Source organism: Hoeflea prorocentri (assembly GCF_027944115.1).
Taxonomy (GTDB): domain Bacteria; phylum Pseudomonadota; class Alphaproteobacteria; order Rhizobiales; family Rhizobiaceae; genus Hoeflea_A; species Hoeflea_A prorocentri.
In genome coordinates, this window is record NZ_JAPJZI010000001.1 from 2059002 (window position 1) to 2115219 (window position 56218).

Sequence of the window (56218 nt, forward strand, 5' to 3'; positions counted from 1 at the left end):
CGGATCTGTCCGGCGTGGCAACCACAGAAGATGCACGCGCCGTCATGCACCGTTGGGCCAATGACATAGAAACCAATTCCGCGCTTTGGGATGGTTCGGAATGGGATACCGCCTTGCTACGGCCGATCATTGAAAGCTGGCGCGAAGAGTTTGGCACAAGAACATTGATGTTGCTGGGACCGGTCGGCGGTTAGCACAACGCTTGCTAAAAAGATTGATGATCAAAGGTCTTCAGACTCGAAATCGTCTGCTTCGTTCTCTTCCGTTTCCTCCACGGCGCAATCGATCGCATATTCCCGCCCGTCCCACAGGACAAAACATTCAGCCGACTCGGCCACATCCCTATCGGCTTCACCGCCGCAGGCTTTTGGTATGACAAACAATACGATGAAAGCCAGCACCGAGGCCGTAAAAGCGTTCTGCCAACCCTGATTGAGCATGAATGCGCCTCGTGCGAACCAGCCCTTGCGGGCATAACAAAGTCGATCCCAGTCTCATTCACCGGGTGGCAATTTGCAACAGTGTCGACAAACAGAGATAGCGAGGTCAGGCAACGTCTGTCGGCTCTGCTCTTTTAACACCCTTCGACATATTTTGGCGGCATTGGCTGGTGATGAATCTGACAGGGAGCGCCTGACAGGATCAGGGAGCGAGATGTGTACTCATCTGGAAAGACTGCGGTGGCCGCTGCAAGCCAGCGTCTGAATGTTATCGGCCAACTCCTTGTCAGCGTTCTGGCTATGCTGCTCACGGCAACCGGTCCGGCAAAGGCCGACAGCCAGTCCGAAGCGGACGGTTCGCCGCGCCCATACGACAAGACCGTGCGATTTGCAGCCGATGGGCTCACACTTGTTGGGACCCTTGCCCATCCGGGTGCGATCAAGCAGCCTCCCGTGGTGATCATCCTTCACGGCATGCGCGGAGAGCGCGACGGACCAAAAATCGCCGGCAGCGATCAGGGACTGTTCGAACGCATCGCGGAACAATGGTCACATTGCGGCATAGCCAGTCTGCGTTTCAGCACCCGCGGTAAGGGCGGCTCGGATGGAAACCACCAGGACATGTCCCTTGAAGGACGTATCAGGGAAACCCGATCAGCCATCCGCTGGGTGTCACGCCAACCCGACCTCGACTCTAGCGCTACCGTCATTTTGGGTTACAGCCAGGGGGCTGCAATTGCCGCAACCGTGGCGGGCCGGTTGGCCGCCACCAACGACATTGGCGCACTACTGCTGTGGTCGCCCAATCTCAATCCCCTCGCGCGCTATGAAAAAACCATCGGGATGGAAAAACTCACAACGGGGTTGAATGCACCCGAAGGCAAGGTCGTCATGATCGCACCCGGACTTGGCTTCAAACAGGCTTTTTTTCGTGATGTCTGGTCGTTGAATCCGGCCGGGGAAATCTCCCCGTTCCGCGGTCCAATCCATCTTGTCTACGGCGTGGGTGATCAAAGGACAGGCCCGGACGATGCCGAACCATTCCTCCATTTCCATGACGGCCTGCAAGACATGACCACCATTGACGGCAACCACCATTTGACTGCTTCTGCCGGCATTGACGCCACCGACGAACTGGCTTGGCAGCAGGCAGACTGGCTTTTCAACACCCTGGAAATTGAAGGGCCTGACTGTCCGCCAGCAGATGCCGGTGATGACTGAGTTGCCTGCGCCGTAGACGGCGTCCGTTGACGTTCAACCAATGCGCAGTGTCATGAATACGCTGTACGGGTCCTCGACATAGTCGGCGAATGGCGGACAATACTCGAACCCGAAACCAAGGTAGAGATTGCGGGCCGCCTCGAACTCGGCCAAGGACCCGGTCTCAAGGCTCAATCGCTCATAGCTGCGACGGAGTGCTTCTGCCAGAACCGTTTCCACGACCGCCTTTGCCACACCCCTGCCCCGCGCTGCCTGTGCGGTGTGCATGGATTTGATTTCGCCGTGCAGCGGATCAATCTCCTTCAAAGCGCCGCAGCCAAGGAGCAGCCCGCCTTCACGCACTGCCCAGAACGTCACATCCGGCGCTCGCAGGCTCTCCAGATCCAGCGCATGCGTGCTTTCGGGGGGCGAAAGAGAGGCCATGTGATCGACATGAGTTTGTAAAAGCCCGGCCACATCGGAACCGGTCAGATCGTCAATCAGGACCTGCATGTCTGGCGGCATGGCGATGCTCCTCTCATCCGCGGCGCAGCGTATCTGCCGATTGATTGAACAGCACATTGTTGTTCTGCGCGTTGTGCTGGCCTTTGTTCTGCCGCTCCTTATGAAGATTGACAGCCCTTCGCACAGCCGGACGTTCCTTGATTCGGCCACGCCATGCCGTCACATTCGGGAATTGTTCGAGAGAAGCGCCCAGCGGTTTGGCGATCAGTATCCAGGGAAAGCTGATCATGTCCGCAATCGAATACTCACCCAGTATATAGTCTCGGCCCTCGAGACGGTTCTCAAGGACTGCAAGATTGCGGTCATATTCCCCCAGATATCGCTTGAAACCGTACTCCTGGCCTTCAGGCGCATAGTTCTTGAAGTGGCTGAGCTGTCCGGCCATGGGCCCCTGGTTGCCAACCTGCCAGAACAGCCATTCCAGCGTTTCCTTTTCACCCTCCGGACCACCCGGCAAGAAACGGCCGGTCTTGCGGGCCAGATAGAAGAGTATGGCGCCGCTTTCGAACACGGAAACGGGATCGCCATCGACATTCCTGTCGACAATGGCCGGCATCTTCGCATTGGGGCTGATGTCCAGGAATGCAGGGGCAAGCTGGTCGCCTTGTGCAAGGTTGAGCAAATGCGTGGTGAATTCGAGGCCGCTCTCCTCGAGCATGATGGCCACTTTCCAGCCATTGGGCGTCGGTGCGTAATAAAAGTCGATCATGGGTGTGGTTTTGATCCCCGGTTGTGCTGCTGCGAGGGACTATGAGGTGGGGAGTTGCCAATGGCAAGCCGCCAGAAAACTGATCCGTTTCTGAGGCGAACCCGTATGATTCATCGGGAGAACCAAGTCGCGGGAGGTCTGCCTTGACTGTTTATGTTTCCGTAACCGGACTGAAACTGCACGGATGGCTGCAGCAAATCCCCTTTCACTGGCACGCTATGTGTTCATTTTGCCAAGCAATCAACGCGCCTGGAAATCTGCGAACCGAGGCGCGCACGATTGACGGCGTCCATCATACGTTGACGGTCTGGACGTCGCGCTCGGACATGCGTGCATTCCTCACAGCGGGCGCGCATGCCGCGGCCATGCGAAGCTACAAGTTGATTGGATCTGGAAAAGTCTACGGATATGAGTGCAACGGCATGCCTAGCTGGAAGGAGGCGCTTGCCGAGTGGCATCGTCATGGACGGCCGGTTTCCGGGACAAGAACCGCTGCAGATCGAGCCACAAAAGCACGCGCATGATATGGGCAACCGGTAGGCCACAGCGCACATTTCGCGCGGTCCGACGCAGACCATCAAGATCAATTGCGTCAAGGGCTTCGAACAATGCCGAACCGTGATCGACGATATCAGGATGATTTTCCAGCACCGATGACACGGCCGTCAATGTCTCGCCGTAAAGCTCAGCCTCATTGCCTTCCGTTTCGATGATCAGGCGCAGAACGAGCTCCAGGTGGCTCTCTCCAAGCGAACGCCCGATGCGGCGCAGTGTTCCCGGACAAAAACACTCTTTCGGTCCGCGTGCCTTTTTGTACATACGCGCGCCGTCATAGAGCTTGACGCCACAGCGCCTGGCGACCTTGTGGATGTCACAACGCTTTTTCATGGTTTGTGCGGTTCTCACATGTGCGGGCTTCACTCAAAACCCTTCAAATGTTCAGACACACCCAGTTTGCGGGCAGCCTGCTGACGGCTGAGCCCGGCGATTAGAAGCCGGACATACTGCGGCTCAAGTTCATTTGGCAAATCGAAGCCGCGTTGCGCGCGCTTGAACGCTGCGCGATGATCCGCACGCCGTGGCACACCGGACTTTTCAACCGGTGCAGACACAACATCTGCCCGCCCCTTTCGTACGCGATAACGACTCGCCAACTTACGGATATAGATTTCATCGACATCGAAACGATCGGCAATTTCGTCCGTCGGACACCCGGCCGCGTAGTCGGCCAGCAATTTCTCCTTGTCTAACAGGGTTAGCCTGCCTAGACGGCCTCGCGGTTTGGCGGTGGTGTCGATAAAGCGGGTGACGGGAGGGTGTTGTTCGGGCGCTGTCTTCATATTCAATCTGCTGTCCTGACGGCTGAGACTGGAGGGGCGGACTAAGGTGTTTGAGGTTTTACGGCCGGTGGATCAACCTGCGCGGACGGAAGGTCATCGAGTATGGACACACGGGCGACAGATACGGTTTTACGGCCCCACCCTTCCTCACCGGTCCCCGATGTCGGCTCGCCAAAGTCGACGACTTCCCTGGAAACCGATTGAATGCCCATATCTCGCGCAGCGGCTGTTCTTGTTTTGTTCTCTTTGGGAGTTGCCTTTTGAATGCGTGCTGAATGTTCCTGGGTGGGGAAGGGTTGCAGACGGTCAAGCTCTTCCGTTTGCGAAACTGCAGACAAATTGGCAGCACGCTGCGTCATGGATTTCACCTCTGAATTTGCGGATATCGGGTAACTTGCGTTTTATGTCATTATGGTATATTTGTCAATGATTATACCGATACGGTTTTTGTCCTCGAAACCAGTCTGGCATATACCCCATCCGGCGGAACGGATGAAACCGTGAGAAGGCACATGATTACAATCAGATCACTGCGGGAAGCCAAAGGGCTGACACAGGCCCGGCTCGCCGAGCTTGCTCAGACATCGCAGCCGCAAATAAGACGGCTTGAGGCCGGAGAGCGCCAGTTGACAAAAGACTGGGCCATGCGGCTTGCCCCTCACCTCGACATCAGCCCTTCAGAACTCATGTTTGGCGGGCAGGCATACGACCCGCCCTTGCCGTCCGGTCCTCCGGCAGGCGGTAGGTCTCACGACATCACGTCTGCGGCGGCTTTGGACCGCACGCCCCCCTACAAAGAACACAAAGAGAACAAATATACTCAAAATCCCGAATTCGGGGTTGCAGACGACGGCATCTTGCAATCAAATAATGAACAGAATGATTTGCAGAGCAGGCACCAGCCGTCAAACGCACGGCTTGGCAGTGAGTTGCCGGAGCTTCGGGTAAGCATTCCCGTATATGGCCAGGCAGTTGGCGGAGTTGACGGTGAGTTTGTAATGAATGGTGACCGTTTGGAGGACGTATTTGCACCGCCAAGCCTCTCATCCGTCGTCGGGGCCTATGCGGTTTATGTGGCGGGTGAATCGATGGAGCCGCGTTATTTCGACGGCGAGATCGTGTTCGTCAACCCGGTGAAACGCGTTCGGCGCGGCGATTTTGTCGTCGCTCAGGTAAAAACACAGGAGCACGGCCCGACCCTCGCCTATGTGAAACGGTTTTTGCGTTGGAACGCCGAGGAACTGGTGCTGTCCCAGTATAACCCGGAGAAGGAATTGCGCTTTGCCGCCAGTCAGGTTGTTTCGGTTCATCTCGTGGTTATGGGCGGAGCGGTATGACAATCCGGAATATCGGATGATCCGACAAACGTCGGATCCTACTCCGTTTGCCGATCATGTTTGAGCCCTATGTAACCCGTTGGCGCCTGCAGCCCGATGGCGTGGACATTCAAACGCATTCCAGCCATTTGCTGCCGGTAAGACGCGACAACGGAGAAGCGGCCTTTTTGAAGATCGCGTTGATGCCGGAAGAAAAGACCGGCGCTGCCTTTATGGTCTGGTGGGGTGGACACGGTGCAGCCGAGGTTCTGGCGCATGAAGGAGACGCATTGCTGCTTAAGAGGGCGCAGCCGACCCCTTCCCTCGCGCACATGGCCCGGAATGGAGAGGACGACGAAGCAACTCGCATCCTGTGTGAGACCGCAGCGGTCCTGCACCGTAAGGAGGGTGAGCCACCGGAATGCGCCATCGCACTTGACCAGCGATTCGACAGCCTTTTTGCCGTAGCTGAAGATGATGACGGCGTCCTGAACAAAGCCGCCAGGGCCGCAAAACACCTCCTTTGTTCCCAGAAAGACATCGTCCCTCTGCATGGTGACATTCACCACGAAAATGTCCTCTATTTCGGCCGTTCTGGATGGCTCGCGATCGATCCGAAGGGCCTGATTGGCGAGCGGGCTTTTGATTACTGCAACATATTGTGCAACCCGGATACCCGAAGGGCATTGAGCCCGGGGCGCTTCGCCAGGCAGATGGATATCATTTGCTGCACTGCGGCGCTTGATCGTGAGAGAATGCTGATGTGGGTGCTGGCATGGGCCGGCCTGTCTGCCAGCTGGCATTTAGAAGAACAATCCGACAAGGCGCAGACCCCCTTGGCGGTTGCCTGTATGGCCGCAGCTGAAATTGATTTATCGTGAAATTAGGGTCCGGCTGTTGCGCAGTGTTGTAAACACGGGCCCGGATTGAGAGGCGAATCTAGGTTGGGGAAAATGCATTGCACCCCAGCCCGATCACTATCAAAGGTTGCTTTTTGTATTATTCCCGTTTTACGTTTATGAACGGGCGCCTTATAAAAACACTTTTTGCAGACGTCCCATTATTTTTTGTTCTGGAGACTGTGTCCCCACATGCCGTTCCTTGCCGTTGCCGCTGCCTTGGGGGCATCCTTTTGCTGGGCCGCAGGAGCCCTGCTCGCTCATAAACCGGCAACCCTGCTCGGCCCCTTGGCTCTCACGCGAATTCAACTTGTCTGGGCTGCCGCAGCGCTGGTCGTTCTGGTAACACTTCAGGGTGGCTGGAACAGTGTTGTCTGGAGCCATTGGCCGGCCTTTGTCATCGCCAGCATCGTTGGCGTGGTGGTGGGCAATTTTGCAATCTTGTCCTGTCTGCAGCGTGGCGGCCCGAGGCGCGCGCAATTGCTCCTTTCCATGAATGGCCCATTTGCCGCCGTGCTCGGCTTTGTTTTTCTTGGCGAGGTTCTTACCGCTCAAAAACTTCTGGGCGGTGCACTGGTGCTTGCCGGGTTGGCACTTGCGATCCGCTACGGCAGCAATTCCCGGGATCGTCTTGAGGATATCAAGGGATCAGCCGCGGTCATGATTGCGTTGGGACTGCTGGCAGCGGCCTCGAACGCGGTGGGTCTCGTGTTTCTCAAACCGGCAATGCTTGCCGGAACAGACCCGTTGGCAGCCAATGCATTGCGTACCGCAGGCGGAACACTGATCGTCGCCCTGCTTGTCCTATGGCGTCCTATAATGTTTGCACCAATCAACAAGCCCGATATTCGGCTGTCCATCCTGGCGATAACACCCGGCATTTTGGGATACGTTGTCGCAGTCAGTCTACAACTCTATGCGGTTCGCTGGCTCGATGCCGGGGTGGCGGTGATCCTGGGGTCTGCAGCGCCGATCCTCATATTGCCGATGATCTGGGCATTCACCGGCCAAAAGCCACGCCTGCTCGCCTGGGTTGGCGCGATGTTGGCAGTGACGGGCACAGCGCTGATCCTGACCTAGAGCAAACCAAGCATCTCCAGCTGCCGGTATTTGTCCCAATCGACCCAACTCTCGACGATGCGGCCGTCCCGAATGCGATCGATCTCCATACCGATCCATACGGCCGTTTTTCCGGTGGGTTCATGGCCGGCATATTCACCGGTGTGCAGCACGGAAAACTCCCAGCGCGTCGCGACAAGATCCTCTTCAGCGATCTGCATGAGGATCCGCACTCGCGATTGTGAGAATGCCGCGTGATGGCCAGCCACCAGTGCCTGCCAATCGACAAGGTTGAGGTCTTTGACATCGCCCTCAATACTAGGCTCCTGATGATTGACGTAAGTGGCGGCAAACACCTCATTGACATCATCACCATTGCCGCTCGCCCAAAATTCAAGTGACCGGCGGGCCAACTGCTTGTTCAGTTCACTCACTTTCTTCTCCACAGCCATCGTCTCCGGCCGGCGCTAAAAATCCGTCGGCACCCCGCCCTCGGCCTTGCGCTTTTCAACAAAAGCGCGAAGTTCTTCGGCGATGGCTGAATCCAGTGCAGGCGGCTCATATTCCGCAAGGCGCTGTTTCCAAACCGTATTTGCTTTCTGCATCGCAGTTGGCTCTCCGGCTTCGCGCCAGGTTTCAAAGTTACGCCAATCGCTGAGGATCGGAGCATAAAACGCATCCTTGAAGCGTGCCTGCGTGTGCGCCGTGCCGAAAAAATGCCCGCCGGGTCCAACATCGGCTATGGCGTCGACACCCAACTCGTCCTCATCGAATGTCATTGGCGACATGAACTCGGCCACCATCTGCAGCAGATCGATATCGAGGATCATTTTTTCATAGGAGCAGCAAAGCCCGCCTTCCATCCACCCGGCGCCGTGTTTGAGCATGTGGCCACCGCTGTTCACAGCGCCCCAGAGGGAAAAAACGGATTCGTATGCGGCCTGTGCGTCAACCGTGTTGGCGGCGCAGACATTGGACGTGCGATACGGAACCTTGTAGCGGCGCGCCAGTTGACCCCCAATGTGCTGGGCTTTCATATATTCCGGCGTCCCAAATGCCGGGGCTCCGGACTTCATGTCGACATTCGAGGTAAAGCCGCCATAAACGGCAGGCGCTCCGGGACAGACCATCTGGCTGAATGCCAGGGCTGCAAGGGCTTCAGCATTCTGCAGCACTAGCGCGCCCGGAATAGTCACCGGCGCCATGGCACCTGACAGCGTAAACGGCGTGATGACGACAGGCTGCCCCATGGATGCCATGTCGATAATGCCCTGCATCATCGGCGCATCCAGTTGGAGCGGCGAATTCGTGTTGATGACGGTAAACACCGACGGCCGCCTGCGAAGCTCGTCCTGCGAAAGGCCGTGGGCGATACGGGTCATCTCTATGGCATCGGCAATGCGTTCCTTGCCCAAGGAATAAACGCAATAGGCTTTGTCGGTCAGTGTGATGAGGTCGGAAATGCAGTCCAGATGCCGAATGGACGGATGGAGGTCGACCGGTTCAACCGGGTATCCGCCAGTCGCATGTATGATCGGGTGCAATTGGGCAAGGCGCAGGAAGTTGCGGAAATCATCCTGGTTGCCGCTGCGTCTGCCGCGATCCAGACAGGATGCGTTGGGAGCACTCGCCATTTGGCAGAAGACCATCTGTGGGCCGCCGACGATCAGATTGTGATGCGGATTGCGTGCATGAAGGGTAAAACGGGCCGGCATGGTCGCCATGGCCTGTGAAATCAGCTCCGGTTCAAAACGCACGCGCGTCTCTCCGTCACTGACCTCGGCTCCGGCACGTTTCATGATCATGCGCGCTTCATCGTGAAGCACATTCAATCCGGTCTCGCTCAGAACCCTGAGTGAAGCATTGTGAATCTGCTCCACCGCTTCGGACGATGCCAAATCAACAGGCGGATAGTGCCTTGTAGGCTGTACGAACGGACGGGCGATGGCATTCGCCCCGGAACGCTTTGCTTCACGTCCACCACGGCGACGGCGCGGGCCGTCTCCCCCCGAGATCACACTTGCCATTAACCCTCCTATTTCCCGGGCTTGGCATGCAGGTCCAAAATGACCTTGCTGGCGTCACCCTTGTTGAGCACTTCAAAACCTTCTTCAAAATCTTCAAAAGCAAATCGGTGCGTGAGGATCGGCGAGATGTCAAGACCGCTCTCCAGCATGGCCAGCGCCTTGTGCCATGTGTCGAACATCTCCCGGCCGTAAATGCCCTTGAACTGCAGCCCCTTGAAGATTGCCTTGTTGAGATCGATGGTAACCGCCCCGTGAAATATGCCGAGCAGTCCGACCTGCCCGCCATTGTTAAGGTTGTCGATCATCTCCTGAAGAGCGGCTGCCGAGCCGGACATTTCGAGGCCGACGTCGAATCCTTCCTTCATGCCCAACTCATGCATCACGTCGTCCAGTTCCTCCTGACCGGCGACAACCGCGCGCGACGCGCCCATCAACTCGGCCAGTTCCAGCCGTTTGGGATTGATGTCGGTAATCACGACATGTCGCGCGCCAACATGACGGCAAACCGCCGAGGCCATGAGACCGATCGGGCCGGCTCCGGTGATCAGCACATCCTCTCCGACAAGATCAAAGCTCAAAGCCGTATGAACCGCATTGCCCAACGGGTCGAGAACCGAGGCGTACTCGTCGGCAATGTCGTCGGGGATCGGATAGACATTGTGTTCGGGTATAACGAGGTAGTCGGCAAATGCGCCGGTACGGTTGACCCCTATCCCTTTGGTGTCGCGGCACAAATGTTCACGCCCTGCCCGGCAGTTGCGGCATTGACCGCAGACAATATGCCCCTCACCGGAAACGCGCTGTCCGACCTCGAAACCGTTGGCGCCGTCACCCAGTTTGTCGATATGCCCGACAAACTCGTGGCCGATGGTCATCGGCACAGGAACCGTCGATGCCGCCCAGTCGTCCCAGTTGTAGATGTGCAGATCAGTGCCGCAGATCGACGCGCTGTCGATCCTGATGCGAACCTCGCTCGGTCCGGGCTCCGGGATTTCTATCTCAGTGAGCGCCAGCCCGGAAGCCGGCCTTTGCTTGATGAGTGCGCGCATCGTTCCTGTTCCTAACCGATGATCCCGTGCTCCATGCCGGCCTGCGTGAAGGCGGCAACGGCGCGGCCAACCTGTTCGGGCGTATGTGCGGCCGACATCTGGGTGCGGATGCGTGCTTTGCCCTCCGGTACGACCGGGTAGGAAAACGCAATGACGTAGACGCCGTGCCGCAGCATGGTGTCCGCCAGTTGCGCGGCTTTTGCCGCGTCGCCCACCATGACCGGAACAATCGGGTGCTGGCCTTCTATCAGAGTGAATCCCGCGGCAGACATTCCGGCGCGGAAACGCCCGGCATTGTCATGCAAACGCCTTCGCGCATCTGTTGCTTGCTCGGCGATCGATATGGCCTCGATCGCTGCGGCGCAGATGGCCGGCGCCACTGCATTGGAAAAAAGATACGGCCTGGCCTTTTGTCTGAGCAGATCGACGATGGGGGAAGCAGCGGCGACATAACCTCCCGATGCCCCGCCCAGCGCCTTCCCGTAAGTTCCGGTGAGAATGTGAACACGCCCCTCAACGCCGAGCATCTCGGCTGTTCCCGCACCGCGTTCACCCATGAAACCGGTCGCATGACAATCGTCGACCATGACCAGCGCATCGTGTTTTTCCGCCAGATCGCAAATCGCGGGAAGGTCAGCGATGATGCCGTCCATGGAAAACACGCCGTCTGTCACGATCAGCCGGTGCCTGCAATCCTTCGCCTCGATCAATTGCTGCTCGAGATCGGCCATGTCGTTATTGGCGTAGCGAAAGCGCTGGGCCTTGGACAGGCGAATGCCGTCAATGATCGATGCGTGGTTGAGACTGTCGGAGATAACCGCATCTTCCTTACCGAGCAGAGCCTCGAACACGCCGCCATTGGCATCGAAACAGGATGGAAAGACAATTGCATCTTCCGTGCGAAGGAAGGCCGCCGTGCGCTCTTCAAGCCGGCGGTGGAGGTCTTGCGTACCGCAGATGAAGCGGACGGACGCCATGCCGAATCCATGGCTGTCGAGGGCCGCTTTCGCGGTTTCGATCAGCCGTGGATTATCGGCCAGACCAAGGTAATTGTTAGCGCAGAGATTGAGCACCTCCTGCTCGTGGCCCCCGGTGTCACGGGTTCGGATGATGGCGGATTGTGGAGAATAAATCAGCCTCTCACGCTTGAATGTACCTGAAGCTTCGATATCGGACAGCGTCTTGCGGGCGGAATCGATAAGGGACCGGGACATGACCTTCCTTTGCAACGAATGGCTTGCTGTATGCTCGCGTTAATCGGGTCTGCTCAAAATCAGGATACCGTCAGTGGTAAACACTCCGCCACACAATAGCAGACTTGTCTGCAATTCGCCTTCACTGCGCCTGTGACGCGCTCCCTTCAAGGCAGTCGGATTGCGATCGCAGTGCGCGTGCTATGTATTCCATAAAGGCTTTGACCCTGGCGGCGTTGCGGATGTCCGCATGCGTCAGCACCCACAATGAGGTATCCATCGCCGGCAGCGGGTCAGTCACACGCATGACATAGCGGGAGCGGTCGCCAATGCAGCACGGAAGAGCGGCCAATCCCGCACCCGCTGCAACACAGTCGTGCATCGCGACGAATGTGTCCGCAGTCATGGCAATGCGCTCTGCCGGAACGTTTTCCTTCATCCAGTTTCCGACCATGGATCCGGTCAGCGCCTGACCGATTCCGACCCATCGGGCATCGTCCATCTGCCCGCTGCGTTTGGCTGGCGCGATTGCTGCTAGCTTCTCTCTTGATCCGTAAACGGCAAAGGCCAGCCCTGATACGCGCTGTCCCACCAGGGTTTCAGGTGGCTGTTTTGAAGGCCTGATTGCAACGTCCGCATCCTGCCGGGTCAAATTGAGGCGCGTTGTCGTAACCGAAATATCAAGACAGATACGGGGATGACGGAGACTGAATTCCCGGATCATGGGTGCGAGAACCGAAAACAGAAGCGAATCCGTGGTCGTCACGGTCAGTCCGCCTTCCAGGCGAAAATCGCTACCGAGCAGATCGCGGCTTATGCCCGCGACGCTTTGCTCGATATCACGCGCCGCTTCGACGACTGCGGCGCAAGCAGCCGTGGGACGATATCCCGACTGATGCCGCTCAAACAGCCGAATACCGTTTTCATCCTCGAACCTGGATATTCTTCGCAGCACGGTGCTGGCGTTGACTCCAAGCCGTTCCGCAGCCGCAACAGCGGACCCGGCTTCTGCCACCGCGATCACATAGCGAAAGATGTCCCAGTTCGTATTCTGCATAAATGCAGATTGAATATGCAAAACTTCACGTTGTCGAGCGATATCGCATTTTTTAATGTTTGTAAGGTGAATGTACGAATTTGGCCTAGATAGCGGCTGAAAACGGAAAGACGCCGGACTATATGCGGTCGGTGGCACGCGGTTCAACCACCGCGCAATACGCAGAAACAACTATGATGATAATGGGAGAACATAATGTATCGCGCATTTTCAATGGCAGTGCTTCTGACGGTCGGCCTTGCAGGCGGCTCGCTCGCGGCGGACGCTTCGCTGGATAGACAGACAGTGATGAAAAACGTCGGCGCAGCGACCGGTGTGGGTGCCAAGCTGGCAAAGGGAGAGATGGAATTCGATCCCGCTACAGCGCAGCTGGTGTTCAATACGCTCAATGCCGCCGCGAATGGCTACGGATATATGTTCGGTGAAGGAACCGAGAGCGGCAATGATACGGAAGCCTCACCCAAAATCTGGGAAGACAGGGCCGGGTTTGACGCTGCGGTCGCTCAGTTCGCAGCCGATACAAACGTGAAAATCACAGACCTTGCCAGCTTTCAGGCAGCATTTGGAGCCGCTACGAAGAACTGCGGCACGTGTCACGAAACATACCGCATCAAAAAGCAGTAGCCGAACTCGAACGGTTCCAACCGTATTCGCTTAAGCAGCTTGTCATTGTCCCGGTTCACCTTTTGGAGAACCGGGATTTTTCGCTTTAGGAGCCGCACTTTGAAAACGGCCGGCAATCGCCCGGTCCGGACCGGCAGGTTTCGCTGAAACGAGCAAGACGGCTTATTTCTGATCCTCGGCGATCGGCAATCCCATTTCCTTGTAGAATTTGATCGCCCCGGGATGAAGCTGATGCGTTATGTTGACCAAGAGCTCGTCGTCGACGCCATTCCACCATGCGGATTGCTTAATCAGACCCGGCCTCACTTTCCAGAATGCCTTCGTTAGAAGGTAGGCCGTTTCGGTGTCCATTGCCGCCGTGGTGTAAACCACCATCGGTACGGACGCCGCGATGACATCATCAAGTTGTCCGGCATAGGTTCCGGCGGGAATAACCATGCGCGTACGCCGTGTTTTCGTTAACTCGCCGGCATCCATGTTCAAGAGGTTGACGCTGTATTCATTGGCAATCTTTTCAACCATCGGCATCGGCCAGAAACCGGCAACGACAAAACCGGCGACCTTATCATCCTTCATATTTGCCAGGGCATCCTTTGGATTGCCGTCAACGATGGAAACACTGCCTTCCAGTCCAAACAGTTTGATATACTTGGCGGCTTCTCGCGCGGCAAATGTGCCGTTTTCCGTTTGCAGCGACTTTCCGCTGAGTTCGGGAAAGGACAACACGGCCTCTTCGCGAGCCATCACGAAATGCATGGTCAGCGAGGGTGCCGGAAACAGGGCGCGTATATTGTCGAATGCCTTGCTCTGTTTGTTGGCGAACATTGCCTTGCCCTGTTGTGCAAGGTCCACAAGTACGGGCTGCGACATGAACATGTAGTCGTCTTTTGCCATCTCCACATCGAGCACATTCTGGCTCGAACCGGTGCTTGGCTCATCGACAATGGTGATTGTGCCGCCGGAACCATCCTGCAAAGCCTTCGAAAGCTCTGCCCCTATCTCGTGATAGGAAGATGATTGCGGGGCGGATTTGAATGTGATGTTCACATCAGCCTTCACCGGCGTGGCCGCCAGGACAATGAGCGGAAAAGCAAGGCTGAGCAGCTTAAGCGTCGATAACAATGCCGGGTCCTTCCGGTGAAAAATCAGTTTGCCCGCCGGCGAGTGGTGAGCGGCCCGTTGTACAAAGGCCTGCCTGCCTTCTGCCTCGCGAAGCGCTTGCCGATCCAATACCGACTCGCTTGCCCGCCCACGCCTGTAACGAAAACAGCCAAATCGTGACAAAAAGTTGATCGCGTGCCCCTTTTGTGACCATCGCCTCATCATGCCGCTTTTTTTGGCTGCGAAACCACGCCGGGAAAAACAGAACACTCATTAGAAGCGGCACGGTGTGAATGTTCCAACTCAATAGCCCTTTGCACGGTCCACACCCCTCGGCACAAGCCCTGTTTCGAAATATGCCGAAATGTTTGCAGCCACGATCGCACTTGCGGTCACACGGTTCGTCGGCGCCGAAATGTGCGGCAGAACTGTTACCGAAGGGTGCGTCCAGAAGGGGCTTTCCTCTGGCAATGGTTCTTCATCGAAAACATCAAGAACCGCGTGATCTATATGCCCCCCGTCAAGCCTGTCGAGGAGTACGGTGCTGTCCAAGATTGGCCCGCGGGCAAAATTGATAAGGCTTGCGCCTGCCTTCATCTCCAAGAGCGCGGCACTGTCCAGCAACCCCCGTGTCTGTTCGGTCAAGGGAAGCAGGATGACAATAATATCCGACAGTTGAAGGATATTCCGCAGGCCTTCGGCCCCGTGAAAAGTTTCAACGCCAGCCATGTCGCGTGGTGTCCGGCTCCAGCCACGGACGTCGAACTCCTGCTCCCGCAGCTTCGCGGCGGAAGCCCGGCCAAGGTTTCCCATGCCCAAAACACCAACGGCGCGGTCGGTCGGAAGACAAAGCTCATGGAGCTGCCACAAGCGCCGCCCCTGCTGGCGACGATAGCGCGGCATGTCACGGTGAAGATAGAGCGTCCAGGCCAGCACAGCCTCGGACATCGCCTTTGCCATTTGAGGATCTTCCAAACGAACTATGCGCGGTCCGTCATGCGGCAGTTCCGCCGCAATATGTTCGACACCAGCCCAAAGGCTATGCACCCATTCCAGATTGGCCATCGTGGCAAGATCGGCCGGGTCCGGGTTGGCGACGATCGCGACCCGGACCGCCTCTCGCTCCTTATCCGTCAACGCATCAAGCGGCTCAATCCGGCAACCGGGTATGGCGTTGCGCAAAGCATCCAGCCACCTGTCATGATCCGACTGGTCGATCCTCGAAACGAACGGAATGATGGAGGACATATCCACAAATCTCTGGTTTTGAAGCAAAATCTCCGCCCGGCGACGGTTAGCATCGCGTGGAGATTATCGCAATGTGCAATGGTACCGTCAGCGCGACACCTCATAGAACCTGCCATCATCCAGACCGAGAACAAAGCCCTTGAAACCGTTCGTATTCTGGAGCACGATTGCCTTGTCGATCCTTGTAGGAAGCGGGATCGTTTCCCGATTGACCGGGCCGCTCGGGCCCCATCCCACGATACGCAACGTCCTGCGATCCTTGGAAGGCAGGGCAAGCTCCAACCGCCCATCACCATCTATGTCTGCGACCGCCGACAGGCGAAGCTCGCGAGACCCGATGACATGGTTTGAAAAGCCCTCCATCGCAGCCAACTGCTTGAGGCGTCTGCCATCGAAGGAAAGAAATATCAGCGTGCCTCCGATGTGTGGCGTGCGCACATAGGCAATTTCAAGTCCCGGCCGCCCGTCCAGATCGTGAATTGCAGCAATATTGAGCCAGCGGTTGGCGCGGCCTATGGGGTCCGTGGCGGCCAGTTCGACAAGCCGCCCTTCCCGTATTCCATAAATAACTACGGCTGCGCCCACGGCCTGCCCGGCCCGGATTGTGATCACCTCAGTCAGCCCATCACCGTCGAGGTCTGCCAGGCGTGGTGTCCGGTCCTCAAAGACCTGATTTTCCGGCAAGCTCAGTGTCAGCACAGTCCCGCTGCGTGTGCGGACAACCAACTCACCCGCCTCGATCGCATCTCCGAGAACCGCATGTGCATAGCGCTCTGTCGGCGCGCCATACCAGGCTTCGCGAATGTCTCCTGAACCGGATGCAACCCGCCCGTCTGGCAAACCGCCCGGCGGGGTACGTTTTCCAGGCTCCTTGCTGATTTCTGAGGGCACCTTAATATCCAACGACGGTTCAACCCGCCAAGTGTCAGCAGCATGTGATCCCGGAGGAACGAAACCGGCAATCACAATCAGGCAAAACAGGAACGCGCAACGGTTCATATGTCATTTACTCCAAAATCCGGTGTTCGCAGCGTAGTCGAGCCCGGTTGATCGTCACCGGTCGCGAAGGCTCAACCTGCGATAATTTTGACGTATTTTCCGAAAACCCAGCCGGTCTTGCCCGGACCGATATAGGGTCGATCGGCTGAGGCAGGGGAACAATTGATATCAGGCGATCCGTAGGCGATGCCGAACCAGCCATTGTTTTCATCAAAAATCCAGACTTCATCATTCGTGTTGATTTTGTTCAACATGCGATGCCCGCTTCCTGGGCCAGCGCGGACTGCCAGGAAGTTATCGCCACTCGGATCGAGACCGGTCACCACGCCGAAGCTGCAAGTGGCAAGATCGTCAGCAGCCCATACCATCACCGGGATATCGAGTTCCTCGGCCAAAGCCGGTCCGAGCACCACCGAAGCAGCCAAAATGATTCCGGCAAACAGCTTGCGCATTCTGAGTTCTCCATTTGTTGGGACAACACCTTCCGGTCCGAGGATTGTTAAGGTGAAACGGGATTGCGCGCATCCGCCAGTATCCGTCCGCCAATGGCGATGAAACAGACGCCGGCCACCCTCTCGATCCAATGGCGTGAGCTCTCAAGACGGCGCATCACCGGGCCCGACGACATAAAGAGGCTGACGGCGGAGTACCATAAAAGCGCACTTGTAAAAACGAGCGCAACCATAAGAACCATAAGCCAGAATGGTGTCGTATCGGTGACAGCGGTGGCAAAGACACTTGCAAACAGAACAATGGCTTTCGGGTTCGTCAACGTGACGAGAAAGCCGAAGACAAAGGCGTTGTGGCGTCGACCGGACGAGGTATCAGACACTTCGATCGGCTCCGCGCGCGTGAACAGCAGACGCAGGCCAAGCCATGCAAGATAGCAGCCTCCAAGCACTCGGACCGTCCAGGCAAGCCATTGATATTCCACCAATATGGCAGAAAGCCCGACAAGGCTCAGGGCCGCGTAAAGTACCAAACCCAGGGATACGCCAAGTGTTGTCAGCAGCCCGGCAATCGCACCACCGGTCATGGAAGAGCGGACGACGGCAATGAAATCCGGACCCGGCAGCATGAGAGCCGGGATGAAGATTGCAAAAACTCCCGCAAGGATCAGCATTTGATTCACGTTCAGAACTCCTTCCGCCGCATGCAACCGCCATGCCGCTTTCCAAGAGACTATCCCCGATCACCGCATATCAGCAACGGCCGACCTGTAATCCAAAGCGTCTTTCCTCGCGTAAAGATCTATGGGAGCAACAAACGGAGCACAAAGGCAATGTATGTGACAGCCTTTTTTGCCGGCCTGCTTGCCATGTTTTACAGCCTGCTGGCCTTTCGCGTTATACGCAGCCGGCGGAGCGCTCGTATCGCCTTTGGCGATGGCGGCGATAAGGCCACGCTGCGTGCGATAAGGGTGCATGCCAACTTTTCCGAATATGTTCCGTTTACACTCCTCCTGATGGCGCTGGCGGAATGGCAGTCCGTGCCTGCATGGATCCTTATCCTCATGGGCACCATGCTGACCACGGGCCGGTTTATCCATGCCTACGGCGTCACCCGTGAGCCTGAGATCACCGGATCGCGAACACTCGGCATGGGACTGACCTTCGCAGCTTTGATCGTACTGGCCGCGCTCAACCTGGCTCTCGGTATTTACCAGGCGCTTTAGGAGGCAGAGACCATAATGCGGTATTCGCCTGTCCGGTTGGGATTATAATGCCTTATCGCGGCATAATAGGTGCCCTCACGCAGACGCGCGACGATCCGGGAGTTCTGACCGCGTCCGCCATCATCATTCTCGGCGACTTTCGCTGTCTTGCTGTCCGGGCCGAAAAGCACCATCACGACATCGGTTGAACCGGTCGTCTCGATGATGTGCATGCCGTCCTTCTTGACCTTAAAGCTGAAGAGATCCTCTTCGCCGGCGCTCGAGATTTCCGCTTCCGTTCCACGCATGACATCCAGTTCAACGATATTCGGGTCCGCACCGCCCCGGCCCGGATACATCACCGCACTGGCAATGAAGGCCTTGTCCTGATCGGACAGATCGTTGTTCTCGCTGGTCGCTCCCATATTGGTCGTCCAGCTGTCCGGAAACGCGTAGAGCATGATCGACTGCGGATCGAACTCGGTTCCGTGCACCTGATCGGCACTATACTTGTTGAGCACATTATGACGGATCGTCGCCTCGTCCCAGAAGTTCGGAGCACCCGACAGATCATCGATCACCTGCTGCTCGTTCCACATAATCCCGCCATCGGGGTTCTGATGTTCATGGCTCAAGCCGATCATGTGGCCGAATTCATGCAGGATCACACCCTGATCCAGCCAGCCCAGATTGAGCGTGGCCGCATGCAGCGGGATACTCGCATTGTCCGTTCCGACATAGGACCAGGCGCCGTCATTTTCATCAAAGGTCACCCTGATTTCGGCGCGTGGATCGTCGGTGAAATCAAAGTTCAGATTGGCATGGTCGGTCCACATGGGGGCCACCTGCCTGACCATGTCCTGCTGCTGTTGGGTTCCGCCAAGAAAACGGATTCTCAACGTGCTGCCGTTTGCCCATTGCTTGCCGATCAGGCTTATCGCGCGTTCGCGGCCGCCGATCATGCGCGTACGCTGAACCTTGACCAGGTCTTGCGGCAAGATCCGGTCGTAACACATATGTTTTGCTGCCTTCATTCCTTGATCCTCCTGCTTGCTGCTATTGGTTCTGGAAAAGCGGGCTGTCGTAGCGCGGACCGGGCGCGACAAAATTCGGCACCTGATTGTCTGCGACCTGCTTGATGCGATGTGTGGCGAGTTGCTCCAGTCGGATGAGATCGGCGCTGGCGTGTTCCTGATCGCGCAGGATGCGGGCAAGTGAATAGGTGAAAGCGCCGTAGGAGGTCACGCCGTGCCTGTATTCATAGGCGAGCTGATCCTCCTGACAGGCCTGAAGGATAACGGGAAGGAACGGCCCCATATGGGCCAACTCGTCACATTTCGAGTTGAAAGTGCGGTTGTCCATAGTCAACAGGTCCGTGGAACGCATCAGCCGCCTTTGTCCGTTGCCGCCGAAATAGCCAATTCTGCGCACCGCCTTGTTGCCGCTCAAATCAGCATTGGCATTGCCCGGACGCCGATGGACCCACACTCCGTTTTTGGCATCCCACTTCATTGTCCTGTGACGAATATCGTCAGGTGGAGACAGGCCGCGCGGCTTCGCGCCGCCGGCGCGTGTCATACCACCTGAATGACAGCAATCCAGTATCGCAGTGAACCGCGCTCCGTAGGGCAGCTGGCTGTAAAGGTCATGGAACCGGTCATCGGTGATCGCTCGGTCGCGCGACCAGTCGAAATCATAGGGCACCAGGCACTCGTCGACGCGGTCAATCGTTTCATCGGCACCGTAATCGGCCAATTGGGTGCCGTGACCGGAAAAGCACAGCACGCGTTGTTGTCCGTCGCATGTGCCTTCCAGCAGCCATTCCAGCCGCCGCCAGATTTCAACGGCTGTTGCCCTGTGGTCCAGGAGCAGCCGGATATTCTCGGACTCAAAGCCGTTTTCCTGCAGGATTTCACTCATCAGGAAAGCGTCGTTGACGCAGCCGTCGAGGCGCATCTCCGGATCGTCATAGGCATTGATGCCGATGATGAGAGCGCGCCGCTCATGGCTCCCGCCACGGCGGATTTGCCTTCGGGCAGCACGCGACTTGTTGCGGTCACGCCAGCCCGACAGCGTGTCCTGCCAGACGGTCTGGCTGACGCTCTCATGGCTCAGGTAATGCGGCGCGTAGTGATCCGTTATGCCGTCCGCGTCGAAGGTCGTGTTGACCTCCTCAAACGTATCGTCGGTGATCCTGACCCGCGTCGTCAGCACGTCGTCGTGAATGTTGAACAGATGATACCAATGCGCACCTTCAAGCGGCTCAAGCCGTCCGGCAAATTGCGCCCGGACAAACGGATTGCCGATCTGTGATCCGAATGACACGAATGTCCGGCCATCGGCACGGTCCTTGTGGTCCGGATGGCGAAAGGTGTCATAGGCGATCAGGCTGCCAAGCGAATGGGCGAAGATGATGTCGGGTTGAAGAACCTCGATATGGTCCGCAAGGGCCGTGCGGAGCGCATTGCGCAAGGGTTCGTTTTCGGCCCATTGCACGACCATGCCGGCGGTCCAGCGCACCGTTTCGGTCAGGCCGCGGGCAGCGCGGGCACCGGGTGACGGAAGAGCTCTTGGCCGCGGTGTCAGTAAATCGCCGATCCCGTGTACAAGCCCGCTGACCGCCAGCTTCGCCAAGGCTTCAAGCGTTCCCTGCGGCGTAATGTTGAAGTGCTCGAAGATGTGGTCGTGAAGGAAATAGGCGACTTCCAATTCGACTGGCTGACCTACGCGGCGCGCGGCAAGATCCAGAGCCCTTTCCCAATTGTCTTGCCACGCACCGCCATTCGGGTGATGTCCGACGCCATGAATGCAAAGTACTTTTACTGCGGGCATTATTATTCCTACAGTATTGATTTCAATTTATTTGCTTATATTGACTATATACTACAATCTAATCAGGAATAAGCCAGATCGCCATAATATTCCGTGAACTAAGATGACGCTTCGTCTTTATTCGTGATCTCTACGTCAGTCTCTCGCGACCGCACGTGCCGGATTGCCCACAACCGTTGCACCGGGCGGAACATCGCGGGTCACCACACTGCCCGCGCCGACGATGGCGTTGGCTCCAATTGACACGCCGGGCAAAATGACCGCGCGCCCCCCAACCCAGACATTCTCGCCGATTGTGACAGGCTTGGCGACTTCAAGACCGGCTGCGCGCTCAACCGGATCTTTGCTGTGCTCTGCACAATAGACATGGACCCCCGGTCCAAACATAGTCCCTGCGCCGACATGGACCCTGGCCGTGTCGAGAATGACGCAGCCAACATTCATGTAGACCCGTTCCTCCAAAAAGAGATTGTAGCCATAGACGCAATGAAACGGGGCCTCCAAGCGAATATTGTCTCCGGCAAGGCCGAAAAGCGCGGCGAGTTCCGGCGCGACATCGCCCCGCTTGGATGGAGGCATCGAATTGTGACCGTGGACAATCTCATAGGTCCGGCTGCGCAGCCGGTCGAGTTCGTCATCAACACAGCAATACATCAGCCCGGCTTCCATCTTCTCGCGTTCGCTGGCCATTTCGCCTCCTCTTCGCCGACTGCTTTTCCTTTGTCATGCACCGCTTGCGCTGGGTCAAGGACATCCGCGGCCTCACCGTTAAGCTGGGGATATCGAATCAGCGGAAAGAGTGTCATGTCGAAGATTGTGATCATTCAGGGGCATCCGGACCCGGCAGGCAACCGGCTTTGCCACGCATTGGGCCATGCCTATGCAGAAGGCGCACGGGACGCCGGACATGACGTTGAATTCATCGAAATCGGGAAACTGGATTTTCCGCTCCTGCGCAGTCCGGTTGACTGGAACGCGGGTGCCGAGGCCACGCCGCCAGTGCTCATACCCGCACAGAAAGCCTGCCTTGACGCAAACCATCTCGTCTTCATCTACCCACTATGGCTTGGCACAATGCCGGCACTCCTCAAAGGGTTTCTGGAGCAGGTGTTCCGGCCGGGCGTCGCCCTCAGCCAGGGCGACGGTTTCCCCAAGGCCATGCTGCGCGACAAGTCTGCACGTATCGTCGTCACCATGGGCATGCCAGCCCTTGCCTACCGGTTTTTCTTCATGGCGCACAGTTTGAAAAACCTGCAGCGCAACATTTTGGGCTTTGTCGGCATCAAGCCGATCCGCAACACATTGTTCGGCATGGTCGAAGGTGTCAGCGACAAGAAAAGGTCGACCTGGCTCGAACAGATGCGCTCGCTCGGGCGGCAGGCGCGCTAGAGCTGGTCAGTCACGCCTGATTGTCACCGACCACCAAGGCGGCGCCTGCTTGCCGTAACTGTGCTGCTTGCCGGGAACAAGCGGCGAGGCATCATCGAAGGACGCAATCGTCAGGGAAATCTTGTCGTATCCCTCATCAATCGCGCAAACGGTTCCGCCGCATTTCGGGCAGAAACCACGCCGGGTCTTTTGCGATGACTGATAGAGCGCGGGTTCACCGCCCTCGCCGGTCCACACGAGCCTGTCGATCGGAAATTCAACCCAGGCGACCGTCGGTGCACCTGACCAGCGCTGGCATGTCCTGCAGGAACACAGGTGCGGGAATGTCGGCCTGCCCTCCACCCGGAAACGAATATGTCCGCAAAGGCATTGCCCTTCATGGTTCTTCATGTCGATCCTCCGCGTGGCTTGAACACCAAGGTAAATAGAGGTGTTAAAGCAAACTTTTTAGGTCACGGAGCGGGACATATTGATGCGCCTGCATGTCGCCGCCGATCCATCCAAAACCGGTAAAGCCCGCGGCGCTGCTGCCAGGCTCCGGCTCGGTCGCGTGACCGGAAAACACATGCTGCAGTTCCAGCAAGGCATAGGGCCGCGCCCAGAGCCATTCTCTATTGGCCACTGCTTTCAGGTCCGGCTCTGGAAGAGCCTCGTCGCTCCATGCGAAGAAATAGAGACAGAACCCGTAGTCCTCGACCGGCTGAACGGACATCAGACGCATCTGAAGCCGGTTTTCGCAATAGTCGCGTGCCGCATTGATATCGTTGACCCGCAGGGTGATATGCGCCAGCGTCGCTTGCCCGCCAATGGGGTGGCCATCCCCTGGCGCGCCTGCTCTTCCCTCAAATCCCTGTTGCAGGAGTTCAATCGCAAAGCCCTGCGGATCGTGAAGATGGCTCATATAGCCGATATCCTTGAACTGTCGCGGTGCGGTCACCGCGCAACCGCGCGTTGCGAGATATGCTACGGCCGTATCGAGATCGCGGACCGTTATTCCGATCTTCCAGTAGAGGCCGTCGGGTCGCGACCTGTATGGCGAAGACGCACCGCCCGTCAGCTCGAGCAAACACTGGTCGCCATCATAACCAAGCAAGGGTTCATCCGGTTTGCCAAAATCGCGCATGCCCAGAATTCCGCTGTAGAATTCAACGAGTTCCTGTGGGTTTTCAACACGAAGGCAGTGGCGTGAAATCTTCATCGGATTCTATACGTCAAAGTGTCAGAGAACCGGCGTAGCTTAGCAGCAGGCCAAGCAGCGCCGAAACTGCAAGCACCCGCAGCATGCCCCATTTGAGCACCAGCAATAAAATGCCGGAGATGAGCGTCAGCAAAACGACCCGCCAATCCAGTGTTGCGGGATCGGGTTGCCACACCATGATCGGGCCATAGCTCCGAGCGTCAACCGTCGTGAAGGCGACATGCAAGGCGAACCAGATCGAAAGGTTCAGGATGACACCGACAACGGCTGCGGTGATCGCAGCCAAAGCGCCCCGTAGCCGGGGCTGTGCACCGATCCAGTCAATGTAAGGCGCACCGGCAAAAATCCAAAGGAAGCATGGTGCGAAGGTCGCCCACAGCGTCACGAGCGCACCGGCGATACCCAGTATCAATCCACCTTTGCCGAAGGCGGACAGGAAGCCGACAAACTCCGTTACCAGAATAAGGGGGCCCGGCGTCGTCTCGGCAAGCCCAAGACCGTCCATCATCGCGCCTGCCGAAAGCCAGCCATGATGGCTGACGACATCTTGCGCCATATAGGCAAGCACGGCGTAGGCGCCGCCGAACGTGACAACGGCAAGCTTTGAGAAAAAGAACCCGAGTTCGGCCAGAAACGAAGGCCCCAAAGCCGTAATAGCCAGCAACGGCAACCACCATATCGCCAACCACAGGGCGATGGTCTGAACCGTCTTTGCAAGTGATGTCTGCCGAACAACCGGCTCCTGCACGTCACCTTTCGGCATCCCACCCAGGAACCCGATCAACGCCGCAGCCAGGATAATCAAAGGAAATGGCAGGTTGAGGAAAAAGATGCCGATAAATGCCAGCGCCGCGATGGCCCAATGACGGGACTGATGGAGCGCCCGTTTTGCCACCCGCAGCAGTGCCTCAATAACGATGACCAACACCGCTGCCTTGATCCCCAGGAACAGGGCCGAGACCAGCGGCACGCTGCCGAGATAGGCATAAAGCACAGCCAGCCCCAGCATGACCGCGGCTCCGGGCAGCACGAACAGCAACCCGGCAATCAACCCTCCGGCAACGCCCTGAAGCCGCCAGCCAGCATAGGTGGCAAGCTGCATCGCCTCGGGACCCGGCAACAGCATGCAAAAACTCAGCGCGTTAAGATATTGTTTTTCCGCTAGCCAGCGCTTTTCCTCGACCAGCACCCGGTGCATCAATGCGATCTGTGCGGCCGGTCCGCCGAACGACAGGATTCCAATCCGCCAAAAAGCCGCGATAAGTTCAGGAAGCCGCGCTGTCGCCGGCTCCTCGGCCTCAATCGGCTTCGGTGCGCTCATCGCTGGATATACCACACTGGTGCGCACGCAGGCCGGACTGTTGCAATCTCAAACGCTTGCCGCATCGCGCGTTCTTCCCATGCCGGTTTGCCTGATGCCTGTAAGTGATTGTAGCGCCGGGAATTCACCGACGTCTTGGATCCATCATTGTCAAATCCAACCGGGGACCGTCAAGAGCCCGTGAAGGCAACAAGCCTGCTTTCGGTGGCAAAGGTTCTGAAAGAAAATCCAACCGGATTTCATTGACATTCTCTATCATGGATATATTTTATCCATGAATAGGAGACGATCATGAAGCTGAGCGATGGAGTCGAATGGGCCATACATTGTGCCATGTTGCTCGGCAACATTCCCGAAAATGCGACACTTTCCGGAAAGGCTCTGGCGGAGTTTCACGGCATACCGGAGAGTTATCTGCTCAAACATCTGAAACAGCTTGTCGCCAGGGGTGTTCTTGAATCGGTCTCAGGCCCGCGCGGCGGTTATCGCCTCGCCCGTGCACCCGACGAGATCACGCTTCTTGATATCGTCCAGGCCGTCGACGGCAACCGCCCGGCCTTTCGCTGCACGGAGATTCGGCGGCGCGGCCCGTGCCGCCTCGACGACAGCGCTTATCCGCTTTGCTGCGGGGTGAACCGGGCGATGATGCGCGCCGAACAGGCGTGGCGAAATGCACTCAAGGAGCAAACGCTGGACGACATATCACAAGATTTCTTTGCAACGGCGGACCCGCGCCTCCTGCCGCTTGGAGAAAACTGGCTTGCGGAAAACACAAGGATGCCGAAATCATGATTATCTTCGTTACCGGCGCAACCGGTGTCCTCGGTCGCCCCACCGTTCAACGCCTTGTCCAGAATGGACATCAGGTGCGTGCGCTCAGCCGCTCAGAAGCAAACCGGCATATTATTATGGAGGACGGCGCGATCCCAATGGCGGCGGATCTGTTTGACCCGCTCTCCGTGACGTCGGCACTTCATGACTGCGAGGCGGTCTTGCATCTTGCAACGCGCATTCCGCCGGTATCCAGCATGAAAAACCCAGGCGCCTGGGACGAAAATGACAGGATCAGGCGTGAAGGCACCCATTGCCTGATACGGGCGGCAGAACGCACTTCCTCTGTTCGAACCTTTGTCTATCCGAGCGTATCCATCTTCTACGGCGACGCCGGTCCGCAATGGGTTTCGGCCGAGGATGCAGCCATCGAACCGCTTGAAATTCACAGATCAACCATCGACGCGGAAAACGCTGTTCTGGGTTTCAGCAAAACCGGGCCACACAACAAGGGGGTTGTTCTGCGCTTCGGCAACTTCTACGGACCGACGTCGCCGGACAGCGCGCAGACCATCGCCATGGCCCGAAAGGGATTTGCGATATCCGTTGCGCCCTCGCCGGCCTACAAGTCGATGATCTGGATTGACGACGCGGCATCGGCCATTGTCGAAGCGGCGGAGAGCGCGCCGACCGGTCTCTATGATGTCGTTGAGGACGATCCGGCGACACAGTTTGAAGCGATTGCCGCGATCGCGACCGCCGTCAGGCGCCGCCGTCTTCTTAAACTACCACGCGTCTTGCTACGCATCGCCATCCCCAAAAATCTGCGCGATTTGCTGACCCGAAGCCAGCGCATTTCCAACACGCGGTTTCGCGACGTGACAGGCTGGAGGCCCCAGGTGCCGTCACAAAGAATCGGGTGGCAGATGATGGCTCAAAAGGACAAATCGACGGACGAGACCCCGTCCCTGCACGGCACGAGCAAACACCCGGCTTGATTCAATTCATATTAGTTGTAACATACAACTAATATGAAAGACGGCGCGCGGCAGAGTAGGTCAACCATCGAGCAGATCAGATCGGCTTCGCGAAGGCTGGTGCGAGAACTCGGCTTTATGAACCGTAATCTCGCCGGGAGCGACCTGTCGCCATCGGGCGTTCATGCACTTTTGCTGCTCCAGTCTCATAAAGGTCTGACTGCAGGACAGCTATCCGATCAATTATTGTTGGAGAAATCGACGGTAAGCCGGCTGGTTCGCTCGCTTGTCCAGCGGGGCGAGATAACGGAGTTACCCTCGCAGGAAGACCGCCGGATCAAGCATCTGGATTTGACCGGGAGGGGAAGACTAACCCTTGCCCGTATCAACCAGTTTGCTGAAGAGCGCGTCCAATCGGCGATCAAGGTACTCGATACACATTCGCGGCAAAGCATTGTTAATGGCCTCGAAGCCTATGCACAGGCATTAGAGGCCAGTCGGTCAGGTGCCGCGGGCACGGCGGCTTCAAGCTCTTTGCGGATCGTCGCCGGATATCAGCCAGGTCTGATCGGGCAAATCGTCACCCTGCACGCCGTTACCTACAATAAGCTTGAAGGCTTCGGGCTCCAGTTCGAAGCCACGGTATCGGATGGGCTCGCAAAATTCGCGCCGCGCCTCGGCAACGATAAAAACCAGGTATGGTCCGCCTGGCATGGTGAACAATTTGTCGGCTCCATTGCGATTGACGGTGAGAATCTCGGCGAAGGCATCGCCCATCTGAGATGGTTCATTGTGGCGGAAGACGCGCGTGGCACCGGCCTCGGGCGCCGGCTTTTGGAAGCCGCTGTCACGCATTGCAGAATGCAAGAATTCGCCGAAATCAAACTTTGGACCTTCAAGGGCCTCGATGCGGCACGCAGGCTTTATGAGCGCAACGGCTTCATTTTGACCGAAGAATACAACGGCGATCAGTGGGGCCACAGCCTGACGGAACAGATTTTTGTCAAATCAATGGACAGAAGGCAAAGCCCATGAGAAAGCTCTCTTTATTGAATGCTGCCAAGCTCATGTGAACCCGTTCACAGATTGAGGCAGTCTGAAAGATACTTTTTATCCGCAGTGCTATCACCACCCGCGTTCATGGACTAATACTTGGGGCAGAGGGTTGGGGGGCTTTTTGCACACGCAATCATGATTGCATCGCGCTTGATTTTATTTCTGTTTGCTATCTTTGCAGCTTGCGGCTACGCGGCGGCAGATACGGCAAAGCTCTACGACGGTCCTTTGCCGGTGAAAGTGAAGGACCGCACCGTTTCGGTTCCGGTTGTTCTCACAGGTGAGGCAGCGGGCGAGGAAGCGGAAACGATTATCCTGCACGCAACCGCCCGCACGCAGGATTTGTCGCCAATCCTGAAAGAACAGCTCCAGATAATGGCTGACGAGAATATCAGTGCCTGTGAGCTGCGGCTGTCCGTACCCGATGCAAATGTATCAGCCGATGGCACCCTGCTCATACTGGCCGCAACCATTGATGCCGAGGTCTGGGTCTGCACCAATTTTCTCAAAACGAAACTGGGCGGCGAATCGGCCAGGATCACGGCCGGGGTGGTGCCGACCGTCAAGGATGGGCGCATCTTCCTTGAAGCCGGCGAGCTGCAAATCGAGGGAATCGGCGACCTGATAACATCGATCGGCGGCGACCGTGTCCTTCAAAAACTCTATTTCGAGGCAGTCGATCGCTTCAACCGTGACCAGAGTTTGACCTCTTTGCCCTCATCCCTCTCGGATGCCGGTTTTGTCTATTCGGAAGCGAGGGTCGACACCGCCTCCCCGACAGAACCGAAATTGAACGTTTCCGTTTCCGGGCCGAACGATCTGGCCTTCCTCGCGCAGGTCATTGCGGGTCTCAGGTAAGGCAACACACAACACATCGGAACACAATACTGTGCGCGCGGCACCGAGCAGCACCGGCTGAATTGACACAGGCCATCCAATAGTGTCGCCTATAGCCTGAGTTTTTGTTGGAGTATTGTTTCCAGGTTGGATGTCATTGTCTAAAACCCGGACCGGCAGGGAGCAAACCGTGAAAAAAAAGAGCGGATTGATGATGTTGGCGGCTGCGTTCTTACTGGGCATTGGCCCGGTGGCAGCACAATCAGACGGAACCGACACCGGCGAGGAACAGGTTATACGCAAGAGCGGAATTGCGGAGCGCACGGATTCGCCGGAATGGTACGCCGCCATGCAGGAGCGCCTTTACCTGCCTCAGGAAGGCCTTCAATCGGATACACGCCGCGCCGAGCGTATCGCCTTCTGGTATGAAGGAAGGGACTATGCACCGCTCTGGATCAGCAACGGGAAAGCCACCAACGATGCCAAGGAAGTCGTTTTTGCGCTTCTGAATGCCCATAAGGACGGCCTTATTCCGTCTGAATACCGGGCCGACCAGCTCTTCCCGAAACTGCAGGCGGACGGAGAGGCAGGCCTTGCTGATTTCGAGGTTTCGCTTTCCTATGCGGTCACTCTTTACGGCCAGCACCTGCGCAGCGGCCGGGTCAACCCAAACGAAGTCAATCGCGAACTGGTTATTTATCCGGACACGGTCGCCGCCGATGTGCTTTTGGAAAAGCTTGCCGATGCCGACAACGTGGTGGACGCCCTGCATGATTTCGCTCCGGGCACCCCGCGCTACGACCGGATGAAAGACCTGTTGCAGCATCTCTTCGTGGTGCAGGCCAAGGGCGGCTGGACCAGTGTTCCTGAAGGCAAGACGCTTCTGCCCGGCATGACGGATCCGCGAGTGCCGGCCGTGCGCCAACGGCTTGTAGAATCAAAGGACCTTGAAAAGGACGCACATGCCGGGGAAGCCTACGATGGGGCATTGGTCGAGGCGCTGAAACAGTTTCAGTTCCGGATGGGTCTTGAAACCGATGGCGTCATCGGTCCGGCTACACTTGCGCAATTGAACACCAGTGTTGATGACCGTATCCGCCAGGTGGAGCTGAACCTGGAGCGCCGACGCTGGATGCAGGCGGATTTCGGAGACCCGTATGTTTTCGTCAACCTTGCCGATCAGGTCGTCAAGTTCGTCAGCGAGGACAAGACGGTCCACGCATCGGTTACCCAGGTGGGCAAGCCCTTGTACCGCACACCGGTCTTCTCCGATGAAATGGAGTATCTGGAGTTCAACCCCTATTGGAACGTGCCCTACTCCATCGCCACAAGTGAATATCTGCCGAAGCTCAAATCCAACCCCTATGCCCTGCAGTCGCAAAATATCCGCGTCCTGCGTGACGGCAAGCCGGTGGACCCCGGCAGCGTTACCTGGGGCGACTACTCAAGCGACAGCTTCCCCTTCCGGCTGCGACAGGAACCGGGACCGGACAACGCCCTTGGCCGGGTGAAATTCATGTTCCCCAACCAGTTCAACATCTACATTCACGATACGCCCTCAAAATCGAACTTCGACAGAGCATCACGGTATTTCAGCCATGGCAGCATCCGAGTCGAAAACCCGATGTCGCTGGCGGAGGTGATCCTTGGCGCGCAGGATGTGTCGCGCATGCAGGTCGATTCAATCGTCAATTCCGGCAAGCGGCGGGTGGTCAAGCTGGAGGAGCCGGTTGCGGTGCACGTGGTATATCTGACGGCATGGGTCAACAAGGACGGTTCGGTGCACTATCGCCGGGATGTTTACGGGCGGGATGAAATCCTCTCAGCGGCACTCGCCGTCGACACGTTGTCACGATAACGCTGCTTGAGCGTTCAATCGGCCGACCGCCTCGTACACACACAGTTGCCACGCGCAATTCGGTCATATTGTCATCTATGGTCCGCGATGAGAAACCGTGGAGATCAACAACATGATGCGAAGAAGCTTCCTTGTATTTGTTACGGGGATTTGTCTGTGTTCGGGCCAGGCCCATCCCGAAGGCTCCGGCTTTGAGCGTACGGTCGTTGAGCATAAAGGCCTTGAGGACGTGTTCCGGCAATACGGGGTGGACGGCGCGTTTATCCTGCTGGATGTAGAAAACGACAGGCTGCACGCAGTCAATCGCGACCGAGTAGCAGACCGCCGGTTTCCTGCATCAACTTTCAAAATAGCCAACAGTCTGATCGCGCTGGAAACCGGAGCGGTTTCCAATGAGGATGAAGTGATTCCCTACGGCGGCAAGCCGCAGCCGATCAAGGTCTGGGAACGGGACATGACGCTGGGCGAGGCGATGAAGGTTTCCAATGTTGCCGTGTTTCAGGAAGTTGCGCGCCGGGTCGGATTGGATGGCTACCAGGAGTGGCTTTCAACGCTCGGCTATGGAAATGAACAGGTTGGATCGGACGTCGAACGCTTCTGGTTGCGGGGACCTCTTGCGATCAGCCCGGTTGAACAGGCCGAGTTTGCAGCCCGGCTGGCGTCCGGCACGTTGCCGGCTTCCAAAAGCAGCCAGTCGACTGTCCGCGATCTCCTGCTGGTTGGCAGAAACGGGCAAGACCGGCTCTACGCGAAAACCGGTTGGAGCATTTCCGCAAAGCCTCAAATCGGCTGGTGGGTGGGTTGGGTCGAAAAGGGAGATGGCAGCATCTATGCCTTTGCCTTGACGATCGACATTGTATCCCGGCGAGATGTCGACCAGCGCAAACCACTTGGAAAGGCGCTCCTCAAGGCCCTGCGGGTTTATCCCTGACAGGTGTGGCCGGTTCTCCGGTTGACTGTGCAAGTGGCAACGCGTTAAGCCCCGTGCCAGGACCCCCGTTCCATTTGTATTTCCGGCTGCGCTGGACAGGAGACACGCCGCCATGCGCTTGCAATTCAACGCCGACCGGCAGTCGATCCTTGTCCTGCTGCTTGTCTTTGTCGGGAGCGTGTGCACCTCCTCACTCGTGCCGGCGATGGGCCTGTACATCGTCGAAGGTCTTTCGCAGGAGCCATGGAAGGTCAGCATTTATTCCGCCATCGTCATCGGCCTGACCATGGTGAACAACCGGTTTTTCGGGGAACAGATAGACCGCGGAACAAATGTCGGGCGGATGCTTGATGTCTCGATCGTCAGTTTTCTTGTCGCGACGCTCGCCCTTGCTTCCTATCAGTCCTATCTGCTTTTGGTCACCATCGGCGCGCTGTTTTTAAGCCTGTCCAATGCCGCGTTCTCGACGGCGTTCACCTTTGGTCGGCTTCACGCCGAAAAAGCCGGGCTCGATGTCATCAAGTTCAACTCATGGCTTCGCATCAGCACATCGCTTGCCTGGATGATCGGGCCGGCCATTGCCTTCACGATCATCGGTCTGTGGGGTTTTCAAACGATGTTCCTTGTTTCTGCGCTCTTCGGCTGCGTCTGGTTCGTGATTCGGCAACTATCCGTTCCACGTGGTTTCCTGTCGCCGCAGCGCCGCTCTGAGGTCAAAAGCGGCGGACTTGGATCAAACGGCCTGCTCCTGATTGCCGCGATCTCGTGCCTGTTTTTCTCAATAACGAATTCGCTCTACCTCATGGTCATGCCGCTCTATTTCGTTCAGGAGGTCGGCCTGCCCTATTACGCGCCCGGTCTGTCATTATCCGCCAAGTGTTTTGTGGAGGTGCCGGCTATCTTTCTGGCAGCGGTCCTAGCGAGGCGCTTTGGCGAGCGTAATGTTCTGTATCTTTCGGCAGCCGTTGGCATCGTGACATTTTTTGCAATCGTCCGGGTCGAAACCGTTTTTCAGATGCTCGTTATCTCGGCCTTGGAAGGTTTTTATTACGGGCTGTTTGCAGGCGTCGGAATAACATTCGTACAAAGCTTTGCCGGCGGCCGAATGGGCAGAGCGACGTCCATGTATGTCAACAGCCTGTTCCTCGGCGGTGCTGTCGGCGGCATCTCCATGGGCTTTATTGCCAGCGGATTCGATTACCGTGCAGTGGTGTGGGTCAGTGCCGGGTGCGCGTTTTTCGCCCTTGTCATGCTTTTTGCCACGCGCGGTGCAGACAACAAACGGCAAAACCCGGCCACAGGCATCTCCTGAACAAAGCCCGGCAACTAACCTGTCAGCCAGCGCATCACACTCTCCAGCGGCCCCCTCTTGAACCGTCTGCTCCAGAGATACGCAAAGACGGTGGCGGCAACACAGTACAGAATTGCCGCCGTCAGAGCCGCCGATGGCGTTTGCCCGCCGACGAGGCCCGCCGCTTCCAGAACACCCATTCCAATAAGGATATGCGCGATGTAGAGCGTCAGGGTCTGACGGCCTGCGGGCACTACGATAGCGTTCAAACGCCACGACGCCAGGCGCTTTTCAACCAGCAGACACAGCCCGATCACCATCGACGCGAAACCACAGCCCGCAATCACAAAGAGCGGCATGGGCGGGATCGGCTCCGCTCCGACAAAATAGGCAAGTTCGGGATCAATCGTTCCGAGGACCGGCTTAAGCAGCAGGGCAAGCGCTGTTGAGAGGCTGAAAGACACGCCTCCCACAATCGCCAAGCCGACCTGGAAGCGCGTGTGTGCAAGGGCCGCTCGACCCAGCAGCATCCCAAACAGGAAGAATGCAAGCCATGGAACGATCGGATGCCATCCGTTGAAAACCAGGTTCCGGACAAATCCGTCCGGCGTCCAAAGGCCGAAATAATCGCCGGTTGTCCAATCCCATCCCGCGTCATAATCGAGAACCATCACGAGAACGGGAAAGAGCAGCATCAATGCGCAACACCAGCTTATCAGCGCAATCAGATTCACCCGCAGAAACGCCAGACCGAGGAGGAAATAGAAAGCGTAGTAGTGGATTATATCGGCCGGGAAGATCAGCATATTCGCCATGCCGAGGGCAGCCAGGAAAAAGACGCGTTTCAGCGTAACGCGGCGGATATTCTCCACACTGCCGCGTTTCGCCGACAGTGAGAAACCAATGCCCGCAAGGACAACGAATGTCACCGCGGCGCGCCCCTGAAGTAAAATTGCAAAATGCGCCGCGCTCTCGTCAATGCCCACCATCACCACGTCGAAATTGACAATGACCATGCCGACAAGTGCAAGGAAACGGGCCAGATCCAGCCCTTCCAGCCGGCGTCCGGAGGATTGATTGACAGCCATCAAAGACACACCCCCTTAAGGCCCGCAGTCAATGTGGACCAGGCCAGCCGGGCGGCCTGTTTCGGTGTTGCATGTCCGTCGCGCACCTGGATCCAGGCGGCATAAACAAGGTGGTCGAATACCTTGGCCGCCCATTCCACCGGGCAACGCTCAGGAAAGAGCCCCTCTTTTTGAACCTCCGTCAACAGTTGTAGGAACTCATGCTCCTGTTTTTCCCGGTAAGGTTCGTCCGCTCCGTCTGCGGTGCGCTCTTGCGCCAGAAACCACTGCCTGTCGCCGAGCGCCACCAGCGCCGTCATGATTGCCTCCAGTGCTTCGGTATGGCTGCGGGCACCGGCTGCCGCTTTACGAGCGGCGTCTTCGATTTCCCGCACTGCCTGATAAAGGAGTGCACGTATCAGATCGTCACGCCCGGCGAACTGCCGATGCAGCGTCGCCCGTCCGACGCCGGCGGCATCTGCGACCTGTGCAAGTGACGCCGAAGGATCACGTCCAAAAACTTCAAATGCTGCTTCGATAATGGCTTGTCTGGCGCTGAGTCTCTTTTTCATGATGAGACACATATGTCTTATTTGATACATATTCAACCAGAGCCGCGGATTGCTACTGCTTCCTGGTCGAAGGCACCAAAGATTGCCTCGTGGCTCATGATGGGTTCGCGGTAAATGGGATTGTGAATTATACCGTATTGACATAATTTTTCGAAAATCGGCCTGCAGCCAACGACACCTCTCGCGGCCAGAGCGCAAACGGCCGCCCATCCCAGGATTATCTGCCATGTTTCATGTCGAATTTCATTTCGAGGAATTGCCGCTCGTCATCGGGCGGACAGAGTTCTCGGTCTGCTCCGGAGTCGCCCATCTCCAAGGTGAAAACGGAACGCATGACTATGGCTTCCGCGTCAGTCACATCGAACTGGAGGGCAACCTCCTTGGCGACTATCGCGACAAGCGCCGGGTACCGATCTGCCAACGGTCCGACGACCCGTTCTGCGTCCTGCTCTTCCAGCGGCTGGCTGCAAGGATCGAAGCGCACAAAGAGGCGTCAGATTGTTTCTACGACGCGCTTCGGGAGGCCATGTGGGAGCAAACGTCAGACAGGCGCCTTGCAGCAAATTGACAAAGTGGCGCCGCAAATGGGTTGAATACTCCGGCTGCCTTCCGTTCGATGTCCGTCAAGTTCATTCTTGCGGGCACCAGCGGCAGGGAGCCAGACAGCGGGAGAGGAACCCATGCTAAAGACAATTCTACCAGTAGCGGCCGCAGCCCTGACCTTTTCGGCGCTTGCCGCGTTTGCGCAGACACCCACACCGGCACAACAACAGGCCATCAAATCAAACTGCGTTGCTGACTACAGAGCGAACTGCGCAGGCGTGCCGACCGGCGGCATGGATGCGCTTATCTGTCTGGAGCAACACGAAGACAAGCTCTCGTCGGCCTGCAAATCGGCTGTTGAAGCCGTCGATCACAACAGCGCCTCGACACCGACTACAGCGCCGAAAGCAACGTCAGAAGCGACAACAACAACGGCGGCAAAGCCGAAAAGCGAGGCAGAAAGTGCCACGGCCTCAGGTGGCGCAAAGACTGAGACAAGCGCACCTGCCGCTTCAGCGGCCGGTGCAGCGCCGGCCTCCGGCAAGCCGGCCATGTCACTACGACAGGAAATGCGGCTTGCAGCCCGTGCCTGTGCACGCGACTACCGTGTCCTGTGTCCAAACCTGCCGGCTGGCCAGGGCAATGTGTTGTTCTGCCTGAAGGTGCATGAGGAGCATCTTTCCCCGCAGTGCCACAAGGCCATACTGGACGCGGGCGAAGTGTTTTAGGATTCGGGTTGCCAAACAGGCAGACACCGGCCCGTCTTGAACCATTGTATCATCGCATCCTGATTGCGCGGCGTAACGGCCTTGATTTCGTCGTCGATCATCGGCGGCCCAATTGCTATGGTTCATCCCGTGAATCAATCGGGCACTTGTGACCCGGCAGGAGGAGAGCCGTCATGTGGCAGGGAATTATTCCAGCGGTCACCACGAAATTCACCGAGGACGGGGATCTCGACCACGCCGAGATGGAGCGGTGTTTTGCCTATCAGATGGAATCGGGCTGTCACGGTCTGGTCGCCTGCGGGACGCTTGGCGAAGGCAATATGCTCACCCATGAAGAGCGCCTTTCCGTGCTGCGGCTCTGCAAACAGGCGACCGGCAACCGACCCGCACTCCTGACCATATCCGAGGCCGGCACGCGTGAAGCGTGCGAACTTGCCGGACAGGCTGCATCTGCCGGCGCCGACGGTGTGATGATCGTTCCCTCGCCGATCTACCATACCAACCGGCAGGAGACGATTGCCAATCTGAGGGCGATCGCCCAGGCTGCAGATCTTCCTGTCATGATCTATTCGAACAGGGTCGGGTATCGTGTCGACGTCACGCCCGACATGATGGAGGAGTTGGCGGACGACCAACGTTTTGTGGCGATAAAGGAAAGCTCCGACGATATTCGCCGCGCAACGGAGATATTCAATCGTCTGGGCGATCGCTATGCGGTCTTTACAGGAGTGGACAATCTGGCCTTTGAGGCTTTGACTGCCGGTGCCGTCGGCTGGATTGCCGGCCTTGTGGTCGCGTTTCCCAAGGAGACGGTTGCCATCTATGAACTCATTCGCCAGCAGCGTTACAAGGAGGCCTTGGACATCTATCGATGGTTCCGGCCGCTTCTCGATCTGGACGTATCAACCTTTCTCGTTCAGCAGATAAAACTCGCTGAAGTTATCGAAATCGGCTCGAATGACCGGGTGCGGCTGCCACGTATGCCATTGACAGGCGAGCACCGCAAAAAAGTAGAGGAGATTGTTGAAGCTGCGATTGCGTCACGGCCGCCTTTGCCGCATTTTTGACGCGGCTAAAGGGAATATTGTGCCGAACCCCGCGTTATTGTGCGGTGGCTGAATTGTTTTGGGCGAATTATGGTAATTGCAGCTGAGGGTCAGCCGGACATTGTTGTCGTCGGCGCAGGCATCTTGGGCCTTTCAACAGCTTTTCAACTCCAACAACGGGGCTATTCCGTCCTCGTCATGGATCGCAAGGGACCGGTTGCCGAGGCGTCCCGCGGTAATGCCGGTGCGTTCGCGTTTTCCGAGATTATCCCACTTGCAACACCCGGCATCATGCGTCAGGCGCCGCGCTGGCTGCTTGATCCCCTTGGGCCACTGTCGATCCCTCCCAAATATGCTTTGCAACTTGCGCCATGGATGATCCGGTTTTGGCTGGCATGCCGGCCCCAGCGTGTCGAACATGGTATCCAGGCTCAGACCGAACTCATGGAGCATTCCAAACACGCATTGCTGCCCTTCCTGAAAAAGACCGGTACAGGCGGCATGCTCAGACGCGACGGCAATTTGCAACTTTATGAAAGCAGGGCTGAATTCGAGGCGTCCCTGCCCTTTTGGGATGCGCGCGAGCGCTGCAACATCCCTTTCGAACACGTCCATGGATCCTACGCCATATCCGAATACCAGCCAGGCCTCGACAAGCGCTTCGTTGCAGCGACCTATACGCCGGAGTGGTATTCGATAACCGATCCGCTGGAATATGCCCTGACAATCGCCGATATCTTCCGCCACCGCGGCGGACGCATTGAGGTTGCGGAAGCGATTGCAGTTTCCGGAACCGAAAAAGGCGCTGAAGTCACCTGCTCGGACGGTCAGGTTATCAGCGCTGATAAGATTGTCATATGCGCAGGTGCATGGTCTCACAAACTGGCACGAACAATCGGTGACAAAATCCCGCTGGAAACAGAACGCGGGTACAACACCACCCTGCCGGTGGAGAGTTTTGATCTACAGATGCAGCTGACCTTTGGCGGCCATGGTTTTGTGGTTTCAAAGCTGAGTTCGGGGATCAGGGTCGGCGGCGCGGTTGAGCTTGCCGGCCTGGCGTTGCCGCCCAACTTCCGGCGCGCCGAAGCGCTGATGGACAAGGCCAAGGCATTTTTGCCGGACCTCAAGACCGAGGGTGGCAGCCAGTGGATGGGCTTTCGTCCGTCACTACCCGATACGTTGCCCGTCATCGGCAAATCGAAACGAAGCGACAACGTGATCTATGCGTTTGGTCACGGGCATTTGGGCCTTACCCAGTCGGCAGGCACGGCAGAACTCGTTGGCCAATTGATAGACGGCGAGAAGCCGTCCATTGACTTGACGTCATTCCGGTCTGACCGTTTTTGACAGGCCGCATGATAACACGCTCGTTATATCATTGCGCTGGACAAGCTCGCATAACAGCCTAAAAGTCCGGAAGGGAGCGGCAACCCGCCACGAGGACATACTCAATGATCAATGTTCGTACACGCCGAGATTTTCTAAAGCTCGCATCCATCGGTTTTGCAGTCACCGCGGCCGGCCCCGCATGGTCTCAAAAAGCAGAACCGGCGACAGATCTCAAACCCGGCGAATGGCTTTGGTATCCGGAGCGCTCACTTTACGGCCCCGTGACCGTAATCGTCTCATTGAGCGACCAGCTCGCCTTTGTCTACCGCAACGGTATCCGCATCGGCGTGACGACAGTCTCCAGCGGCCGGCCGGGCTTTGAAACACCGACCGGTGTCTTCATGATCTTCAAAAAGGAAAAGCTGCACCTTTCCAAGAAATATGACAACGCGCCCATGCCGGACAGTCAGTTCTTCTTCGGCGGTGCGGCACTTCATGCCGGTGGGTTGCCTGGCTATCCGAGCTCCCATGGCTGTGTACACCTGCCGACCGAATTTGCCGCGCTTCTGTTTGAAGTCACCCATGATGGAACACCGGTCATCGTGACCAATGAACGATCAGGCATAGGCGGCCTGTCCCATGCGGGGCTTGTCATGTCCGAACAGGATCTCAAACAGATAGAGAAGCTCGCCGGTGGCGTCTCCGACAAAAAACTGGCTGCGGACAATGCAGGCAAGAACAGTAATTTCAGCCTGCTGGTCAGCGGCGCGGATGGCGCCGTTTACGGCCTGAAGGATGGCGCGATCCTCTTTACTTCACCCATCGGTATAAAAAACCCGCGCAAGCCGCTTGGCAGCCATGTTTATATCCTTCAGGGATTTGATCCGGATCGAAAGAACTTCGACTGGCTGGCCGTTGGGATGGGGACCGGGCACGAGGATCGTGTGCGCCAGCAGAAGGAACTGGCGGCAACAAACCGACTGACGATCCCACCGGACATTTATGCCACGATCGCACAGAACCTGCATCCCGGTTCGGCCTTCATGTTGACCGACCTGCCCGCGCATCCCGCAACGCGCACGGGAACCGACTTTGTCATCATGCGGGACAGGAAAACGAGTTGACGAACGGCAACAGCCCGCCAGCGCTGGTCATCTTCGATTGCGACGGTGTGCTTGTCGATACGGAGATGGCCATCAACGAGGTCATGTCGGCAAACCTTGCCCGATATGGTCTGCAACTGACACCGGCGGCCTGCCTCGCCCTTTTCAAGGGCGGCCGGATGACCGATGCGATGACGCAATCCAGGAAAATGGGCGCTGCATTGCCCGACAGCTGGATTGACGAGATCTACGAGGAAATGCACGCCAGGCTTGAGGCGGGTGTTGCGGCCGTGGAAGGTATCCACGAGGTGATCGGCCGGTTGGATCAGCGCGGCATCGACCTGTGCGTCGCCTCCAATGGCAGTGAGAAGAAGATGTCGATCTCCCTGGGGCATGCAGGCCTTTGGGATCGCTTTCAGGACGTTTTGTTTTCAGCGCATACCCATGGGGTTGCGAAGCCCGACCCCGGTCTTTTCCAACTTGCCGCCGAAAGGTTCGGCGTCGCTGCCGGTCACTGTGTCGTCGTGGAAGACAGCGTTCCGGGTGTGCGCGCGGCGCGCGCCGCTGCCATGCCCTGTTACGGATATGCCGAGCATGACGACGGCAAGGATCTCAGCGTTGCAGGTGCGGAGGTTTTCAGGAATATGCGGATACTACCCGGTCTGTTGGGGATCTGAGTGCCTGACTTTTGGAAACCGAAGACGTGCCGAACGCCATACCCACAAAAGGAAAGACGCTGGCATAGCCAGCGCCCCCCTGTTCAAACGTGGTAACCAATTCAGTCATTCGCGTTGACCGTTAGGCCTCTCGCAAACTCCGCATCGGCTGCCTCGTTCGCCGTGGCTGAAAGCCTCATCAGATGGGACCTTCTTGCCGCGCAGCCCTCGGACCGAAATCCGCCGACCGCTTGCTGTTTCTGCACATGCATCCGCTTTTTACAGCGCCCCGTGCTGCCTTTCGGTTACCGGTCAGGGCGTCAGAAACGTTCCCTCCTGGTCCGATCACGGGATGTTGGGCGATCCGATCAATCGTTTCCCGATTGGCGATCGGTAATTGTCCGGACCCAACACAACCATGATGGCGGCAATCGCAGATCTTGTCGAGTGCGACTATTCCACAGTGGATAATTCAGGGGAAAACAACCTGAAGGTGTTAACCAGGCCTTTGATCTTTATGGCAATACCCGCCCGAGCCCATAGTTTCGCCGAGCCCCAGGCCGCGTTCGTCTGGCCCATGGCGAAAAATAAATCCTGCCTGGAAAGGCACATATTATCGTCACTGACGGAGACAATCACATGGATATCGACATTCTCTTTTCTGAAATCAGGGAAGAACTAGAGCGTGCACGGGCCAAGTTCCCGGGCGACGGCGTCACAATGCTGGCACTTATGGAAGAAGTTGGCGAACTGGCGAAGGCAAGCTTTGAGGAGCCGCGGGCAAATGTCCGCAAGGAAGCCGTTCAGGTCGCGGTCATGGCGATGAGGGTCGTGCTGGATGGCGATTCCAGCTTGAGCGAATGGCGGCAGCAAAAGGGCCTTGATCCGCTTGTTCAGTGAAGAGATTGACTTCATCCGTCCCGGCGTGTTCACAGGCCCTGGATTCAATTTGCAAGGCGGCTTTCATGGATATCACCTCACGGGTACGCGTTCTGGACAATGAGACCGTCTATGACGGCTGGTCCAGTTTCAATCGCGCAACCTTCGATTATCAGCACCGCAACGGAACCTGGCAGACCCAGACCCGTGACATCTTCGACTGTGGGCATGGCGCTGCCCTGCTGCCCTACGATCTCGAGAGGCGAACCGTTATCCTCGTGCGTCAGTTCCGTTATGCCGCATTTTCCGAGGCTTATACGGATTTGCTGCTGGAAACACCGGCAGGGCTGCTCGACGACGCGTCACCGGAAGAACGCATCGTCATCGAGGTCGAAGAAGAAACCGGCTACCGCGTCAGCGATGTGACCAAAGTATTTGAGTGCTTTGTCAGCCCCGGCGCCGTCACGCAAAAGATCCACTGCTTCGTCGCCCCTTACAGGCCAGGAGACCGAGTGTCCGAAGGCGGAGGCCTCACCTCGGAAGGCGAGGATATCGAAGTTCTCGAGATGGATTTCGACGAGGCTTACGCCATGATTGCGGATGCGCGCATCCAGGACTGCAAGACGATCATGCTGCTGCAATATGCGGCGTTGAACCTATTCAACGCAAAGGGAGCCGCCGGGACCTGAGGAACCTCACCCCGGCACACCTCAGGTCGTCTCGTCGGCAAATCTGTCCGTGGCCAATATCGTCTGGTGCAGGATGCCCGGTTCATTGAAAGCGTGGCCTGCGCCATCAACCAACTGGAAATCCGCTTCCGGCCATGCCCGATGCAGATCCCAGGCTGTCCGCATGGGTGTGATCACATCGTAGCGGCCCTGGATGATCACGCCGGGGATATGCCTGACACGATGGGTATCTCTGAGAATCTGTGCGTCCTTAAAGAAACCCTTGTTGATGAAATAGTGGTTCTCGATGCGCGCGATCGCCAAAGCAAATTCGTCGGTCGCATGCAACTCGCTCAGCTTCTTGTCGGGCATCAGCCGGACGGTCTCGCCTTCCCAAAGGCTCCAGGCCCGCGCCGCCTTCAGGCGCGCATCCTCATCATTGCCGGTCAAAAGCTTATGATAGGCGGCAATCAGATCGCCCCGCTCCTCTTCCGGGATCGGTTCCAAGAAGGATTGCCACTTGTCGGGGAAGAGCCAGGACGCGCCATCCTGATAAAGCCAGAGCAGTTCGGATCTGCGGGCCGTGAATATGCCCCGAAGGATCAGTTCCGACACCCGTTCCGGGTAAGTCTGGGCATAGGCCAGCGCCAGCGTGCTGCCCCAGGACCCGCCCAGGACCAGCCAGCGATCAACGTCGAATTTCATCCGCAGGGATTCGATGTCGTCCACGACGTGCCATGTTGTATTGGAATCAAGGCTCGCATGGGGCGTTGAGCGCCCGCATCCCCTCTGATCAAACAACAGAACGCGGTAGCGGTCGGGGTCGAAAAGACGGCGATGGTCCTCGATACAACCGGCGCCCGGACCGCCGTGGAGGAAAACGGCCGGCTTGCCGGCGGGATTGCCGCACAGTTCCCAGTAAATCTCGTGGCCGTTGCCGACATCGAGCATGCCGGCATTGTAAGGCTCGATAGGCGGATAGGCTTTGCGCAACTGGTTTGTCCCCCCGGTGCTTTCAGCATGTGCCCCTGCGTCGCCCAGTTCAACAGATGTAGACTCAGCAACTTGCATTCGCAACATACTCAAAGCTTCGCCATTGCGCAAAACAGCGACGAACCTGAGGGATCGGAGAAGACTGAAAAATCAGCGCATTAAGTCAAGAAACGCTATTCCGCCGGCAAGAAGCGCACCATAGGAGCAGACAATCGCACCGACTGCGGCGGCTACACAAAGCTGGCCGGAATAGGTCAAAAGCTTTGTCTTGCCATTGCCGTGAACAAACGGTTCTTCGAAATCCAGTTTCCGCTCGAACAATGAAAGGGCATGTGTGTAGTGGCGTAGCCATGACAGACCGGGCACCATGACGCTCAGTAAGACGGCAGCAAAGAACCAGGCCAGAACCGGCGATAACTCGGCAAGAGCCGCACCCGATGTTCCAGAGGCATAAAGAACGACGGCGCAGGCCAGACCCAGTGCGCCCGCAAGGGCCGGTGCTGCAATGGCAGACATCTCAAACAACCCGATCCGCCCTATCTCTTCGCGCAGATCCCTTTTGTGTTCGACATGGGCGGTTTTGCCGCCTTCCAGTATCAGTGCCAGCTCGCTTCCGTTTGCCACCGTTTCACTCCCTACTGCCCCATTCCACAACACAACCCCCGGATCGAGATCGTGGCGATCAAAAGAGGCGGCGGTGTGGTTTCCGACCGCAAGGCGGATCAAACTTGCTTACAGGCTTAAACAATTCGGTCACTCTGTGACTGAACCATGCAGAAGTGAGACCCTTTGTGTTAAGGAAGCTTCTCTCGATCAGCCTCACACACTCGGTGGGACGAAGAGGCATTTGACTTGCAGGTCTCCAAATGCGTTGTATCCCAAACAATACCGCATGAGGCTGTCTGGGGCTGTTCCTTGGAATGCTCCGGGCATAACCGGAACGCGGACCCCGTTCAATATAAGATCGAAGTCGCCCGAGGCAGCATTTCCGGGTACGAGTGCAGCACTGCCATCGTCGGATATGCATTGATCGGGACAACACCAGACCGGGGTCTGGGTCGCTTCTGCAACGGCAATTGCAGGCAAGGCTATCAGGGGCAGGCTTGCGATGATTCTCCTAAACATGACTTGGCTCCATTTTTAAGATGCGCCGGGACAAGTGGCGCAGCACCTGTTTTGCTAATGGAGGCCTGGTGGGTTTGGGGTAGAGTTTCGGTAGGCTTTTGGTAGAGTCATATTCTGCCAATGGGCGGATGGGGTATGGAGAGCAAAACTGGTATCGTCATAGACCTGCAACAGCATATCGTCACTCGCGGTGGTGAACGGATCGCACTTCAGCGAAAAGCCTATGATCTGCTGGTGTTTTTCGCACAGAATCCAGGATGTTTGCTGACAAAAGCCGCGATTTTGCGCGGCGTCTGGCCGGACACACACGTTACAGAAGGCTCGGTGAAGGATGTGGTCAAGCAGTTGCGCCGCGCTCTGGCAGATGATCCGGCCAACCCCAGTTTCATAGCGACAGAACGGGGGCTTGGTTATCGCTTCCTGGGCGGAATCTCTATTCAAGAGGAGGATGGCCAGCCTAAACCGCAGGGTCCGCGGAAAACGCCGGAATCCGTGACCTCCCCTGAAAATCCAGAAGCAAGCCGCGCGCAAGAACTGTCAACGGTGCCTTCCTGGCGGATGTCGCCCCGCTGGGTTGTAGCAGGTGTCACAATTGCGGTTTTGCTGTTGAGCGTATTTCTTTTTTTCAGGAGCATCAACGGGTCCGAGCACCAAGTCTCCTATGAACGTCCAGCCCGTCCCTCCATCGCGGTCATGCCATTTGCCAACATGTCCGCAGATCCCGATCAGGACTACTTCGCCGAAGGTATGACGGACGATCTGATAACCGACCTGTCCCAATTGTCCGGTCTTTTCGTCATCGCACGAAACTCTACCTCGATTTACACTGACCAGACCGTGTCGCCGCAAAAGATCGCCCGGGACCTCGGCGTACGCTTTTTATTGCTTGGAAGCGTCCGGCGAAGCGACGAACAGCTCCGGATAAACGCGCAGCTTGTCGATACAGACACAGGCAGCAATCTTTGGGCGGAACGATTTGATGGTCCGGCAGAAAACGTGCTTGAACTGCAAACTCGCATCACTCGAAAGATCGTCACAACTTTGGAAGTCAGACTCAGCGATATTGACAACGACCATATAAACAGGGTGGAAACGAAAAGCGCCGCAGCACATGATCATGTCCTCAGGGGCCATCAGCTTTTTCGGAGAATGACTCCACAGGACAATAGAGCGGCCCTGCGATCCTTCGAACAGGCCCTTTCGATTGATCCAAACTATGCCCGGGCACAAGCCCTTCTTGGATGGAGCCATTGGATGGCTACCGTTTCCGGCTGGAACATGGAGCCGTTGCAGATCGCATTGACGCATGCGGAGCAAGCTCTGGAAATGGACCGCACACTCGTTTCTGCCTATGCGCTGAGGGGCAAGGTCTACCTGTGGCAGAAACGGCATGAAGAGGCCGAATTGGAACTGAGGACAGCGGTCTCTCTCGAGCCGAGCGACTACAGCGCGCAAGGACACCTAGGCGATATTCTGGTGTGGAGCGGAAAGCCCGATGAGGCATTTGTTGCCCTTGAACGGAGCTTGCGGCTTAGCCCGAATGACGGCGGCTGGATATTGACGCTCATGGGCCTCGCACACTTCATCGCTGAACGCGATCAAGACGCTGTCCAAACGCTCGACAGGGCCCTTGTGCGCAATCCAAGCTACTTCTGGGCGCACCTGCTCCGCGCTGCGGTTTTGGGGGAAATAGACAGGCAAGACGAAGCGAAAGAAGCTCTGGCCAGCGCCCTTGAAATCAATCCCGAGTTTTCGCTGGAGTTTCTGATATCCGCTGCTCCGTTCAAACGCGATGTCGATCGACGACGTGTTGTTGCAGGGCTGCGCAACGCCGGTTTGCAAGATTGAAAGCGCAGATGCAGGCTCTCAAGCGTAGCTCACGGCCCTATGTGGGCGCTCATGCGCAATACGCGTTGCGGTAATGCAGCAAGGGAAAGCAGACATTGGAATTTGGCATTTCGACGTGTTTCAGTATCGGCCAAGAATGCTAGAACATGAGGCCCCCTATCTCCGGCTCTCAATGACATCTGAATGGCCGGCTTACCTGCAGGCTTAAACAATTCGGTCACCCCAAGATTAGCCTGGCGGGAGCAAGGCGGCTAATATGCTCTGATGGCGGTTCTGCGATCCGGCGACTTTGAATGCGAAGGCATCAGGAGACATCATGAACCCGATAGCAAAATTCGCACTGCTTGCCGTTGTCTTCGTCGATCTCATCGGACAGGGGCTCGTCTTTCCGATTATCAACGAACTGGTGATGGCGCCCCAGCTCAATTTCCTGCCGGTTTCGTCCACCGAAGCCACGCGCCACTTCGACTATGGCCTGGTCATCGGCATTTTCTTTCTGTGCTGGTTTTTTGGCGGGGTTTATGTCGCAAAGCTCTCCGACACGATCGGTCGGAAGAAAGCGATCATGATCTGCCTCCTCGGTGCGTTGGTCGGTTACATGATCACCATCGCAGCCCTCTTCGCAGACAGCTTGTGGCTGCTGATCCTTGGACGCGGGATCACCGGCTTTACCGCCGGAAACCAGCCGATTGCCCAGGCGGCCATGATCGATGCCAGCAGGAGCGATGAAGAAAAAGCCCGCAATATGGGTTATATCGTCACCGGGATCAGCGCCGGTCTCGTGGGTGGGCCAATCATCGGCGGCCTGCTCTCCGATCCCGCCATTCTGGGAAGTTTTGCCAGCATCAAGATGCCGTTTTACGGCGCTCTCTTCCTGGTGTTTGTCACGATCCTTCTCGTACAATTCACTTACAAGGATTTGCATCCTCCGAAAAAGAAGCTGGAAATCCGGCCGTTGGAAGTGTTCACGCAATTGGTCCGGATCCGCGAAAAACCCGTCGTCATGCGGCTTTACTGGGTTTTCCTGAGTTTTATGTCGGCCAATGTGACCTTCTATATTTTCATGGACAACTATCTGAGCAGCCGCTTTCAGATCGGCCTGTTTGGAACCAGCATGGCCATGATGGTGCTGGGTATCGCGCTGGCATCGTCCAGTACATTTCTGGTGACGCCGGTTCTCAACCGTTTCGGAAAGCTGCCAGTCATCGTGACGGTCGTTTGTACGATGGCGGTAAGTTCCCTGCTGTTCATTGTCTCCCCGGCTCCAGCCTTTTGCTATCTCTTCATAGCGACATTCTATTTCGGCTTCGGTATCGCCTACCCGGCACTGTTGGGGCTCTTCTCGGCCAGCGTGCCGGATGACGAGCAGGGCTGGGTCATGGGGATCACAACAGCGGCCTTCACGCTGGCGGCAGGCGTCTTCTCGCTGCTTGGCGGTCTGCTCATGGCGGTTGATATCCGCACGCCCTTCTACATTTGCGTGGCGGCAGCCCTTCTTGCTCTGGTATTGATCAGAGCGACATGGCGCAATGGGGATATCAGGGCGCTTGCCGGATCATAGGTGCGAACAGGTCAGCCGCGCTCGAAGAGTTTGTGCGCCATGACGCCAATGCGCTGCTCCACGGCCTCGCACGCATCGAGGATCAGGTCTTCGCGGAACCGACGACCGATAATCTGAACACCAACAGGAAGACCATCATTGTAGTTGGCAGCAATGTTGCCGGCCGGCAGCCCGAGATAGTTCATCGACGCACCATAGATGGCTGAACCCAGGACCTCAGAAACGCCTTCCAGACCCTCCGTATCCCGGTTCCAGCTGTAGGTGGGCTGCGGCAGGAACGGTGTCAGGACCAGAGGATAGTCTTCGAGAAAAAGCGACCATTGGCGCGCATAGTGCGTCCGCTTGGCAAGCGCTCGGGCCAGGTCCGCTCCTTCGTAGCTCCCAAAGAAGCGGAAGTAATCCTGAAAGATCGCCTTGAAGGTTTCGCTGCCGTAGCGCTTAATGTCGTCCTCAAGAAGGGTTCGCACCTCACCAAACAGGCTCTGCCCGGCTTCGGCGGCAATTTCCCGGATCAGCGGCGGCTCAACCTCCTCGACATGATAGCCCGCATCTGCAAGTGCATCGCGTGCGGTATCAAGCGCCTGTTCGACGGCGGGATGCACTTCGAACTCGAACATATCCTTTGTGAATCCAACCTTGATCGGTCCGTCCAGGGCCGGGCCGTCAAACGGGACCGGCACCATCCAGGGATCATGCGGATCCGGGCGCATCAATTCGCGCAGAGCCAGGCGCACATCGCGCACTTCGCGGGCAATCACGCCCTGAACTGACATGAGCTGGGCCAGGAGCCCGCGTTCCGCGGCAGCCGACGGGTTATAGGCAGGAACGCGCCCCAGTCCGGGTTTGACGGACATGGATCCCGTCGCTGCGGGTGGATAGCGCAGCGACCCGGCAATATCGTTTCCGTGGGCCAGAGCGCCCATACCGCACATCACCGCCGCAGCGGCGCCGCCCGAAGAGCCCCCGGCAGAGGCCCAGTCGTTCCAGGGGTTGAACGTGCGGCCGTGCAATTCGTTATCTGTTGTGGCGCGAAACGAGAACTCCGGCGTGTTCGTGCGTCCGATCACAATGGCGCCGGCCTGCTTGAAATTCCTGACCACCGGTGAATCCGCCGGCGCGATGATGTCCTTGAATGCGGAGACGCCGTTCGGTGTCGCTCTGCCTGTCTGATCGACGTTTTCCTTGATCGTCACGGGTACGCCATGGAGCGGTCCGACAGGGCCAGAAGATTTCAGCGCCTCATCGAGCGTTTTGGCTTCAGCAATGGCCTCATCGCCAAGATCGTCAACGACCGCGTTGATGGCGCCATTGCGTTCCCGCATGCGGTCGACGGCTGCGGTCACCGCTTCCCGTGCCGATATCCTGCCATCTGATATCAAAGTAGCCAGTTCGCAGGCGCTGAGTTGCCAAAGAGGTTTTTCAGTCATGAACGAGCTCCCAATCTTCGTTCGCAGATGCTTACCCATACCCCAAAACGGAGAGATAAACGTACAAGCCGGCTACTGAGAATAGCCTCTGATCCTTAACAACCGGTCTGCGAATTCGCCGCCGACCAATGCAGGCGGTCTGACAAAATACTGCTTCATGTACGGCATTGCCGGTTGCAAGGACCACAATAAATGTGACAGACCGACCATGAGCTTGCCCCGTGTTGGCATGAAGGGTCGCCATGAGCGCCAAAAACACAATCGCCCGCCTAGCCGGCTGGTCCATTGTCATCGCCTGTGTGGTTCTGTGCCTGAAGACTACAGCATGGTGGATCACCGGGTCTGTCGCGCTTTATTCGGATGCGGTGGAGTCGGTAATCAATGTGGTGACGGCTCTCATGGCGTGGGTGGCCATTCGCATCAGCCATCGTCCCGCCGACAAGGGACACCCGTTCGGGCACTATAAAGCCGAATATTTTTCAGCCGTCGTTGCCGGTGTGCTCATCGTGCTCGCGGCGATCCTGATATTCTCCGAGGCCGTGTCGGCGCTGCTTGATCCGCATGATCTGCAAGCGCCGCTGGCCGGCATGGCGGTCAACGCCGTCGCCGCCGGTATCAACGGTTTGTGGGCGTGGCTCCTGATATCGGAAGGACGAAAATCGCGCTCTCCGGCCCTTGCCGCCGACGGTCGTCACATTCTTGTCGACGTGGTGACATCGGCGAGCGTCATCATCGGCCTTATCCTGGTGCTCGCAACAGGCTGGATTTTTTTGGATTCGCTGATTGCGATGGCCGTGGGAGTGAATGTTCTGCTTGAGGGCTGGCGGGTCACAGTTTCTTCGGTAGACGGACTTATGGACGGTGCCCTGGACGATGAGAAAACTGACCGCATCCGTCAAACCATTCTGAAGACGGCATCCGGCGCGATCGAGGTTCACGACATCAAGACGCGCGGCGCCGGCCACGTGTCGTTCATCGAATTCCATCTGGTTGTTGACGGCAAAATGAGCGTTGCCGATTCACATACCATCTGCAACCGTGTCGAGGACGCCCTGCAGGCGGCCATACCGGGTGCGAATGTCACCATTCATGTCGAGCCTGACGATGAAAGCACCCGGGACGGAATTGCGATCGGCTAGGCTCGCAATCGAGCGGCAATGACCTTCATCAGGCACGCCCTTCTTCGACCGCGAAACAGGCTGCTTCCGTTGAACCGTAGGGCTGAAGTTCAGGCATCTCGGTACGGCAGCGGTCATTGGCCAGTGAACAGCGCGGATGGAAAGCACAGCCGGACGGAGGATCGATGGGGTTTGGAATTTCGCCTTCCACCATCTTACGGGCGCGCCCGGTCATTTCCAGATCGGGAACCGAGTCGAGCAGCATGCGTGTATAGGGATGCTGCGGGTCCCGGAACAAGGTCTTGCCTTCCGCGACCTCGACCAGCCGCCCCAGATACAGCACACCGATGCGGGTCGCCATATGCCGGACAACCGAAAGGTCATGGCTGATAAAAAGATATGTCAGGCCGAATTCGTCCTGAAGATCACGCATCAGATTGAGGATTTGTGCCTGCACCGACACATCGAGCGCCGACGTCGGCTCATCGCACACGATGAATTCGGGTTTTGCCGAGAGCGCCCGCGCGATCGCGATACGCTGGCGCTGCCCGCCTGAGAACTCGTGCGGAAACTTGGCGCCGTCGCCGCTGGACAGACCAACGGTTTCCAGCAGTTCGTCGACGCGTTTTTCCCAGCGCACGGTCTCGCCGTTCAGGCCGAACGTGCGGATCGGCTCGGCTATGATGTCCTTGACGCGCCAGCGCGGATTGAGGCTTGCAAAGGGGTCCTGAAAGATCATCTGGAACCGGCTTCTGAGCTGGCGCATGGACGCGCTGCTCTGCGTGGCGACGCTTTTGCCGTCAAATCTGATCTGCCCATCGCTCGGGTTAAGCAGGCCCACGATCAGTTTGGCGATTGTTGACTTGCCCGATCCCGATTCGCCAACGAGTGCAAAGGTTTCTCCGCGGCGAATCTCGAAGGTCACATCATTAACGGCAACAAGAAATTTCTTTTCATCGCGTTCGAGCACGCGGTTGAGCCATGGTTTGGACACGTCAAACACGCGGCTCAGATTCTCGACACTGACCAGAGCTTCAGTCATGGCCGGTCTCCTTCGCCATAGAGCAGGCAGGCGATATCGCGGCCCTCGTGTTTCAGACATGGAGGCTGGTCGACAAAGCAACGATCGAAGGCCTTCGGACACCTTGGGCTGAAGGCGCATCCGGGCGGAATATCCGTCAGCCGCGGCATCGATCCGGGAATTTGCGTCAACCGTTCTGAATCGTGAAGCAGCGTCGGGATCGATCCCATCAACCCTTCCGTATAGGGGTGACGGGCATCCTGGATCACATCCTTGACAGGGCCGATTTCCGCGACACGCCCGGCATAAAGCACGGCAACACGATCGGCAGCCTCGGCAATCACACCCATGTCGTGCGTGATCAGCATGACCGAAGTGCCATGCTCCGAACACATGCGCTTCAGAACATCGATAATCTGCGACTGGACGGACACATCGAGCGCCGTTGTCGGCTCGTCGGCGATCACCAGTTCCGGTTCGGCACACAGGGCCAACGCGATGACAACGCGCTGGCGCATACCGCCTGAGAACTGGTGCGGATAATCGTCAATCCGCCGCTTTGCTGCGGGGATTCCAACCTCGTCAAGCAGGCCGATGGCGCGGTCGCGGGCCTCGCGCTCATTGAGATCAAGATGGGTCTTTATAGTCTCAATGAGTTGCTCCGCAATCGTGTAGAGCGGATTGAGCGACGTCAGCGGGTCCTGGAAGACCATGCCGATGCGCCGGCCCCTTACCTTGCGCATCGCATCGGGCGAAAGATTGTCGATACGCTCACCGGCCAGATGGATCGACCCGCCGGCAATATGGCCAGGCGGCTCGATCAGGCCAATGATAGCCGACCCGGTCATGGACTTACCGGCGCCGGACTCGCCGACGACACCCAGAACTTCGCCGCGGCCAATTTCAAAGCTCACCCGGTCGACAGCCGTCAGCACGCCTTTCCGTGTGGGGAACTCGACGACAAGATCGCGAATTGAGAGAACAGCATCACTCATCGGATCACCTCAACCGCGGGTTAAGCGCATCGCGCAACCAGTCGCCCAAAAGGTTGACGGCAAGGACCAGTACAGCAAGCGTGATGCCGGGGAATATGGTGATCCACCACTCACCCGAAAACAGGAAATCATTTCCGATACGGATCATCGTTCCGAGCGACGGCTGGGTCGGCGGTATGCCGACGCCAAGGAAGGACAAGGTCGCCTCGGTGATAATGGCAAGCGCCAGATTGATCGTTGCAATCACCAGAACCGGACCCATTACATTCGGCAGAACATGACGGGCCATGATCTTGATGGGATGCAGGCCGATCAGCCGCGCAGCCTGCACATACTCCTTGTTCTTCTCAACCAGCGTAGAGGAGCGCACCGTGCGTGCATATTGCACCCAGAACGAAAGACCGATCGACACAACAAGCACGTAAAAGGCTGACTGTTCGCGATCAATGCCGCCAAGCGCGCCGCGCACCGATCCATCGATCAACAGGGCAATCAGGATGGCCGGAAAGGTCAGTTGTATGTCGGCGATCCGCATGATGATGGAATCGGTCCTGCCTCCGGCATAGCCCGCCAGCAGGCCCAGCGAGATGCCGAGAACGGCCGCGAAAACCACCGAGGCAAATCCAACCGCAAGCGATATGCGCGATCCGTAAAGGATAGTCGACAAAATGCCGCGCCCCTGGTCATCCGTACCCAGCAGGAACCGCGGGTCACCGCCTTCTTCCCAGGCCGGCGGGGTGAGTGAATCAAGAAGCGAAAGCGTTGCCAGGTCGAACGGATCGTGCGGCGCAATCAGTGGTGCGAAGAGCGCGCTGAGAAATATGATCAGCGTGACGATTGCAGCAACAATGGTGATCTTCGATCTTTTAAAGGAATACCAGATGTCTGAATCGGTGATGCGCGTCCAGAAACCGGGGCGCTGGGCGTCTTGCGATTGAACGCTCATGCTTCAGCCCCCCCGATGCGAATGCGCGGATCGACCACGACATAGAGCAGGTCGACGATCAGGTTGATCACGACAAACAGGAAGGCGATCAGCAGCAGATACGCCGCCATGATCGGTATATCCACATTTTGCACGGCCTGGAGGAACAGCAGCCCCATGCCCGGCCACTGGAATACCGTTTCGGTAATGATGGCAAAGGCAATGATCGAACCCAGTTGAAGTCCGGTGATGGTAATGACCGGGACCATCGTGTTCTTGAGAGCGTGCCCGAAATGCACGGCGCGGTTTTTCAGCCCCCTCGCCCGGGCAAACTTGATGTAGTCGGTCCTGAGCACTTCAAGCATCTCAGAGCGGACCAGCCGCATGATCAATGTCATCTGGAAAAGACCAAGCGTAATCGAAGGCAGGATCAGCGCCTTAAGACCGGACGCCGTCAGGAACCCAGTCGTCCACCAGCCAAGATCCACCACCTGCCCGCGTCCGAAACTCGGCAACCATTGAAGGTTCACTGAGAATATGAATATCAGCAATATGCCAATCAGGAAGGTGGGCAAGGATATGCCCACAAGCGAGACCGTGAGAAACATTTTCGACAGCCAGCTCTCGCGGCGAAGTGCCGTATACACACCCATCGGTATGCCGGCGACCAGCGCAAAAACAGCAGAAACAAAAGACAGTTCCAGCGTTGCAGGCAATCGCTCGCCGATCATCTGCGCGACCGGGCGCTTGAACTGGTACGAAATTCCAAGGTTCCCCTGAGCGGCTTTGGAGACAAAATGCCAGAACTGGACGGGTAGCGGATCGTTGAGGCCGAGTTGCTCACGCAGCTGAGCGCGCTCCTCAAGCGTCGTCTCCAGGCCGACCATCTGGTCCACCGGATCCCCGATAAAACGAAACATAACAAAGGCGATGAGGCTGACAACCAGCATCACCACCACCGACTGAACAAGACGTCGAATTACAAAAGCAAGCATGTGAAAATAGTCTTGGGCCCCGTCCTGAGGACGGGGCCCGAAGAAAGCTCTTTAATTTTTGTTGACGTGATAGAGCATAAGCGTGTTGTCAGCGCGCTGGGTCACTTTAAACCCATCGGAAACACCCCACGCGAGACCCTGCTGATGCAGCGGGATGTAACCCGATTCACCGGCAACAATCTGGTAGGCTTGCGTGATAAGGTCGAGGCGCTTGTCGGGATCGTTCTCGACGAGAACCTGCGCTGTCAGGGCGTCTACGTCCTCATTGCAATAGCCACCGAGGTTGAACATGCCGCCATTGCCTGCGTCATCCCGGCACCCGATCAAGTTGCTCAAGACATTCCAGGAGTCGAACGAGCCCGGGGTCCAACCCAGCAGGTAGAATGAGGTGTCAAAACCGCCGGACGCCAGAACCTTGGCGAAATATTGCGCTTTCGGCTGGGCATTCAGGTTCACCTTGACGCCGATCCTGGCAAGCATGGCGACAACGGCCTGACAGATCGCTTCATCGTTGACGTAGCGGTCATTCGGGCAGTCCATGCCGACCTCAAAGCCGTTTTCGTAACCGGCTTCTTTCAGCAGTGCCTTGGCGGCATCCGGATCGTAGTCCAGACGCGAGATCTTCGCGGCGTTGTCGAACATGAACGGCGAAATCATGATCGCCGACGGGGTCGACAGATCGCGCATGACCTTTGCCTTGATCGCTTCGATGTCGATCGCGTGATAGAACGCTTCACGGACACGCTGGTCCTTGAACGGGTTCTTGCCCTTCACATCGGAATAGAGCAACTCGTCACGCCTCTGGTCCATGCCAAGGAAGATTGTACGCAGTTCCGGTCCTGTCAGGGCGGAAGTCGCGCCGTTGTCGTTGACCCGTTTGATGTCCTGGACGGGGATCGGATAAACCATATCCATCTCACCGGAAAGCAGCGCGGCTACGCGGGTGGCATCCGATGAAATTGTCGAAAACTCAACCGTGTCGACATTGTAGTTCTTGTTGGCTGCATCCCACCAGTCAGCATTGGACGTGAACGTGGTCTTCACGCCGGCATCGTGGCTTTCAATCTTGAACGGTCCGGTTCCATTGGCCTGAAGCGAGATCGTCGTCGCGGACTGATCGGAGGCCGATGTTACGCGTACGGAGTCGTTTGCCTCAGACCATTCCTTGTCGACGATGCCCCATGTATCCCATTCAAAATGAAGGATCGGATTTGGCGACGTCAGGACGACATCGACCGTGTGATCGTCCACGATTTCGAACTTGGCATCTGCAGGGATACGGGTCTTGAGGTCAGACCCCTCAGAGCGAACCCGGTCCGCAGAGAACACCACATCTGCTGCAGTGAAGTCGTTGCCGTTGTGGAACTTTACGCCTTTGCGCAAGTGGAAACGCCAACGGGTCGGCTCGATGACTTCCCATCTTTCGGCAAGCGCCGGCATGATCTGAAGGTCGGCTCCGCGTCTGGTAAGCCCCTCATAGACGTTGTTGAGGGTGCCCAAAGTAAATGTTTCATTCAATGAATAAGGGTCAAGAGACTTCAAGGTCCCCTGAAACGCGAATTTAAATGTGTTCTCAGCAAAGGCCTGTGTTGCGAACAGGCTTGTAAGAAGCGTTGCCCCTAGTAAGCTTCTACGAAGTGACATGAAAAACTCCCAGTTTTTTGGTGATCCGCATTACCCATTGCGGACCTTGCCGGGAGTATAGACACGAAGCTTCAATGAAATCCAGATGAATTGTCACGTATCGTGAATACGTATTGCCGCACGAAATTTTCTTAGGAATTATCGGTCCTTACGGACATTTTCCAATAAACGACTTAGCGAACGCCGCAATCGGGCGCCGGTAACGACGCCCGCCGCGCTTTTTTCAGGTCGCCAGCTTTAGACCAACGATGCCCAGAACGATCAGGCCGATACAAGCCAGACGTATCGCCGTCACCGGCTCGCCGAAAAGGACCATACCGACGGCGACGGTCCCGATCGCGCCAATTCCCGTCCAGATCGGATATGCCGTACCCAGCGGCAGGTATTTCAATGAAAGTCCGAGCAAAAAGACACTGGCGGCCATAGCGCTCACGGTCAGTACTGTCGGAACCGGCAGGCGGAAGCCGTTGGTGAATTTCAGACCCACGGCCCATCCGACTTCCAGAAGGCCCGCGAGCAGCAACAATATCCAGGACATGCCTGTCTCCTTTACGGTCGACAAGGTCGTCCTTATCCGTCTTTTCGGGAACATGCGGCCGTCCGCATCATCCTTATCTGGTCATTGGCCTGATCGATTTCAATAAGGGCGGCGGCTAGAAGGACAGTCGCCCGTAAAGCTCGTCGAACGGGACCATCACATGCTGGCGATAGGTTTCGCGTTGCTGGAGCCGGTCGTACCATTTGCGCACGTTCAAAATCTCCGGTCTTTGAATCTCCAATTCGAAATACCGGTACAGATGCGTCCCGATCACAATGTCTGCGAGCGTCGGCTCCGGTGCGAGCAGCCAGTCTTTTTCCTCAAGTAGTCTGTCAACTAGTTTGAAGTGGGACGCACAGCGTTCCACGGCCTTGTCAATCGCATCGCAGTCGCGATGTTCTTCCGGCGTTCGGTAGAAACCCCAAAAAACGCCTAGCAGAAAGTCCGGCTGCAGAACCGTTTGCGCCCAATCCACCCATTGATCCACTTGTGATCGCTCACCGGGGTCTTCGCTCCAAAAACGCCCGGCCCCA

At 57.2% G+C, this 56218-nt stretch carries 60 protein-coding genes (2 of these 60 only partly in view); 26 read left to right on the top strand and 34 right to left on the bottom strand.

Annotation, left to right across the window (positions count from 1 at the left end):
• A protein-coding gene (locus OQ273_RS09685) for a hypothetical protein (RefSeq protein ID WP_267990241.1) crosses the window boundary here: on the top strand, positions 1–194 show its 3' end. The gene continues 679 nt to the left of window position 1, outside the view; the window shows 194 of its 873 coding nt (coding positions 680–873); the start codon falls outside the window, past its left edge; the stop codon is at positions 192–194.
• A gap of 27 nt (positions 195–221) precedes the next feature.
• Here OQ273_RS09685 and OQ273_RS09690 read toward each other — a convergent pair whose 3' ends face one another.
• Entirely contained in the window at positions 222–440 is a 219-nt protein-coding gene (locus tag OQ273_RS09690) for a hypothetical protein (protein ID WP_267990242.1), read from the bottom strand.
• Positions 441–656: 216 nt separating this feature from the next.
• Here OQ273_RS09690 and OQ273_RS09695 point away from each other — a divergent pair, with 216 nt between their 5' ends.
• Positions 657–1661, top strand: coding sequence for an alpha/beta hydrolase (locus OQ273_RS09695; RefSeq protein ID WP_267990243.1), 1005 nt, complete (start codon positions 657–659; stop codon positions 1659–1661).
• Between the two features lie 33 nt (positions 1662–1694).
• Here OQ273_RS09695 and OQ273_RS09700 read toward each other — a convergent pair whose 3' ends face one another.
• The 5 genes from OQ273_RS09700 to OQ273_RS09720 form a co-directional block, all read right to left on the bottom strand.
• Positions 1695–2165 (bottom strand): GNAT family N-acetyltransferase, encoded by a 471-nt coding sequence (locus OQ273_RS09700; protein ID WP_267990244.1) that lies wholly within the window; start codon positions 2163–2165, stop codon positions 1695–1697.
• Positions 2166–2178: 13 nt separating this feature from the next.
• Entirely contained in the window at positions 2179–2874 is a 696-nt protein-coding gene (locus OQ273_RS09705) for a glutathione S-transferase family protein (protein ID WP_267990245.1), read from the bottom strand.
• 426 nt (positions 2875–3300) lie between these two features.
• Complete coding sequence (locus OQ273_RS09710) at positions 3301–3762, bottom strand: hypothetical protein (RefSeq protein WP_267990246.1); 462 nt, start codon at positions 3760–3762, stop codon at positions 3301–3303.
• Positions 3763–3791: 29 nt separating this feature from the next.
• Positions 3792–4220 (bottom strand): hypothetical protein, encoded by a 429-nt coding sequence (locus tag OQ273_RS09715; RefSeq protein ID WP_267990248.1) that lies wholly within the window; start codon positions 4218–4220, stop codon positions 3792–3794.
• Positions 4221–4255: 35 nt separating this feature from the next.
• Positions 4256–4573 carry a hypothetical protein gene (locus OQ273_RS09720; RefSeq protein WP_267990249.1) on the bottom strand — a complete coding sequence of 106 codons (318 nt, stop codon included), beginning with the start codon at positions 4571–4573 and terminating at the stop codon, positions 4256–4258.
• A gap of 153 nt (positions 4574–4726) precedes the next feature.
• Between OQ273_RS09720 and OQ273_RS09725 the strand changes: the two genes are divergently transcribed.
• The 3 genes from OQ273_RS09725 to OQ273_RS09735 all read left to right on the top strand — a co-directional run bounded on the left by OQ273_RS09725 (position 4727) and on the right by OQ273_RS09735 (position 7509).
• Positions 4727–5551, top strand: a complete 825-nt coding sequence (locus OQ273_RS09725) for an XRE family transcriptional regulator (protein WP_267990250.1) — start codon at positions 4727–4729, stop codon at positions 5549–5551.
• Between the two features lie 56 nt (positions 5552–5607).
• Complete coding sequence (locus OQ273_RS09730) at positions 5608–6411, top strand: aminoglycoside phosphotransferase family protein (RefSeq protein WP_267993069.1); 804 nt, start codon at positions 5608–5610, stop codon at positions 6409–6411.
• A 210-nt stretch (positions 6412–6621) separates the two neighbouring features.
• A complete protein-coding gene (locus OQ273_RS09735; RefSeq protein WP_267990251.1) occupies positions 6622–7509 on the top strand; it encodes a DMT family transporter in 888 nt (295 codons plus the stop codon).
• Here the strand turns inward: OQ273_RS09735 and OQ273_RS09740 are convergent.
• The 5 genes from OQ273_RS09740 to OQ273_RS09760 all read right to left on the bottom strand — a co-directional run bounded on the left by OQ273_RS09740 (position 7506) and on the right by OQ273_RS09760 (position 12814).
• Entirely contained in the window at positions 7506–7922 is a 417-nt protein-coding gene (locus OQ273_RS09740; protein WP_267990252.1) for an ester cyclase, read from the bottom strand. The genes OQ273_RS09735 and OQ273_RS09740 overlap by 4 nt on opposite strands.
• 33 nt (positions 7923–7955) lie before the next feature.
• Positions 7956–9515, bottom strand: coding sequence for a trimethylamine methyltransferase family protein (locus tag OQ273_RS09745; protein ID WP_267990253.1), 1560 nt, complete (start codon positions 9513–9515; stop codon positions 7956–7958).
• Positions 9516–9523: 8 nt separating this feature from the next.
• Positions 9524–10564, bottom strand: a complete 1041-nt coding sequence (gene tdh / locus OQ273_RS09750; RefSeq protein WP_267990254.1) for an L-threonine 3-dehydrogenase — start codon at positions 10562–10564, stop codon at positions 9524–9526.
• Positions 10565–10575: 11 nt separating this feature from the next.
• On the bottom strand, positions 10576–11778 hold the full coding sequence (locus tag OQ273_RS09755) for a glycine C-acetyltransferase (RefSeq protein WP_267990255.1): 1203 nt from the start codon (positions 11776–11778) through the stop codon (positions 10576–10578).
• 121 nt (positions 11779–11899) lie between these two features.
• On the bottom strand, positions 11900–12814 hold the full coding sequence (locus tag OQ273_RS09760; RefSeq protein ID WP_267990256.1) for a LysR family transcriptional regulator: 915 nt from the start codon (positions 12812–12814) through the stop codon (positions 11900–11902).
• A 195-nt stretch (positions 12815–13009) separates the two neighbouring features.
• Between OQ273_RS09760 and OQ273_RS09765 the strand changes: the two genes are divergently transcribed.
• A complete protein-coding gene (locus tag OQ273_RS09765; RefSeq protein ID WP_267990258.1) occupies positions 13010–13438 on the top strand; it encodes a c-type cytochrome in 429 nt (142 codons plus the stop codon).
• A 162-nt stretch (positions 13439–13600) separates the two neighbouring features.
• Here the strand turns inward: OQ273_RS09765 and OQ273_RS09770 are convergent, their stop codons facing one another.
• The 5 genes from OQ273_RS09770 to OQ273_RS09790 form a co-directional block, all read right to left on the bottom strand.
• Entirely contained in the window at positions 13601–14560 is a 960-nt protein-coding gene (locus OQ273_RS09770; RefSeq protein ID WP_271292103.1) for a TAXI family TRAP transporter solute-binding subunit, read from the bottom strand.
• Between the two features lie 282 nt (positions 14561–14842).
• Positions 14843–15787, bottom strand: a complete 945-nt coding sequence (locus OQ273_RS09775) for a 2-hydroxyacid dehydrogenase (RefSeq protein ID WP_267990262.1) — start codon at positions 15785–15787, stop codon at positions 14843–14845.
• 87 nt (positions 15788–15874) lie between these two features.
• On the bottom strand, positions 15875–16678 hold the full coding sequence (locus OQ273_RS09780; protein ID WP_267990264.1) for a hypothetical protein: 804 nt from the start codon (positions 16676–16678) through the stop codon (positions 15875–15877).
• 179 nt (positions 16679–16857) lie between these two features.
• Positions 16858–17238 (bottom strand): SH3 domain-containing protein, encoded by a 381-nt coding sequence (locus OQ273_RS09785; RefSeq protein ID WP_267990266.1) that lies wholly within the window; start codon positions 17236–17238, stop codon positions 16858–16860.
• A 47-nt stretch (positions 17239–17285) separates the two neighbouring features.
• Positions 17286–17909 (bottom strand): LysE family translocator, encoded by a 624-nt coding sequence (locus OQ273_RS09790; protein WP_267993070.1) that lies wholly within the window; start codon positions 17907–17909, stop codon positions 17286–17288.
• A gap of 159 nt (positions 17910–18068) precedes the next feature.
• Between OQ273_RS09790 and OQ273_RS09795 the strand changes: the two genes are divergently transcribed.
• Complete coding sequence (locus OQ273_RS09795; protein WP_267990268.1) at positions 18069–18461, top strand: MAPEG family protein; 393 nt, start codon at positions 18069–18071, stop codon at positions 18459–18461.
• Here OQ273_RS09795 and OQ273_RS09800 read toward each other — a convergent pair.
• The 3 genes from OQ273_RS09800 to OQ273_RS09810 form a co-directional block, all read right to left on the bottom strand.
• Complete coding sequence (locus tag OQ273_RS09800) at positions 18458–19474, bottom strand: M12 family metallopeptidase (protein WP_267990270.1); 1017 nt, start codon at positions 19472–19474, stop codon at positions 18458–18460. The genes OQ273_RS09795 and OQ273_RS09800 overlap by 4 nt on opposite strands.
• Positions 19475–19496: 22 nt before the next feature.
• A complete protein-coding gene (locus OQ273_RS09805; protein ID WP_267990272.1) occupies positions 19497–21272 on the bottom strand; it encodes a caspase family protein in 1776 nt (591 codons plus the stop codon).
• Between the two features lie 135 nt (positions 21273–21407).
• A complete protein-coding gene (locus OQ273_RS09810; protein WP_267990273.1) occupies positions 21408–21962 on the bottom strand; it encodes a sugar O-acetyltransferase in 555 nt (184 codons plus the stop codon).
• Between the two features lie 114 nt (positions 21963–22076).
• Between OQ273_RS09810 and OQ273_RS09815 the strand changes: the two genes are divergently transcribed.
• Entirely contained in the window at positions 22077–22661 is a 585-nt protein-coding gene (locus tag OQ273_RS09815) for an NAD(P)H-dependent oxidoreductase (RefSeq protein WP_267990275.1), read from the top strand.
• 6 nt (positions 22662–22667) lie between these two features.
• Here OQ273_RS09815 and OQ273_RS09820 read toward each other — a convergent pair whose 3' ends face one another.
• From OQ273_RS09820 to chrA, 3 genes are read right to left on the bottom strand one after another with little or no spacing between them, the layout of a single operon-like run.
• The gene (locus tag OQ273_RS09820; protein WP_267990277.1) at positions 22668–23051 is read right to left on the bottom strand and encodes a GFA family protein; all 384 of its coding nucleotides are present in this window, start codon (positions 23049–23051) and stop codon (positions 22668–22670) included.
• A gap of 43 nt (positions 23052–23094) precedes the next feature.
• Positions 23095–23859 (bottom strand): VOC family protein, encoded by a 765-nt coding sequence (locus OQ273_RS09825; RefSeq protein ID WP_267990279.1) that lies wholly within the window; start codon positions 23857–23859, stop codon positions 23095–23097.
• Positions 23860–23872: 13 nt separating this feature from the next.
• Entirely contained in the window at positions 23873–25180 is a 1308-nt protein-coding gene (gene chrA, locus OQ273_RS09830) for a chromate efflux transporter (RefSeq protein ID WP_267990281.1), read from the bottom strand.
• A gap of 291 nt (positions 25181–25471) precedes the next feature.
• On the opposite strand from chrA, the gene OQ273_RS09835 reads away from it, so the two are divergent.
• The 7 genes from OQ273_RS09835 to OQ273_RS09865 all read left to right on the top strand — a co-directional run bounded on the left by OQ273_RS09835 (position 25472) and on the right by OQ273_RS09865 (position 32922).
• Positions 25472–25972 (top strand): RrF2 family transcriptional regulator, encoded by a 501-nt coding sequence (locus OQ273_RS09835; protein WP_267990283.1) that lies wholly within the window; start codon positions 25472–25474, stop codon positions 25970–25972.
• The gene (locus OQ273_RS09840) at positions 25969–26949 is read left to right on the top strand and encodes an NAD-dependent epimerase/dehydratase family protein (protein ID WP_267990284.1); all 981 of its coding nucleotides are present in this window, start codon (positions 25969–25971) and stop codon (positions 26947–26949) included. Before OQ273_RS09835 ends, OQ273_RS09840 begins: the two co-directional genes overlap by 4 nt.
• A 117-nt stretch (positions 26950–27066) precedes the next feature.
• Complete coding sequence (locus OQ273_RS09845; RefSeq protein ID WP_267990285.1) at positions 27067–27963, top strand: bifunctional helix-turn-helix transcriptional regulator/GNAT family N-acetyltransferase; 897 nt, start codon at positions 27067–27069, stop codon at positions 27961–27963.
• Positions 27964–28119: 156 nt separating this feature from the next.
• Positions 28120–28842, top strand: coding sequence for a hypothetical protein (locus OQ273_RS09850; RefSeq protein WP_267990287.1), 723 nt, complete (start codon positions 28120–28122; stop codon positions 28840–28842).
• 169 nt (positions 28843–29011) lie between these two features.
• Positions 29012–30679: a L,D-transpeptidase family protein gene (locus OQ273_RS09855; RefSeq protein ID WP_267990289.1), complete on the top strand. Its 1668-nt coding sequence runs from the start codon at positions 29012–29014 to the stop codon at positions 30677–30679.
• 112 nt (positions 30680–30791) lie between these two features.
• On the top strand, positions 30792–31610 hold the full coding sequence (gene blaOXA, locus OQ273_RS09860) for a class D beta-lactamase (RefSeq protein ID WP_267990291.1): 819 nt from the start codon (positions 30792–30794) through the stop codon (positions 31608–31610).
• A 112-nt stretch (positions 31611–31722) separates the two neighbouring features.
• The gene (locus OQ273_RS09865; RefSeq protein ID WP_267990292.1) at positions 31723–32922 is read left to right on the top strand and encodes an MFS transporter; all 1200 of its coding nucleotides are present in this window, start codon (positions 31723–31725) and stop codon (positions 32920–32922) included.
• A gap of 14 nt (positions 32923–32936) precedes the next feature.
• Here the strand turns inward: OQ273_RS09865 and OQ273_RS09870 are convergent, their stop codons facing one another.
• Together OQ273_RS09870 and OQ273_RS09875 are read right to left on the bottom strand one after the other, a co-directional pair.
• Positions 32937–33989, bottom strand: a complete 1053-nt coding sequence (locus tag OQ273_RS09870) for a DUF418 domain-containing protein (RefSeq protein ID WP_267990293.1) — start codon at positions 33987–33989, stop codon at positions 32937–32939.
• Positions 33989–34540: a TetR/AcrR family transcriptional regulator gene (locus OQ273_RS09875; protein ID WP_267990294.1), complete on the bottom strand. Its 552-nt coding sequence runs from the start codon at positions 34538–34540 to the stop codon at positions 33989–33991. Before OQ273_RS09875 ends, OQ273_RS09870 begins: the two co-directional genes overlap by 1 nt.
• Before the next feature lie 226 nt (positions 34541–34766).
• On the opposite strand from OQ273_RS09875, the gene OQ273_RS09880 reads away from it, so the two are divergent.
• The 8 genes from OQ273_RS09880 to OQ273_RS09915 all read left to right on the top strand — a co-directional run bounded on the left by OQ273_RS09880 (position 34767) and on the right by OQ273_RS09915 (position 41516).
• On the top strand, positions 34767–35108 hold the full coding sequence (locus OQ273_RS09880) for a hypothetical protein (RefSeq protein ID WP_267990295.1): 342 nt from the start codon (positions 34767–34769) through the stop codon (positions 35106–35108).
• Between the two features lie 112 nt (positions 35109–35220).
• Complete coding sequence (locus OQ273_RS09885) at positions 35221–35811, top strand: hypothetical protein (RefSeq protein ID WP_267990296.1); 591 nt, start codon at positions 35221–35223, stop codon at positions 35809–35811.
• A 173-nt stretch (positions 35812–35984) separates the two neighbouring features.
• On the top strand, positions 35985–36878 hold the full coding sequence (locus tag OQ273_RS09890) for a dihydrodipicolinate synthase family protein (RefSeq protein ID WP_267990297.1): 894 nt from the start codon (positions 35985–35987) through the stop codon (positions 36876–36878).
• Positions 36879–36947: 69 nt separating this feature from the next.
• Positions 36948–38207 (top strand): NAD(P)/FAD-dependent oxidoreductase, encoded by a 1260-nt coding sequence (locus OQ273_RS09895; RefSeq protein WP_267990298.1) that lies wholly within the window; start codon positions 36948–36950, stop codon positions 38205–38207.
• A gap of 104 nt (positions 38208–38311) precedes the next feature.
• Complete coding sequence (locus OQ273_RS09900) at positions 38312–39313, top strand: L,D-transpeptidase (RefSeq protein ID WP_267990300.1); 1002 nt, start codon at positions 38312–38314, stop codon at positions 39311–39313.
• Complete coding sequence (locus tag OQ273_RS09905; RefSeq protein WP_267990301.1) at positions 39310–39969, top strand: HAD family hydrolase; 660 nt, start codon at positions 39310–39312, stop codon at positions 39967–39969. The genes OQ273_RS09900 and OQ273_RS09905 overlap by 4 nt, the downstream gene beginning before the upstream one ends.
• Before the next feature lie 618 nt (positions 39970–40587).
• Positions 40588–40848 carry a nucleoside triphosphate pyrophosphohydrolase family protein gene (locus OQ273_RS09910; RefSeq protein ID WP_267990302.1) on the top strand — a complete coding sequence of 87 codons (261 nt, stop codon included), beginning with the start codon at positions 40588–40590 and terminating at the stop codon, positions 40846–40848.
• Between the two features lie 65 nt (positions 40849–40913).
• Positions 40914–41516, top strand: coding sequence for an NUDIX domain-containing protein (locus tag OQ273_RS09915; protein WP_267990303.1), 603 nt, complete (start codon positions 40914–40916; stop codon positions 41514–41516).
• 21 nt (positions 41517–41537) lie between these two features.
• Here the strand turns inward: OQ273_RS09915 and pip are convergent, their stop codons facing one another.
• Together pip and OQ273_RS09925 are read right to left on the bottom strand one after the other, a co-directional pair.
• Positions 41538–42488: a prolyl aminopeptidase gene (pip, locus tag OQ273_RS09920; RefSeq protein WP_267990305.1), complete on the bottom strand. Its 951-nt coding sequence runs from the start codon at positions 42486–42488 to the stop codon at positions 41538–41540.
• Between the two features lie 150 nt (positions 42489–42638).
• Positions 42639–43112 (bottom strand): hypothetical protein, encoded by a 474-nt coding sequence (locus OQ273_RS09925; RefSeq protein WP_267990306.1) that lies wholly within the window; start codon positions 43110–43112, stop codon positions 42639–42641.
• 636 nt (positions 43113–43748) lie between these two features.
• On the opposite strand from OQ273_RS09925, the gene OQ273_RS09930 reads away from it, so the two are divergent.
• Positions 43749–45461: a winged helix-turn-helix domain-containing tetratricopeptide repeat protein gene (locus tag OQ273_RS09930; RefSeq protein WP_267990307.1), complete on the top strand. Its 1713-nt coding sequence runs from the start codon at positions 43749–43751 to the stop codon at positions 45459–45461.
• A gap of 316 nt (positions 45462–45777) precedes the next feature.
• A complete protein-coding gene (locus OQ273_RS09935) occupies positions 45778–47022 on the top strand; it encodes an MFS transporter (RefSeq protein WP_267990308.1) in 1245 nt (414 codons plus the stop codon).
• A gap of 11 nt (positions 47023–47033) precedes the next feature.
• On the opposite strand, the gene OQ273_RS09940 is transcribed toward OQ273_RS09935, so the two are convergent.
• A complete protein-coding gene (locus OQ273_RS09940; RefSeq protein WP_267990309.1) occupies positions 47034–48449 on the bottom strand; it encodes an amidase family protein in 1416 nt (471 codons plus the stop codon).
• Between the two features lie 242 nt (positions 48450–48691).
• On the opposite strand from OQ273_RS09940, the gene OQ273_RS09945 reads away from it, so the two are divergent.
• Positions 48692–49588: a cation diffusion facilitator family transporter gene (locus OQ273_RS09945; RefSeq protein ID WP_267990311.1), complete on the top strand. Its 897-nt coding sequence runs from the start codon at positions 48692–48694 to the stop codon at positions 49586–49588.
• Between the two features lie 28 nt (positions 49589–49616).
• On the opposite strand, the gene OQ273_RS09950 is transcribed toward OQ273_RS09945, so the two are convergent.
• From OQ273_RS09950 to OQ273_RS09980, 7 genes are all read right to left on the bottom strand, one after another.
• The gene (locus OQ273_RS09950) at positions 49617–50609 is read right to left on the bottom strand and encodes an ABC transporter ATP-binding protein (protein ID WP_267990313.1); all 993 of its coding nucleotides are present in this window, start codon (positions 50607–50609) and stop codon (positions 49617–49619) included.
• Entirely contained in the window at positions 50606–51583 is a 978-nt protein-coding gene (locus tag OQ273_RS09955) for an ABC transporter ATP-binding protein (protein WP_267990315.1), read from the bottom strand. The genes OQ273_RS09950 and OQ273_RS09955 overlap by 4 nt, the downstream gene beginning before the upstream one ends.
• Before the next feature lie 4 nt (positions 51584–51587).
• Positions 51588–52529, bottom strand: a complete 942-nt coding sequence (locus OQ273_RS09960; RefSeq protein ID WP_267990317.1) for an ABC transporter permease — start codon at positions 52527–52529, stop codon at positions 51588–51590.
• The gene (locus OQ273_RS09965) at positions 52526–53503 is read right to left on the bottom strand and encodes an ABC transporter permease (protein WP_267990319.1); all 978 of its coding nucleotides are present in this window, start codon (positions 53501–53503) and stop codon (positions 52526–52528) included. Before OQ273_RS09965 ends, OQ273_RS09960 begins: the two co-directional genes overlap by 4 nt.
• Positions 53504–53554: 51 nt before the next feature.
• Positions 53555–55147 (bottom strand): ABC transporter substrate-binding protein, encoded by a 1593-nt coding sequence (locus OQ273_RS09970; protein ID WP_267990320.1) that lies wholly within the window; start codon positions 55145–55147, stop codon positions 53555–53557.
• Between the two features lie 223 nt (positions 55148–55370).
• Positions 55371–55685 carry a DMT family transporter gene (locus OQ273_RS09975; RefSeq protein ID WP_267990321.1) on the bottom strand — a complete coding sequence of 105 codons (315 nt, stop codon included), beginning with the start codon at positions 55683–55685 and terminating at the stop codon, positions 55371–55373.
• Positions 55686–55800: 115 nt separating this feature from the next.
• On the bottom strand, positions 55801–56218 hold the 3' portion of the coding sequence (locus tag OQ273_RS09980) for a glutathione S-transferase family protein (protein ID WP_267990322.1). It continues 230 nt past the right edge of the window; only the last 418 of its 648 coding nucleotides appear in the window; its start codon lies beyond the right edge, outside the window; its stop codon occupies positions 55801–55803.

Coding starts and splice junctions, on each gene's coding strand:
- OQ273_RS09690 (WP_267990242.1), bottom strand. CDS start 440: ATGCTCAATCAGGGTTGGCAGAACGCTTTTACGGCCTCGGTGCTGGCT.
- OQ273_RS09700 (WP_267990244.1), bottom strand. CDS start 2,165: ATGCCGCCAGACATGCAGGTCCTGATTGACGATCTGACCGGTTCCGAT.
- OQ273_RS09705 (WP_267990245.1), bottom strand. CDS start 2,874: ATGATCGACTTTTATTACGCACCGACGCCCAATGGCTGGAAAGTGGCC.
- OQ273_RS09710 (WP_267990246.1), bottom strand. CDS start 3,762: ATGAAAAAGCGTTGTGACATCCACAAGGTCGCCAGGCGCTGTGGCGTC.
- OQ273_RS09720 (WP_267990249.1), bottom strand. CDS start 4,573: ATGACGCAGCGTGCTGCCAATTTGTCTGCAGTTTCGCAAACGGAAGAG.
- OQ273_RS09725 (WP_267990250.1), top strand. CDS start 4,727: ATGATTACAATCAGATCACTGCGGGAAGCCAAAGGGCTGACACAGGCC.
- OQ273_RS09730 (WP_267993069.1), top strand. CDS start 5,608: ATGTTTGAGCCCTATGTAACCCGTTGGCGCCTGCAGCCCGATGGCGTG.
- OQ273_RS09735 (WP_267990251.1), top strand. CDS start 6,622: ATGCCGTTCCTTGCCGTTGCCGCTGCCTTGGGGGCATCCTTTTGCTGG.
- OQ273_RS09745 (WP_267990253.1), bottom strand. CDS start 9,515: ATGGCAAGTGTGATCTCGGGGGGAGACGGCCCGCGCCGTCGCCGTGGT.
- tdh (WP_267990254.1), bottom strand. CDS start 10,564: ATGCGCGCACTCATCAAGCAAAGGCCGGCTTCCGGGCTGGCGCTCACT.
- OQ273_RS09755 (WP_267990255.1), bottom strand. CDS start 11,778: ATGTCCCGGTCCCTTATCGATTCCGCCCGCAAGACGCTGTCCGATATC.
- OQ273_RS09760 (WP_267990256.1), bottom strand. CDS start 12,814: ATGCAGAATACGAACTGGGACATCTTTCGCTATGTGATCGCGGTGGCA.
- OQ273_RS09765 (WP_267990258.1), top strand. CDS start 13,010: ATGTATCGCGCATTTTCAATGGCAGTGCTTCTGACGGTCGGCCTTGCA.
- OQ273_RS09775 (WP_267990262.1), bottom strand. CDS start 15,787: ATGTCCTCCATCATTCCGTTCGTTTCGAGGATCGACCAGTCGGATCAT.
- OQ273_RS09785 (WP_267990266.1), bottom strand. CDS start 17,238: ATGCGCAAGCTGTTTGCCGGAATCATTTTGGCTGCTTCGGTGGTGCTC.
- OQ273_RS09790 (WP_267993070.1), bottom strand. CDS start 17,909: ATGCTGATCCTTGCGGGAGTTTTTGCAATCTTCATCCCGGCTCTCATG.
- OQ273_RS09795 (WP_267990268.1), top strand. CDS start 18,069: ATGTATGTGACAGCCTTTTTTGCCGGCCTGCTTGCCATGTTTTACAGC.
- OQ273_RS09800 (WP_267990270.1), bottom strand. CDS start 19,474: ATGAAGGCAGCAAAACATATGTGTTACGACCGGATCTTGCCGCAAGAC.
- OQ273_RS09805 (WP_267990272.1), bottom strand. CDS start 21,272: ATGCCCGCAGTAAAAGTACTTTGCATTCATGGCGTCGGACATCACCCG.
- OQ273_RS09810 (WP_267990273.1), bottom strand. CDS start 21,962: ATGGCCAGCGAACGCGAGAAGATGGAAGCCGGGCTGATGTATTGCTGT.
- OQ273_RS09815 (WP_267990275.1), top strand. CDS start 22,077: ATGTCGAAGATTGTGATCATTCAGGGGCATCCGGACCCGGCAGGCAAC.
- OQ273_RS09820 (WP_267990277.1), bottom strand. CDS start 23,051: ATGAAGAACCATGAAGGGCAATGCCTTTGCGGACATATTCGTTTCCGG.
- OQ273_RS09825 (WP_267990279.1), bottom strand. CDS start 23,859: ATGAAGATTTCACGCCACTGCCTTCGTGTTGAAAACCCACAGGAACTC.
- chrA (WP_267990281.1), bottom strand. CDS start 25,180: ATGAGCGCACCGAAGCCGATTGAGGCCGAGGAGCCGGCGACAGCGCGG.
- OQ273_RS09835 (WP_267990283.1), top strand. CDS start 25,472: ATGAAGCTGAGCGATGGAGTCGAATGGGCCATACATTGTGCCATGTTG.
- OQ273_RS09840 (WP_267990284.1), top strand. CDS start 25,969: ATGATTATCTTCGTTACCGGCGCAACCGGTGTCCTCGGTCGCCCCACC.
- OQ273_RS09845 (WP_267990285.1), top strand. CDS start 27,067: ATGAACCGTAATCTCGCCGGGAGCGACCTGTCGCCATCGGGCGTTCAT.
- OQ273_RS09850 (WP_267990287.1), top strand. CDS start 28,120: ATGATTGCATCGCGCTTGATTTTATTTCTGTTTGCTATCTTTGCAGCT.
- blaOXA (WP_267990291.1), top strand. CDS start 30,792: ATGATGCGAAGAAGCTTCCTTGTATTTGTTACGGGGATTTGTCTGTGT.
- OQ273_RS09865 (WP_267990292.1), top strand. CDS start 31,723: ATGCGCTTGCAATTCAACGCCGACCGGCAGTCGATCCTTGTCCTGCTG.
- OQ273_RS09870 (WP_267990293.1), bottom strand. CDS start 33,989: ATGGCTGTCAATCAATCCTCCGGACGCCGGCTGGAAGGGCTGGATCTG.
- OQ273_RS09875 (WP_267990294.1), bottom strand. CDS start 34,540: ATGAAAAAGAGACTCAGCGCCAGACAAGCCATTATCGAAGCAGCATTT.
- OQ273_RS09880 (WP_267990295.1), top strand. CDS start 34,767: ATGTTTCATGTCGAATTTCATTTCGAGGAATTGCCGCTCGTCATCGGG.
- OQ273_RS09885 (WP_267990296.1), top strand. CDS start 35,221: ATGCTAAAGACAATTCTACCAGTAGCGGCCGCAGCCCTGACCTTTTCG.
- OQ273_RS09890 (WP_267990297.1), top strand. CDS start 35,985: ATGTGGCAGGGAATTATTCCAGCGGTCACCACGAAATTCACCGAGGAC.
- OQ273_RS09895 (WP_267990298.1), top strand. CDS start 36,948: ATGGTAATTGCAGCTGAGGGTCAGCCGGACATTGTTGTCGTCGGCGCA.
- OQ273_RS09900 (WP_267990300.1), top strand. CDS start 38,312: ATGATCAATGTTCGTACACGCCGAGATTTTCTAAAGCTCGCATCCATC.
- OQ273_RS09910 (WP_267990302.1), top strand. CDS start 40,588: ATGGATATCGACATTCTCTTTTCTGAAATCAGGGAAGAACTAGAGCGT.
- OQ273_RS09915 (WP_267990303.1), top strand. CDS start 40,914: ATGGATATCACCTCACGGGTACGCGTTCTGGACAATGAGACCGTCTAT.
- OQ273_RS09930 (WP_267990307.1), top strand. CDS start 43,749: ATGGAGAGCAAAACTGGTATCGTCATAGACCTGCAACAGCATATCGTC.
- OQ273_RS09935 (WP_267990308.1), top strand. CDS start 45,778: ATGAACCCGATAGCAAAATTCGCACTGCTTGCCGTTGTCTTCGTCGAT.
- OQ273_RS09940 (WP_267990309.1), bottom strand. CDS start 48,449: ATGACTGAAAAACCTCTTTGGCAACTCAGCGCCTGCGAACTGGCTACT.
- OQ273_RS09945 (WP_267990311.1), top strand. CDS start 48,692: ATGAGCGCCAAAAACACAATCGCCCGCCTAGCCGGCTGGTCCATTGTC.
- OQ273_RS09950 (WP_267990313.1), bottom strand. CDS start 50,609: ATGACTGAAGCTCTGGTCAGTGTCGAGAATCTGAGCCGCGTGTTTGAC.
- OQ273_RS09955 (WP_267990315.1), bottom strand. CDS start 51,583: ATGAGTGATGCTGTTCTCTCAATTCGCGATCTTGTCGTCGAGTTCCCC.
- OQ273_RS09960 (WP_267990317.1), bottom strand. CDS start 52,529: ATGAGCGTTCAATCGCAAGACGCCCAGCGCCCCGGTTTCTGGACGCGC.
- OQ273_RS09965 (WP_267990319.1), bottom strand. CDS start 53,503: ATGCTTGCTTTTGTAATTCGACGTCTTGTTCAGTCGGTGGTGGTGATG.
- OQ273_RS09970 (WP_267990320.1), bottom strand. CDS start 55,147: ATGTCACTTCGTAGAAGCTTACTAGGGGCAACGCTTCTTACAAGCCTG.
- OQ273_RS09975 (WP_267990321.1), bottom strand. CDS start 55,685: ATGTCCTGGATATTGTTGCTGCTCGCGGGCCTTCTGGAAGTCGGATGG.